At 71.1% G+C, this 47534-nt stretch carries 41 protein-coding genes and 1 pseudogene; 14 read left to right on the forward strand and 28 right to left on the reverse strand.

Features of this window, described 5'->3' with window-relative positions; all coding sequences use genetic code 11:
• Positions 1-1034, reverse strand: a 1034-nt coding sequence (locus I0C86_RS29620) for a serine hydrolase domain-containing protein (protein ID WP_230395004.1), incomplete at its 3' end; no start/stop codon positions are given.
• Positions 1035-1130: 96 nt separating this feature from the next.
• Complete coding sequence (locus I0C86_RS29625; protein WP_196204610.1) at positions 1131-1481, reverse strand: histidine triad nucleotide-binding protein; 351 nt, start codon at positions 1479-1481, stop codon at positions 1131-1133.
• Between the two features lie 211 nt (positions 1482-1692).
• On the opposite strand from I0C86_RS29625, the gene I0C86_RS29630 reads away from it, so the two are divergent.
• The 3 genes from I0C86_RS29630 (at position 1693) to I0C86_RS29640 (ending at position 5757) form a co-directional block, all read left to right on the forward strand.
• A complete protein-coding gene (locus I0C86_RS29630) occupies positions 1693-2454 on the forward strand; it encodes an SDR family NAD(P)-dependent oxidoreductase (protein ID WP_196204611.1) in 762 nt (253 codons plus the stop codon).
• Between the two features lie 91 nt (positions 2455-2545).
• Positions 2546-5131, forward strand: a complete 2586-nt coding sequence (locus tag I0C86_RS29635; RefSeq protein ID WP_196204612.1) for a beta-glucosidase family protein — start codon at positions 2546-2548, stop codon at positions 5129-5131.
• A gap of 119 nt (positions 5132-5250) precedes the next feature.
• Complete coding sequence (locus I0C86_RS29640; RefSeq protein ID WP_196204613.1) at positions 5251-5757, forward strand: GNAT family N-acetyltransferase; 507 nt, start codon at positions 5251-5253, stop codon at positions 5755-5757.
• A 9-nt stretch (positions 5758-5766) separates the two neighbouring features.
• On the opposite strand, the gene I0C86_RS29645 is transcribed toward I0C86_RS29640, so the two are convergent.
• The 3 genes from I0C86_RS29645 to hrcA all read right to left on the reverse strand — a co-directional run bounded on the left by I0C86_RS29645 (position 5767) and on the right by hrcA (position 8857).
• The gene (locus tag I0C86_RS29645; RefSeq protein ID WP_196204614.1) at positions 5767-6510 is read right to left on the reverse strand and encodes a 16S rRNA (uracil(1498)-N(3))-methyltransferase; all 744 of its coding nucleotides are present in this window, start codon (positions 6508-6510) and stop codon (positions 5767-5769) included.
• A 120-nt stretch (positions 6511-6630) separates the two neighbouring features.
• Positions 6631-7767: a molecular chaperone DnaJ gene (gene dnaJ / locus I0C86_RS29650; protein ID WP_196204641.1), complete on the reverse strand. Its 1137-nt coding sequence runs from the start codon at positions 7765-7767 to the stop codon at positions 6631-6633.
• A 67-nt stretch (positions 7768-7834) separates the two neighbouring features.
• Positions 7835-8857, reverse strand: coding sequence for a heat-inducible transcriptional repressor HrcA (gene hrcA, locus I0C86_RS29655; RefSeq protein WP_196204615.1), 1023 nt, complete (start codon positions 8855-8857; stop codon positions 7835-7837).
• A gap of 278 nt (positions 8858-9135) precedes the next feature.
• Here hrcA and I0C86_RS29660 point away from each other — a divergent pair, with 278 nt between their 5' ends.
• A complete protein-coding gene (locus I0C86_RS29660; RefSeq protein ID WP_196204616.1) occupies positions 9136-9789 on the forward strand; it encodes a DUF4870 domain-containing protein in 654 nt (217 codons plus the stop codon).
• A gap of 160 nt (positions 9790-9949) precedes the next feature.
• Here the strand turns inward: I0C86_RS29660 and hemW are convergent, their stop codons facing one another.
• Positions 9950-11173: a radical SAM family heme chaperone HemW gene (gene hemW / locus I0C86_RS29665; RefSeq protein ID WP_196204617.1), complete on the reverse strand. Its 1224-nt coding sequence runs from the start codon at positions 11171-11173 to the stop codon at positions 9950-9952.
• 17 nt (positions 11174-11190) lie between these two features.
• On the opposite strand from hemW, the gene I0C86_RS29670 reads away from it, so the two are divergent.
• The 3 genes from I0C86_RS29670 to I0C86_RS29680 all read left to right on the forward strand — a co-directional run bounded on the left by I0C86_RS29670 (position 11191) and on the right by I0C86_RS29680 (position 14091).
• The gene (locus tag I0C86_RS29670) at positions 11191-11976 is read left to right on the forward strand and encodes an enoyl-CoA hydratase-related protein (RefSeq protein WP_196204618.1); all 786 of its coding nucleotides are present in this window, start codon (positions 11191-11193) and stop codon (positions 11974-11976) included.
• Between the two features lie 109 nt (positions 11977-12085).
• Positions 12086-12946, forward strand: coding sequence for a hypothetical protein (locus I0C86_RS29675; RefSeq protein WP_196204619.1), 861 nt, complete (start codon positions 12086-12088; stop codon positions 12944-12946).
• A gap of 233 nt (positions 12947-13179) precedes the next feature.
• The gene (locus I0C86_RS29680) at positions 13180-14091 is read left to right on the forward strand and encodes a phytanoyl-CoA dioxygenase family protein (protein ID WP_196204620.1); all 912 of its coding nucleotides are present in this window, start codon (positions 13180-13182) and stop codon (positions 14089-14091) included.
• A gap of 316 nt (positions 14092-14407) precedes the next feature.
• Here the strand turns inward: I0C86_RS29680 and I0C86_RS29685 are convergent, their stop codons facing one another.
• From I0C86_RS29685 to lepA, 4 genes are all read right to left on the reverse strand, one after another.
• On the reverse strand, positions 14408-15244 hold the full coding sequence (locus tag I0C86_RS29685; RefSeq protein WP_196204621.1) for a hypothetical protein: 837 nt from the start codon (positions 15242-15244) through the stop codon (positions 14408-14410).
• Between the two features lie 264 nt (positions 15245-15508).
• Complete coding sequence (locus I0C86_RS29690; protein WP_130461060.1) at positions 15509-15796, reverse strand: GlsB/YeaQ/YmgE family stress response membrane protein; 288 nt, start codon at positions 15794-15796, stop codon at positions 15509-15511.
• A 75-nt stretch (positions 15797-15871) separates the two neighbouring features.
• Entirely contained in the window at positions 15872-16465 is a 594-nt protein-coding gene (locus tag I0C86_RS44610; RefSeq protein ID WP_323373915.1) for an NUDIX hydrolase, read from the reverse strand.
• Positions 16462-18342 carry a translation elongation factor 4 gene (gene lepA / locus I0C86_RS29700; protein ID WP_196204623.1) on the reverse strand — a complete coding sequence of 627 codons (1881 nt, stop codon included), beginning with the start codon at positions 18340-18342 and terminating at the stop codon, positions 16462-16464. Before lepA ends, I0C86_RS44610 begins: the two co-directional genes overlap by 4 nt.
• 303 nt (positions 18343-18645) lie before the next feature.
• Between lepA and I0C86_RS29705 the strand changes: the two genes are divergently transcribed.
• Both I0C86_RS29705 and rpsT read left to right on the forward strand, forming a co-directional pair.
• Positions 18646-19629, forward strand: coding sequence for a phosphotransferase family protein (locus tag I0C86_RS29705; protein WP_196204624.1), 984 nt, complete (start codon positions 18646-18648; stop codon positions 19627-19629).
• 152 nt (positions 19630-19781) lie between these two features.
• On the forward strand, positions 19782-20048 hold the full coding sequence (gene rpsT / locus I0C86_RS29710; RefSeq protein ID WP_192771709.1) for a 30S ribosomal protein S20: 267 nt from the start codon (positions 19782-19784) through the stop codon (positions 20046-20048).
• Positions 20049-20925: 877 nt separating this feature from the next.
• On the opposite strand, the pseudogene I0C86_RS29715 reads toward rpsT, so the two are convergent.
• The 10 genes and pseudogenes from I0C86_RS29715 to pepN form a co-directional block, all read right to left on the reverse strand.
• Positions 20926-21375: pseudogene (locus I0C86_RS29715) on the reverse strand (hypothetical protein); the annotation flags it as partial.
• Positions 21372-22346 carry a DNA polymerase III subunit delta gene (gene holA / locus I0C86_RS29720; protein WP_196204625.1) on the reverse strand — a complete coding sequence of 325 codons (975 nt, stop codon included), beginning with the start codon at positions 22344-22346 and terminating at the stop codon, positions 21372-21374. The gene holA and the pseudogene I0C86_RS29715, both read right to left, overlap by 4 nt.
• Before the next feature lie 116 nt (positions 22347-22462).
• Positions 22463-24937: a ComEC/Rec2 family competence protein gene (locus I0C86_RS29725; RefSeq protein ID WP_323373916.1), complete on the reverse strand. Its 2475-nt coding sequence runs from the start codon at positions 24935-24937 to the stop codon at positions 22463-22465.
• Positions 24934-25701 (reverse strand): helix-hairpin-helix domain-containing protein, encoded by a 768-nt coding sequence (locus tag I0C86_RS29730; RefSeq protein WP_407676366.1) that lies wholly within the window; start codon positions 25699-25701, stop codon positions 24934-24936. The genes I0C86_RS29725 and I0C86_RS29730 overlap by 4 nt, the downstream gene beginning before the upstream one ends.
• A 301-nt stretch (positions 25702-26002) precedes the next feature.
• Positions 26003-27253 (reverse strand): alginate lyase family protein, encoded by a 1251-nt coding sequence (locus I0C86_RS29735; protein WP_323373920.1) that lies wholly within the window; start codon positions 27251-27253, stop codon positions 26003-26005.
• 153 nt (positions 27254-27406) lie between these two features.
• Positions 27407-28252 (reverse strand): DegV family protein, encoded by an 846-nt coding sequence (locus I0C86_RS29740; protein WP_196204626.1) that lies wholly within the window; start codon positions 28250-28252, stop codon positions 27407-27409.
• A 41-nt stretch (positions 28253-28293) separates the two neighbouring features.
• The gene (locus I0C86_RS29745) at positions 28294-28947 is read right to left on the reverse strand and encodes a histidine phosphatase family protein (RefSeq protein WP_196204627.1); all 654 of its coding nucleotides are present in this window, start codon (positions 28945-28947) and stop codon (positions 28294-28296) included.
• Positions 28944-29342, reverse strand: coding sequence for a ribosome silencing factor (gene rsfS, locus I0C86_RS29750; RefSeq protein WP_196204628.1), 399 nt, complete (start codon positions 29340-29342; stop codon positions 28944-28946). The genes I0C86_RS29745 and rsfS overlap by 4 nt, the downstream gene beginning before the upstream one ends.
• 99 nt (positions 29343-29441) lie before the next feature.
• Positions 29442-30038: a nicotinate-nucleotide adenylyltransferase gene (gene nadD / locus I0C86_RS29755; protein WP_196204629.1), complete on the reverse strand. Its 597-nt coding sequence runs from the start codon at positions 30036-30038 to the stop codon at positions 29442-29444.
• A 97-nt stretch (positions 30039-30135) separates the two neighbouring features.
• Positions 30136-32748: an aminopeptidase N gene (pepN, locus tag I0C86_RS29760; protein ID WP_196204630.1), complete on the reverse strand. Its 2613-nt coding sequence runs from the start codon at positions 32746-32748 to the stop codon at positions 30136-30138.
• Positions 32749-32819: 71 nt separating this feature from the next.
• Between pepN and I0C86_RS29765 the strand changes: the two genes are divergently transcribed.
• Positions 32820-33038 (forward strand): DUF397 domain-containing protein, encoded by a 219-nt coding sequence (locus I0C86_RS29765; protein WP_101371446.1) that lies wholly within the window; start codon positions 32820-32822, stop codon positions 33036-33038.
• 48 nt (positions 33039-33086) lie between these two features.
• Here the strand turns inward: I0C86_RS29765 and I0C86_RS29770 are convergent, their stop codons facing one another.
• A complete protein-coding gene (locus I0C86_RS29770; RefSeq protein WP_323373922.1) occupies positions 33087-34010 on the reverse strand; it encodes a polysaccharide deacetylase family protein in 924 nt (307 codons plus the stop codon).
• Positions 34011-34340: 330 nt separating this feature from the next.
• Here I0C86_RS29770 and I0C86_RS29775 point away from each other — a divergent pair, with 330 nt between their 5' ends.
• Both I0C86_RS29775 and I0C86_RS29780 read left to right on the forward strand, forming a co-directional pair.
• On the forward strand, positions 34341-35909 hold the full coding sequence (locus I0C86_RS29775; RefSeq protein ID WP_196204631.1) for an RtcB family protein: 1569 nt from the start codon (positions 34341-34343) through the stop codon (positions 35907-35909).
• A gap of 241 nt (positions 35910-36150) precedes the next feature.
• On the forward strand, positions 36151-38874 hold the full coding sequence (locus I0C86_RS29780; protein WP_196204632.1) for a PQQ-dependent sugar dehydrogenase: 2724 nt from the start codon (positions 36151-36153) through the stop codon (positions 38872-38874).
• A 61-nt stretch (positions 38875-38935) separates the two neighbouring features.
• Here the strand turns inward: I0C86_RS29780 and I0C86_RS29785 are convergent, their stop codons facing one another.
• The gene (locus tag I0C86_RS29785; protein ID WP_196204633.1) at positions 38936-39904 is read right to left on the reverse strand and encodes an NAD(P)H-binding protein; all 969 of its coding nucleotides are present in this window, start codon (positions 39902-39904) and stop codon (positions 38936-38938) included.
• 81 nt (positions 39905-39985) lie between these two features.
• Between I0C86_RS29785 and I0C86_RS29790 the strand changes: the two genes are divergently transcribed.
• Both I0C86_RS29790 and trpS read left to right on the forward strand, forming a co-directional pair.
• Positions 39986-40408: a winged helix-turn-helix transcriptional regulator gene (locus I0C86_RS29790; protein ID WP_196204634.1), complete on the forward strand. Its 423-nt coding sequence runs from the start codon at positions 39986-39988 to the stop codon at positions 40406-40408.
• A gap of 203 nt (positions 40409-40611) precedes the next feature.
• Positions 40612-41685 carry a tryptophan--tRNA ligase gene (gene trpS / locus I0C86_RS29795; RefSeq protein WP_196204635.1) on the forward strand — a complete coding sequence of 358 codons (1074 nt, stop codon included), beginning with the start codon at positions 40612-40614 and terminating at the stop codon, positions 41683-41685.
• 32 nt (positions 41686-41717) lie between these two features.
• Here the strand turns inward: trpS and I0C86_RS29800 are convergent, their stop codons facing one another.
• The 6 genes from I0C86_RS29800 to I0C86_RS29825 all read right to left on the reverse strand — a co-directional run.
• Positions 41718-42167, reverse strand: coding sequence for a GNAT family N-acetyltransferase (locus I0C86_RS29800; protein WP_196204636.1), 450 nt, complete (start codon positions 42165-42167; stop codon positions 41718-41720).
• Between the two features lie 71 nt (positions 42168-42238).
• Positions 42239-43816, reverse strand: a complete 1578-nt coding sequence (gene obgE, locus I0C86_RS29805; protein WP_196204637.1) for a GTPase ObgE — start codon at positions 43814-43816, stop codon at positions 42239-42241.
• 176 nt (positions 43817-43992) lie between these two features.
• A complete protein-coding gene (gene rpmA, locus I0C86_RS29810) occupies positions 43993-44250 on the reverse strand; it encodes a 50S ribosomal protein L27 (protein WP_192771722.1) in 258 nt (85 codons plus the stop codon).
• Between the two features lie 30 nt (positions 44251-44280).
• Complete coding sequence (gene rplU, locus I0C86_RS29815) at positions 44281-44595, reverse strand: 50S ribosomal protein L21 (RefSeq protein WP_196204638.1); 315 nt, start codon at positions 44593-44595, stop codon at positions 44281-44283.
• Positions 44596-44794: 199 nt separating this feature from the next.
• Entirely contained in the window at positions 44795-45328 is a 534-nt protein-coding gene (locus I0C86_RS29820) for a hypothetical protein (protein WP_196204639.1), read from the reverse strand.
• A gap of 196 nt (positions 45329-45524) precedes the next feature.
• A partial coding sequence (locus tag I0C86_RS29825) for an Rne/Rng family ribonuclease (protein ID WP_196204640.1) occupies positions 45525-47534 on the reverse strand: 2010 nt, incomplete at its 5' end.

The following is a 47534-nucleotide window of genomic DNA, read 5'->3' on the forward strand; positions in this document are numbered from 1 at the left end:
GGGTCGTCCCGGGCCGAGGCGGCGAGGATCTGGTGCGACAGTTCGTTCACCGCGACCCCGGTTCCGGAGGAGCCGAGCACGGCACATCCCATCGCGCCCGGCGTACCGGTGCCGCCGCGCCGGCCGTAGACGCTGGCCAGGAAGCCGGGCATGGCGCCGTCGTGGCCGACGTGCAGCACCCGCCCACCGCCGGCCGACCGTCCCCCGCCGGACCGCTCGCCCTGCGGGACCAGGATCAGGCCGAGCCCGAAGCCGGCGGTCCAGAGCGCCTCGTCGGTCGTCGTCACCGGCCAGCGCATCTCGTCGAGGGTGGTCGGCCGGAGCACCGCACCGGCCGGGTCCAGCGCCGCCGGGTCGGCCAGGAACGCCGCCCAGCGCGCCATGTCGGAGGCGGTGCTCCAGAGTTGTGCCGCCGGCCCGAGCGCACCGAGGTCGGTGTTCGGCTCCGGCCGGGCGTGGTCGGAATACGCGTCCACCAGGAACCCGGTCGCCGACTCCGGCCCGGGGGCGAGGCTGGTGTCGGAAAGCCCGAGAGGTCCGAGGACCCGGTCGGCGAGCACCTCCGCCCAGGTGCCGCCACGAATCCGCGCGACGGCCTGGCCGAGCAGCGCCGCACCCAGGTTGGAGTAGTGGAACCGCCGGGCCGGTGGCAGTACCCGCTCGGCTCGGGCCAGGTCGGCGAGGAACTCGTCGAGGCGCGGGGTGTGCAGGGTGTCCCACACGTCGCCGTACGGCTCGCGCTGCACTCCGGAGGTGTGCGACAGCAGCCGGCGTACGCTCAGCCCGCCGTGCTCGGGCACGTCGAGGTGGGCGCCGATCGGGTCGTCCAGGTCGAGCAGGCCCTCGTCGCGGCACTGGAGCACGAGTACGGCGGTGAAGGTCTTGGTGACCGAACCGATCCGGAACGTCGTCCGCCCGTTCAGCGGCGCGCCGCCGGTGGACCCGACCTCGCAGGTCCACGGCGTGCGGTCGGCCCGGTGCAACGCGACGGAGAGCGCGGGTATCCGCGACTCCGCCTGCGCCTGTCGGACCATCCGCTCGAGCTGTCGGCCCACCTCGGTCACATCTGCCCCCTCACCAAGATCACCGATGATATCGCCTGGTCGGAGAGCTGGTGGTGGGCGGTGGGCTCAGCGGGAACGCATCGGGCCCAACGGCTCGCCGCCGAGCACGTGCGCATGCGCGTGGAAGACCTCCTGGCCGCCGAACTGGCCGGTGTTGAAGATCAACCGGAAGCCGTCGGCGAGCAGCCCCTCGGTCTCGGCGACCACGGCGGCGGTGCCGAGGACGTCGCCGGCCAGTGCGGGGTCGGCCTGGGTCAGGGTCGCCACGTCCGCGTAGTGCTCCTTCGGGATCACCAGCACGTGCACCGCCGCCTGCGGGCTGATGTCGCGGAAGGCGAGCGTGGTGTCGGTTTCCCGGACGACGGTGGCGGGAATCTGGCCCGCCACGATCCGGCAGAAGAGGCAGTTGATTTCCATCCCCGGAATCGTAGGGTGCGCCGGGCCGGACCGTTGGCCGGCGCGGCCGGTTCGCGATCTTCAGCCGGCGGGGCCGGTTCGCGATCTTCAGCCGGCGGGCCGGTTCGCGATCTTCAGCCGGCGGGCCGGTTCGCGATCTTCAGCCGCTTCGGCGGCCTCGGCCGGCCGGGTCGGGTGCCGGATCGGTGGCCAGCCCCGGCATCATGATCGGATGACTGGACGAGCGGTGCTGGTGACGGGGGCGTCCCGAGGGATCGGGCGTGCGGTGGCAATGGCGTTCGCCGAGGGAGGCGACCGGGTCGCGGTGCACCACCGCGACTCCGCACCACTGGCCGAGCAGCTCGTCTCGGCACTGCCCGGCGACGGGCACATCGTGGTCCGGGCCGACCTGGCCGACCCGGCCGCCGTGCAGGCCATGGTCGACGACGCCGTCGCCGGGCTCGGCGGGCTCGACGTGCTGGTGAACAACGCCGGGGTGTTCGGTGCGGCGGACGACGTACACCCGATCTTCGACGCGTCCTACGAGCAGTGGCAGCAGCAGTGGCGTCGGACGATCGACGTCAACCTGATCGGCGCGGCCAACACGATCTGGTGCGCCGCACGCCACCTGCGGGACAGGGGCGGACGGATCGTGAACGTCTCGTCCCGGGGCGCCTTCCGGGGCGAGCCGACCCAGCCGGCCTACGGCGCCAGCAAGGCCGGGCTGAACGCCCTCGGCCAGTCGCTCGCGGTCGCCCTCGCCCCGTACGGCATCGCGGTGGCCACTGTCGCACCCGGCTTCGTGGAGACCGACATGACCAACGAACACCTCAAGGCGGTACGTGGCGACGCGATCCGGGCGCAGAGCCCGTTCAACCGGGTCGCCCGGCCCGAGGAGATCGCCGCCGCCGTGCACTGGTTGGCCTCGCCCGAGGCGGAGTGGGCCTCGGGCACCATCGTCGACCTGAACGGCGCGTCCTACCTGCGTACCTGAGCCCACGCGGGGCCTGGTCCGGATCCGACGGCGCACGCCGGCCGAGCACGGCTGGCAGGATGATCGATATCTGGGCCAGCGGAGGTGCGGAATGGCGGTCGGTCGGCGGAACGAGACGGCGCGCGACGGGGACGGAACGGCCGTCGGCCGGGACGAGGCGGTACGCGAACGGGCACTGGCCGCGCTGGACCTGGAGGCCAAGGTACGACTGCTGTCCGGCCAGGACTTCTGGACCCTGCCCGCCATCGCGGAGATCGGCCTCGACTCGCTGGTGATGTCGGACGGACCGATCGGGATACGCGGGGTGCGGTGGACCCCGGACGACCCGTCGATCGCGCTGCCCAGCCCCACCGCGCTCGCCGCCACCTGGGATCCCGGGCTGGCCCGCCGCGCCGGTCGGCTGCTCGGTGCGCAGTGCCGGCGCAAGGGCATCCACCTGCTCCTCGCCCCCACCGTCAACCTGCACCGCAGCCCGCTGGGCGGGCGCCACTTCGAGTGCTACTCCGAGGACCCGCTGCTCACCGCCGAGATCGGCGTCGGCTACCTGACCGGCGTCCAGGACCTGGGCGTGGGGGCGACCGTCAAGCACTTCGTCGCCAACGACTCGGAGACCGAACGGTTCACTGCCGACGTACGGGTTTCCGAGCGGGCACTCCGGGAGATCTACCTCGTTCCGTTCGAGCGGATCGTCGCCGCCGGAGTCTGGGCGGTGATGGCGGCGTACAACGGGGTCAACGGCGGCACGATGACCGAGCACGGCGGCCTGCTCCGGGACCTGCTCAAGGACGAGTGGGGCTTCGACGGGGTCGTGGTCTCCGACTGGACGGCCGCCCGGAGCACCGCGGCGTCGGCCAACGGCGGACTCGACGTGGTGATGCCGGCCGCCGGTGATCCGTGGGGTGCGGCACTGGTCGCCGCCGTACGCGACGGCACCGTTGCCGAGGCGGTCGTCGACGACAAGGTGCGGCGGGTACTGCGGCTCGCGGGCCGGCTGGGGCTGCTCGACGGCGTACCCCCGGCGGTGGATCCGGCCGACCGGCCCACCGCCGGGAACGGCGCCACCGTGGCCCACGAGGTGGCGACCCGGTCGTTCGTGCTGGCCCGCAACGGCGGCGACCTGCTGCCGCTGGACGCCGGCCGGCTCAGCCGGGTCGCGGTGTTCGGCGCGCTCGCCGACGATGCCCGGATCCAGGGCGGCGGCAGCGCGCTCGTCGCGCCGCCGCACGCGATCTCGCCGCTCGCCGGCCTGACCGCCGCGCTCCCCGACGTCGAAATCGGGTACGCGGTCGGCGCCGATCCCCGGCACCGGCTGCCGGCCGCCGGCGGTGTGCAGTGGACTCCGATCACCGCGACCCTGCGGGCCGCCGACGGCCGGGTGCTCTACCGGACGGAACTGGACCGGGCGACGGTGCGCTGGATGGGTGACCTGCCGGACGGGATCCGGCCGGCCGAGTTGGCGAGCATCGAACTCTCCGCCCGGTACACCCCGATGACCAGCGGCACGCACCGACTCGCGATCGACGGCTTCGGGCTGTTCACCCTCGCCCTGGACGACGCCGAACTCTTCGACGGCCCGCTGTTCGACGAGGCGGAGGAGCCCGACGCGGTCTTCCGCGCCCCGGTCGAGCGTCGCTTCGACGTGCCGGTACGCGCCGGCGAGCCGGTCGACGTGCGGCTCACCCGGCGGGTGGTCGACGGTCACGCCGGATACGTCCTGTTCACCCTCGGTCATCGTGGCCCGGTTCCGGGACGAGGCGACGCGGCCGATGCGGTGATCGACGCGGCGGTGCTCGCCCAGACGGCGCTCGACGCGGCGGCGCTCGACGAGATGCTGCTCGACGAAACGGCGCTCGACGAAACGGCGCTCGACGAGATGCTGCTCGACGAGGCGGCCCGGGTGGCGGCCGACGCCGATGTGGCGGTGGTCGTGGTCGGCACCACCGAGGAGGTGGAGTCGGAGGGGTTCGACCGGACCTCACTGACCCTGCCCGGCCGGCAGGACGATCTGGTGTTCCGGGTCGCGGCGGCCAATCCCCGGACGGTCGTGGTGGTGAACGCCGGCTCCCCGGTCCTGATGCCCTGGGCCGGCGAGGTGTCGGCGATCCTGCTCACCTGGTTCCCCGGTCAGGAGGCCGGCAGGGCGCTCGCCGACGTACTGCTGGGTCGGGCCGAGCCCGGCGGCCGGCTGCCGACCACCTGGCCACTCCGCCCGGAGGACTGCCCGGCGCTGGACACCACTCCGACGGACGGGGTACTCGACTACTCCGAGGGGATTTTCGTCGGCTACCGGGGCTGGCGGGCCGAACCGCTGTTCCCGTTCGGACACGGACTGGGCTACACCGACTGGGGCTACCGGTCGCTGACCGTCGAGACCGGACCGGACGGGCCGGTCGCGGTGGCCACGGTGCAGAACACCGGCCGGCGGGTCGGCCGCGAGGTGGTGCAGGTGTACGTCGGTCCGGATGCCGCCGAGCCCGACCGGCCGGTCCGCTGGCTCGCCGGCTTCGCCGGGGTCGAGGCGGCTCCCGGCGAGTCGGTGACCGTCCGGGTGCCCCTGCCGACGCGCACGTTCCAGGTCTGGGGGCCGGACGGCTGGGCCACCCGGTTCGGCAGCTATCGGATCGAGGCCGCGCGCAGTGTCGCGGACGTACGCCTGGCCGTCGGCGTCGACATCTGATCGCCCAGGCCAGCCGGTCCGGCATGGCTCCGGAGGCCGCTCGACGCGTTCGGGACGTACCCCCCGGACGCACGGATAGTCGGTGGCCGGATCGGGGCCCCGCCGGTACGGTCCGCAGTGTGATCAGGGTACGACGTGCGGTCGTCGACGATGCCCGGGAACTGGTGAGGCTGCGTGGCGTGATGCTGGCGGCCATGCACGGGCGGCAGCCGGCGCCCGGCCCGTGGCAGGAGACCGCGGTGGAGACGTTGCGACGGCGGTTGGCGGACGCCGACGGCTCGTTGGCGGCCTTTGTCGTCGACAAGCCGGACGGGCCCGGCGAGCTGGCGGCGTGCGTGATCGGCGTCATCGAGTGCCGGCTGGGCGGTCCGGACAATCCCAGCGGTGACATCGGATATGTCTTCAACGTGGCCACCGACCCCGGCTACCGCAGGCGCGGATACTCCCGGGCCGGAATGAAGGCGTTGCTGGGCTGGTACCGGCAGCGCGGAGTCACCAGGGTCGACCTGGGGGCCAGCAAGGACGGGGAGCCGCTCTACCGGGCCCTGGGCTTCGTGCCCAGGTCCTCCCCCACGATGCGGCTGACCCTTTCCTCGGCAGTCGCCGGTTCCAGCGGTCCCCGCTGACCCACGTACTCACCAGCGGCCGAGCCGGGCCGAGAGTACGGACAGCGCGGCGACCCCGGCGGTCGAGGTCCGCAACACCTCGGTGCCGAGCCGTACCGGGACCGCCCCGACCGAGGTCAGCGTGTCGAGTTCGGTCGGCGAGACGCCGCCCTCGGGGCCGACCACCAGGACGATCCCGCCGGTCGTCGGCAGGTCCACTGTGGCGAGCCGGAGTTCCGCCTCCTCGTGCAGGACGAAACCGGCCGCCGCCTCGCTGATCCGCCGGGCGATCAGCCGGGTCGACTCGTCCGGCGCCGCCGGAGTTCCGGACACGACCGGCAACCAGGGCCGACGAGCCTGCTTGGCCGCCTCCCGGGCGGTCGCCACCCAGCGCTCACGGGCCCGGACACCCCGCTCCCCCCGCCACTGCGCGACCGAGCGCTCCGCCGCCCAGGGCACGATCTCGTCCGCGCCGACCTCGGTCATCGCCTGCACGGCCAACTCGGCCCGATCGCCCTTGGCGATGCCCTGCACGACGACGAGCCTCGGGTCGGGCGGCTCGACGTACCGCCGAGCGGTGACGGTGGCCGTCAGGGTGCCCCGGCCGACGGCCGTGACGACGGCGCTGGCCGTGCCGCCCTGCCCGTCGGCGAGCAGCAGCTCCTCGCCGGCACGCAGTCGTTGTACGGTCGCGGCGTGGTGCCCTTCCGGTCCGTCGAGGGTGACGACGTCATCGGACGGTAGCGACTCGACCAGGAACAACGGCGCACTCACGGCGAGCAGGTTAGCTCACCGGACGTTTCCGTACCCGGAAAGCCGCTCCGACACCGGAACGGCCCGCTGGCCGCACCGGTTGTCCGGTGACGGTCAGCGGGCCGGTCCGCCGGTCGCGCCTCAGGCGTGGCCGTTGAAGGCGTCGCGCATCCGGGAGAAGAAGCCGCCCTGCTTGCTCAGCTCGGCGACCTCCTCGCCGCGGGTCTTCGCGAACTCCCGCAGCATCCGCTCCTGGTCGGGGTCGAGCTTCGTGGGCGTCCGGACGTCGAGGTGGACGTAGAGGTCACCCCGGCCGGTACCGCGCAGGTGCGGAACGCCCCGGGCCCGCAGCCGCAGCGTCGAGCCCGGTTGCGTTCCCGGCTTGACGTCGACCGGCTCCTCGCTGTCCAGGGTCTTGATGGTCAGCCGGGTGCCCAACGCCGCCGCGGTCATCGGAACGGTCACCCGGCAGTGCAGGTCGTCGCCCTTGCGGGAGTAGACGTCGTGCGGTCGCTCGTGGATCTCCACGTACAGGTCTCCGGCCGTACCGCCACCGGGGCCGACCTCGCCCTGCTGGGCCAGCCGGATCCGCATGCCGTCCTCGACCCCGGCCGGGATCTTGACGGTGAGCGAGCGCCGGGTACGCACCCGGCCGTCGCCGGCACAGGTCGGGCAGGGGTGCGGAATGACCGTGCCGTAGCCCTGGCAGACGGTGCACGGCCGGGACGAGACGACCTGGCCGAGGAAGGTGCGCTGCACCGACTGCACCTCGCCCCGCCCGCCGCACGCCTCACAGGTGGCGAGGTGGGTGCCCGACGCCGTACCGGCTCCGGAGCAGGTGGTGCAGAGCACGGCGGTGTCCACCGCGATCGGCGCCTCGACCCCGAACGCCGTCTCCTGCAGGTCAAGTTCGAGCCGCAGGATGGCGTCGGCACCGGGCCGGGTACGTGGCCGTGGTCCCCGGGAGCCACCCGCGGCGCCGAAGAACGCGTCCATGATGTCCTGGAAGCCGACGAACGGCCCACCGGCCCCACCCGGTCCCGCGCCGGGGCCGCCGCCCGGAGCGAGCGGGTCCCCGCCAAGATCGACGATCTGCCGCTTCTGGTCGTCGGAGAGGACCTCGTACGCGGCGTTGATGTCCTTGAACTTCTCGTGTGCCTCCGGATCCGGATTCACGTCCGGGTGGTACTGCCGCGCCAACTTCCGGTAGGCACGCTTGATCTCGTCGTCGGAGGCTTCCCGGCTGACGCCGAGAATCCCGTAGTAGTCCTTGGCCACTGCGTTCCGTGTCCTCATGTCTGTCTCGCGTTACCGTCCGCCGGTCGTCTCAGGGTGAGCTTGGTGGTCAGTTCTGCGCCAGCACGTCGCCGACGTAGCGTGCCACGGCCCGCACCGTGGCGATGGTGCCTGGATAGTCCATCCGGGTCGGGCCCAACACGCCGAGACCGCCGACGATGGTGGCCCCCGGACCGTATCCGGTGCTGACCACCGAGGTGGCCCGGAGATTGTCTATCTCGTTCTCGTCGCCGATCCGGACCTGGAGTGTGTTCGGTTCGACCTCGCCGATCAGCTTGAGCAGGATGACCTCCTCCTCCAGCGCTTCGAGGATCGGTCGCAGCGACCCTTGGAAGTCGAGCAGCCCGCCGCGGGCCAGGTTCGCGGTGCCGGCCAGGGCGATCCGCTCCTCGTGGCGTTCGACCAACGTCTCCATCAGCACGGTGGCGAGGGTGGTCATCGCCGGGGACAGGCCCGGGGCCACCTCGTCGATCAGCGCCTGGACCAGCGGCGGGGTCTCGGCCAGTTTCTGGCCGCCGAGCCGCTCGTTCACCAGCCGGCGCAGGTCCGTCACGTCGTCGGCACTGACCGGTCCGGGAAGTTCGACCAGGCGCTGCTCCACCCGACCGGTGTCGGCGATCATGACGAGCATCAGCCGGGTCGTGGAGATCGGCACGAGTTCGAGGTGCCGCACCGAGGACCGGGCCAGGCTCGGGTACTGCACGACGGCCACCTGCCGGGTCAGCTGGGCGAGCAACCGGACCGTACGGTGCACCACGTCGTCGAGGTCGACCGCGCCGACCAGGAAGCGCTCGATCGCGCGGCGCTCGGCCGGGGTGAGCGGCTTGACCCGGGAGAGCCGGTCCACGAAGAGCCGGTAACCACGGTCGGTGGGCACCCGGCCCGCGCTGGTGTGCGGCTGCCGGATGTAGCCCTCCTCCTCCAGCACCGCCATGTCGTTCCGGACGGTGGCCGGGGACACCCCGAGCTGGTGGCGCTCGACCAGCGCCTTGCTGCCGACCGGCTCCTGGGTGGCGACGTAGTCCTCCACGATCGCGCGCAGCACGTCGAGCTTGCGGTCGTCGAGACCCATCCTCACCTCCCTGCGACGTCCCGACCCCGGCACCGGTACGGCCGGGGCGGCCACGACGGTCGGGCCATGGTTTCCCTGGCACTCGACTCTAGCGAGTGCCAGTCTACGACCAAGGCGTACCGGACGCGATGATCGTTTGGAAGGGCTGCCTGAGCCCGGACAACAGGCTTGCCCGGACACCCTACCCCGGCTGACCTAACAGGTACGGTCGGCTATTGTCCAGATCCGATCGGGAGCGTGGCTGGCGTCACTTGATCCGGGCACCTACCGTGACCCCCATGACTGAACCACCTCGCCCTCCCGGAGACTACGGCCCGGGTGGTCCGCCACACGATCCGTACTCGCCGGGCGCACCCCCGCCGACCTCCGGCGGCGGCGCATATCCCCCGCCGACCTCCGGCGGTGGCGCATATCCCCCGCCGACCTCCGGCGGAGGCGCGTACCCCCCGCAGGGCGGCTACCCCCCGCAGGGTGGTTATCCCCCGCAGGGCGGTTATCCCCCGCAGGGCGGTTATCCCCCGCAGGGCGGTTACCCCCCGCAGGGTGGTTATCCGCAGGGCGGTTACCCGCCACCGGGCGGCCAGTACGGCGCCCCGGCCGGCTACGCCACCAACGACGAGAAGACCTGGGCCCTGATCGCCCACTTCGGCGGGATCATCGCGGGTTTCATCGCCCCGTTGGTCGCGATGCTGGCGAAGGGGAACGAGTCGCCGACCGTCCGGGCGCACGCCGTCGAGGCGCTCAACTTCCAGATCACCTGGGGCATCGCCTCGATCGTCGCGGTCATCATCGCGATGTGCTCGCTCGGGATCCTGTTCTTCCTGCCGCTGGTCACCTGGCTCGTGGTGCTCATCTTCTCGATCATGGCCGGCATGAAGGCCAACGAGGGCGTGCTGTACCACTATCCGATGACGATCCGCATGGTCAAGTAACCCTCGTACCCGTTCGAACCTCGAAGTGGCCCGTGCCGGCTCCGGCACGGGCCACCGCCGACTCCACCCGACGAAGCGGAACGGAGCGGAGGACGGCGGACGCAACGGGAGCGGGGCCGAAGTGGAGCCGGCCAGAGCAGGGCGGAGCGGGGCGAAGTGGTCAGGGCAGCAGGTCGCGGACGACGGCGTCGGCGAGCAGCCGCCCGCGCAGGGTGAGGACGGCGCGTCCCGCGTCGTACTCCGACCGGTCCAGCAGACCGGCGTCGTAGGCCCGGTGAGCACCCGCCCGACCCGCGTCGTCCAGGGTCGCCAGCGGCAGGCCGGAGGCCAACCGCAGCCGCAGCATCACGTCCTCGACCTGCTGGTCCGCGGCCGACAGCAGCTCCCTGGCCTGGCCGGGGGAGGTTCCCGCCGCGAGCCGGGCCGCGTACGTCGCCGGATGCTTCACGTTCCACCAGCGGACCCCGCCGACGTGGCTGTGCGCGCCCGGCCCGAGACCCCACCAGTCCCCGCCGGCCCAGTAGAGCAGGTTGTGCCGGCACCGCGCGGCCGGCGTCCGAGCCCAGTTGGACACCTCGTACCAGGAGAAACCCGCACCGGACAGCGCCTCCTCCGCGGCCAGGTAGCGGTCTGCCGCGATGTCGTCGTCCGGGTACGGCAGCTCGCCCCGCCGCATCCGGGCCGCCAACCGGGTGCCGTCCTCCACGATCAGGGCGTACGCGCTGACGTGGTCGACCCCGGCGTCGATCACCGTCGCCAGCGACGTCGCGAAGTCGTCCGCGCTCTCCCCCGGCGTTCCGTAGATCAGGTCCAGGTTGACGTGGTCGAACCCGACCTCCCGAGCTTCCCCGACGGCCTGGATCGCGCGGCCGGCGGTGTGCCGCCGGTCGAGGATCGCGAGCACTCCGGGCGACGCCGACTGCATGCCGAGGGATATCCGGTTGTAGCCGGCGGCCCGCAGCTCCTTCAGCGACTCCCGGGTCACCGACTCCGGGTTCGCCTCCGTGGTGACCTCGACGTCGCCGGCCAGGCCCCACAGCCGGTCGATGCCGTCCAGGATCCGGGCGAGATCGTCGGCTGGGAGCAGGGTGGGCGTGCCGCCGCCGACGAAGACCGTGTCGACCCGGGCCGGCGGCCGGTCCCCCAGTACCCGACCGGCCATCGCCAGCTCGGCGAGGACCTGGTCGACGTAGCCGTCCCGGTCCGCGTTCCCGCCGAGTTCAGCCGGGGTGTACGTGTTGAAGTCGCAGTAGCCGCAGCGGCTCGCGCAGAACGGCACGTGGACGTAGACGCCGAACCCCCGGGCTCCCACGGTCGCGCGCGCGGCGTCGGGCAGCGAGCCGTCGACGGGTACGGGTTCACCCTCTGGGAGCACTCCTGGCATACGACTAGTGTGCCGGCATGACCTCAGTCCCCGACGCGCTCGTCCGGGTGTCGACCTCGCACGGAGTGACGACTCTCACCCTGGACAGCCCGCACAACCGGAACGCGCTCTCCACTCCGCTGATGACCCAGTTGCTCGCCGAGCTGGCCACCGCGGTGGCGGACGACACCGTCCGGGTGGTGGTGCTCTCGCACGCCGGGCCGGTCTTCAGCTCGGGCGCGGATCTGAAGGAGACGGCGGCGGCGTACCGGGACGGCACCGTGCCGGTGGCGATGCTGGGTGACGTGCTGGCGGCGATCTGGGAGTGTCCGAAGCCGGTGGTGGCCCGGATCGGCGGCCCGGCCCGGGCCGGTGGGGTGGGTCTGGTCGCGGCGGCCGACATCGCGATCTGTGCCCAGGAGGCGACGTTCGCCTTCACCGAGGTACGGCTCGGGGTCGTTCCGGCGGTCATCTCGTCGACCGTGCTGCCCCGGCTGCAACCCCGGGCCGCGGCGGAGCTCTACCTGACCGGGGACGTCTTCGATGGGCGCCGGGCGGCCGAAATCGGACTGGTCACCACGGTCACGACGGCAGAGGCCCTCGACGAGACGGTGGCCTCGTACTGCCTCGCACTGGTCCGGGGCGCACCGGGCGCCCTGGCCGGCGCCAAGGAGTTGCTGCGGCGTCCGCCGGCACAGGGCTTCCGGACCGGGCTGGCCGAGCTGACCGAGCTGTCGACCCGGTACTTCCACTCGGCGGAGGGTCGGGAGGGCGTTGCCGCGTTCGGCGAGAAACGGCCTCCCCGATGGGTACCCAGCAGCTGAGTTCCCGGGCGGTCGGAAGACACATACCGGGCCGGATACGGCGTTCCGCACCTGGTGTGCCGAAGATTACGACTGGGCGAAGTAGGCTGTGTCGCACTATCGAAAAGGGGTGGCGGTGCGGACTCGGGCGATGGTGGCGGCGGGAGTCGCGCTGGCAGCGGTCGCCGGTTTCGGCGTCTATCTGAGCGCCCGCGAGTTCGGGCACAAGCTGCCCCTGCCGACGGTCGCCCGCGGCTGCGTGGTCGAGGCGGACGGTCGGGTCGCCCTCAACGCCGAACAGATGGCAAACGCGGCGACGATCGCCGCCGTCGGCATCCGGCGCAAGATGCCCGAGCGGGCCGTGGTGGTGGCGCTCGCGACCGCCTTCCAGGAATCCCGGTTACGCAACCTGAGCGGTGGCGACCGGGACTCGCTCGGGCTATTCCAGCAACGGCCGAGCCAGGGCTGGGGGACGCCGGAGCAGATCCAGGACCCCCGCTACGCCGCCACCAAGTTCTACAACGCGCTCCGCAAGGTCCGTGGCTGGGAGCGGATGGAGATCACCGACGCGGCGCAGAAGGTGCAGCGCTCGGCCTTTCCCCGGGCGTACCAGCAGTGGGCGGACGAGTCGACCGTGCTGACCCGGGCGCTGCTCGGCAACGCCACCGGCGCGGTGGCCTGCACCGTGGGCCGGGAGCCCGCGATGCGCGGTGACGCGGCGGCCGCCGCCCTCACCGCCGGTCTGAAGCTCGACTGGGGGCGCCTGGAGACGTCGGTCCCGGCGGAGTTGACCGGTCTGGCCGTACCGATCGCGGACGCACGGGTGGGCTGGCGCTACGCGCACTGGCTCGTGTCGCACGCCGACGACCACGGGGTGAAGACGGTCCGGTTCGCCAACCTGGAATGGACCGCGGACGGCGGCACATGGGCGAAGGTGCGGGATGACTCGGCCACCCCGGATCGAGTGATCGCCGAGGTCTTCGCCGACTGAGTCGGAACTGGCGACTTTCGCTAACCCGCAGTGATTGCACAAACGTGCATATCGGTATCACCACCCCGATTCTCCTAAGATTTCGTTGCTTAGAGTCAAGCTCTCGCTGCCCTCCGTACCACCGGTTGACCCTCGCTGATCCGCCGGCACAGCGCCGGGCTCGGGCTCTTGCCGAGAGGGTTAGGATCGGCAGCCTGTGTGCTCAGAAAGAGTTTCACCCTTATGGGGAGGGGATGGACACGGTGTTCGATTACGGCGGCCGGACCGGATACGAGCCGATCAGTGACACGGATCGCAAGGAGTTCCACGAGCAGGGTTTCATGTTGCTCCGCAACGTCCTGACCGAGGATCACCGCGCGGCCCTGGAGGAGGCGGTCGACCGGGTCTACGCCGAGGAGAAGGCCGCCGGCAACACCACCAAGGACGGCACCCTGCACCTGCTGGGCTTCCTGGAGCGGGACGAGCTCTTCGGCGAACTGCTCACCCACCCGATCGCCTTTCCCTACATGTGGGGCCTGGCGGGGTGGAACATCTACACCCACCACAACCACCTGGACGTGACGCCTCCGGCGCTGGAGCCGGAGAAGCCGTACTGGGGCTGGCACCAGGACGGCTACCGGCAGAACTCGGATCCCGAGACGATGGACCCGAACCTGCCCCGGCCGATGTTCTCGCTCAAGATCGCCTACGTGCTCTCCGACCTGTCGGAGAAGGGCCGGGGTGCGACCAAGGTGATCCCGGGCAGCCACCTGTGGAACTCGCTGCCGCGCCCGGCCGACCTGTCGGTGCAGAACCCCGATCCCGAGGGCACCGTCGAGATCACCGCCAACCCCGGCGACGCGTTCATCTTCGACCGGCGCCAGTGGCACTCGCGGTCCACGAACCTGTCCAGCATCACCCGCAAGATGCTCTTCGTCGGCTACACCTACCGGTGGATCCGCCCGCTGGACGAGCTGCACCCGGACAAGGACGGCCAGTGGTACGCCAACCGCACGCCCGTCCAGCGCCAGCTGCTGGGTGAGGGCACGCACACGGCCAACTACTGGGGCATCAACTGGAACGGCTACGTGGACGACGAGATCCCGCTGCGCAAGGAACTCAAGGAGCGGGGCCTGCTCGACCGCAGCATCCCCTGGCTGCGCTGAGCCGCGGAAGCGGCTCCCGGGACCACTGAACCGGCCCGGCGTACCGGCCCTGTCCCACGTCATTGGACAGGGCCGGTACGTACGCCGGGCGAAACCTATAACCCTCGGTAATTATCGCCGCATCGCCGCTAATTCCGGAGGAACCCCGGCGACGATACCGATCGGGACATTCTTTGGTGATCGGATCTGTCGTCCCGTGAGCTGCGACGACAGATCCGGCGGGTCGGCTCCCAGCGGGCCACGCCAACCGTGAACGTGATTGGAAGCCAATCTGGTTCACGTTCCCGGCGGGTGCCAGGCGCCGGCGTCCAACTGACTAGGTCAACCGCCCGGACAGCCGGTAGATATCCACGAGAAGATCCCACAACTCGTCGTTCAAGCGCTGGCCATTTTCGTTCGTCAACTGGTGCGCCGGGCACTTCATCGTCGGAGTCGACGGCACGAGCCGGCTGGGCGGAACACTGGCGAACCGAATCTTCCGCTGATCCTCCGGGCCGACGATCCGGAACTTGTCGGGCGCGATCCGGAAGGCGCCTCCGGCGATGTCCGCAACGGTGAACCGCGGATGTTGGATCTCCCTCGGATCCCCCGTGAGATGTCGCATCCGGACCATCTCCTGCTCGTCGTGCAGGACGGACAGGCTCGCCAGCAGGGGCGTACTGGCCCGGAGGGTCGTCTCCAGCGCCTGGCCGGACAGACCCACGGCGTCCCGCCCGTACGCCAGTGCCGACTCCAGACAGATCAACGCCTCCAGCATGGCCAGGCTGATGTTGCGCTTGAACTTGTGCCGCAGTGACGCCGCCAGTTCCGCAGCGCCGGCGCCGGTCGACGGCACCATCTGATCTTCCCAGACGACCGCATCCCGATGTTCGGCCACGACCGCCATCGAATGATCCAGAACTGCGCCCGGCCGGTCGAAGAGACCGTCGACCAGATCGCGGAATAGCAGGTCGAGCCTTTGCAGGTTATCGACAAGATCGCGATCCGGGGCGGCGCCTCGCAATTCCGTCAGCGCGGTGGAAGCGCGCAGTGCCTCAAACCACGCTTCCACCAGCGGCGTGTACACCTCGAGGTACAGCGCCGCCTTGGGGTGCCGATAGGAAAGCTGCTGATGTGACAACGTAGTGCTTCCCGGGAAAGATTCCGTGGACACTTACGGAGCGTAACATCTAAGATCATTTGGTGCAAATGTGAAAATCATAATCACCACTCTAGGTGACACCGACCACCTGATCGGCCGATCATCCGATCGTATGACCGTGGTGAATTTAGCGGCTCGGCGCAACGTACGCCAGACCCGAAACCGGACACGTACCGTGCCGAAGCATCGTCGAAGCCGGACGCGGAAGGTCCGGACAAGCACGGGGGCGCCGGACCGAGTCGGCCGGCGCCCCCCGATGCTGGGAGAGTGGAGTGCTCAGTAGCGACTCACTCGCCGACGGCGACCGACCCCGGCAACCAGAGCCACCGCCACGGCAGCCAGGACAACCTGGATCAGCAACTCCGTCCAGTCAATGCCGGGAGTCGCGGTCGCGATGCCGGCGGCGCGGGCGATGACCGTACCGAGCAGTGCGGCACCGACGCCGATGAGCATGGTCAACCAGATCGGCATGTCCTGGCGGCCCGGTACGACGAGACGACCGAGTGCGCCAATGACGAGGCCGACGATGAGCGCGGTGATGATACCCCAGACGGTGAGTTCCACGGCCGTCCTCCTTCAGATCAGTCACGTTGTCGTGGTGACAGTTAGATTCCCGAAGGGGGAAAAGCTCAAACCGACCTAGTGACCCAGACGACGCGCCGCATCCCGGATCGCCGCATCCATCGTGGCGAAGGCCAGAGGGGGTGGATCCGCCAGAGAGAACCAGGTCAGCTCGGTGGACTCGGCCGGGTCGAGCACGATCTCCCGGGCTTCCAGGGTGGCCAGAAAAAAGTTGTCGAGGACCGGCAGAAACTCGTCCTGGAACTCGTAGCTTCCGACGTACATGCCGATGAAGTCACCGAGGGTGATCTCCACGCCCAGTTCCTCGCGAGCCTCCCGTACGGCGGCCTCGGCCGGGTGCTCCCAGCCGTCACAGAATCCCCCCGGCATCTCCCACCGGCCGATCATGGGCTCCGCCGCCCGCCGGACCGCCAGAAAACGTGGCCCGGCCGGGGCGGGCGCCGGGGCCGGGTCGGGCGCCTGGGCCGGCTCGGAGGGCTGGGCCGGCGGGGCGGCCGGGTCCCGGTCGAGCACGATCAGCCCCACCGTGGGGCGGGCGTTGACGAAAAGCTGGTACCCGCAACCGGTGCAGGTCGTCGGGGCGGGTGCGGACAACGGCGTCGCGCACCGGGGGCAGAAGGAGGCGCTGGGGCCGTACCCCCGAGGGGTCACTTCTTGCCGCCCGCCTTGCCGTCGCCGGAGTCACCGGTGGAGAGCGCCGCGATGAAGGCCTCCTGGGGAACCTCGACCCGGCCCACCATCTTCATCCGCTTCTTCCCCTCCTTCTGCTTCTCCAGCAGCTTCCGCTTCCGGCTGATGTCACCGCCGTAGCACTTGGCCAGCACGTCCTTGCGAATCGCCCGGATGGTCTCCCGGGCGATCACCCGGTTGCCGATCGCCGCCTGGATCGGCACCTCGAACTGCTGTCGGGGAATCAGCTTCTGCAGTTTCGCCGCGATCGAGACGCCGTAGTTGTACGCCTTGTCCTTGTGCACGATGGCGCTGAACGCGTCGACCGGTTCGCTGTTGAGCAGGATGTCGACCTTCACCAGGTCGGACTGCTGCTCCCCGGAGGGCTCGTAGTCCAGCGAGGCATAGCCCTTGGTACGACTCTTGAGCTGGTCGAAGAAGTCGAAAATGATCTCGCCGAGCGGCAGGGTGTAGCGAAGCTCGACCCGGTCCGCGGAGAGGTAGTCCATCCCCTGGAGCGAACCGCGCCGCCCCTGGCACAGCTCCATCACCGCGCCGACGTAGTCGTTCGGGGTCAGTACGGTGGCCCGGACCACCGGCTCGTAGACCTCGGCCACCTTGCCGGTCGGGTACTCGCTCGGGTTGGTGACCGTCACCTCGGTGCCGTCCTCCAGGGCCACCCGATAGACCACGTTCGGCGCGGTCGAGATCAGGTCGAGGCCGAACTCGCGTTCCAGCCGCTCACCGATGATCTCCAGGTGCAGCAGGCCGAGGAAGCCGCAGCGGAAGCCGAAGCCGAGCGCCGCCGACGTCTCGGGCTCGTAGTTGAGCGCCGCGTCGTTGAGCTTCAGCTTGTCGAGCGCGTCCCGCAGGGCCGGGTAGTCGGAGCCGTCGATCGGGTACAGGCCCGAGTAGACCATCGGCTTCGGGTCCTTGTACCCACCGAGGGCCTCGCTCGCCGGCCGGTTGTTGATGGTGACCGTGTCACCGACCCGCGACTGCCGGACGTCCTTGACCCCGGTGATCAGGTAGCCCACCTCGCCGACGCCGAGCGCCCTGGCCTTCTCCATCTCCGGAGAGACCACGCCGAGTTCCAGCAGCTCGTGCACCGTACCGAGGGACATCATCTTGATCTTGTCGCGAGCCTCGATCCGGCCGTCGATCACCCGGACGTAGGTCACCACGCCACGGTAGACGTCGTATACCGAGTCGAAGATCATGGCGCGGGCCGGCGCATCCGCGTCGCCCACCGGCGGCTTGAACTGCCGGACGATCTCGTCGAGCAGATACTCGACGCCCTCACCCGTCTTGCCGGAGACCCGGATGCAGTCGCCCGGGTCACCTCCGATCAGGTGCGCCAACTCCTCGGCGTACTTGTCCGGCTGCGCGGCCGGCAGATCGATCTTGTTGAGCACCGGGATGATGTGGAGGTCGTTCTCCATCGCCAGGTAGAGGTTGGCCAGGGTCTGGGCCTCGATCCCCTGCGCGGCGTCGACCAGCAGGATGGCGCCCTCGCAGGCGGCCAGCGACCGGGACACCTCGTAGGTGAAGTCCACGTGCCCCGGGGTGTCGATCATGTTGAGCACGGCCTGCTCGCCCTGCCGGTCACCCTCGCGGATGGTCCACGGCATGCGGACCGCCTGGCTCTTGATCGTGATGCCGCGTTCCCGCTCGATGTCCATCCGGTCGAGATACTGGGCGCGCATCTGCCGTGGGTCGACCACGCCGGTGAGCTGCAACATCCGGTCGGCCAGCGTCGACTTGCCGTGGTCGATGTGGGCGATGATGCAGAAGTTCCGGATGCGGCCGGGGTCGGTGGCACCAGGAAGGTTCGCGCCGGGGTCGGGCGTCGGTGGCACGGCGGTCCGTTCTGCTTGGCTGACGACGATGGGCCTTCTATGTTCCCATGCCGCCCGGCGGCGCCCGGCCGTGGCCGGCGGATCACCACCGCGAGTTCGGTCACGGCCCGGCACCGAACCGGTCACCACCCGACTCGGCACCCGGCTCCCAACCGGCCGGCACCGTGCTCAGCGAGCACGGGGGCGCCCCCGCCCACGTGTCGCGCCAGCCGCCGAGCCCGCGGCGGCTGACGGAGGATGAAGCGGTCATCTCGGCGAGCCGTTGTCCGGGTACGCCATCCGGGCCAGGGCAGACTTGTCGACATGGCCGCCATCTCGGTACCGCCCCGACCGTACGACGCGACCGCCGTACGGCCCGGCTGGGCCGACCTCCCGACCGAACTGCGGACCGCGATCGCCGCCCGGCTGGGCGACAGGGTCAACTGGGCGAGCACCGCCGGTGGCGGCTTCACGCGCGGGTTTGCGGCAGTACTACAGACCGTGGCCGGGGATCGGGTCTTCGTCAAGGCAGCGTCGCTGATCGACCAGCGACACCTGAGCGACTGGTACGCACGGGAAGCCGCGATTACCGCCGTACTTCCGGCCGAGCTCGCGGTCGCCCGGCCGCGCTGGACGCTCACCGCTGCCGGTTACTTCGTGATCTGTCTGGACGCCATCGACGGGCGGATGCCCGGCCTCCCCTGGGTGCCGGCGGAACTGGACGCGACCCTGGCGGCGTACGCGACCGTCGCCGACGCGTTGCGGAAACCCCCACCCGGCCTGGTCGGGCTCGGTGCGCCCCGGCTCGACGAACTGGTCCGCGCCGATCTCGCCTGGTGGGGCGAGCTGGTCGCCGGCCGCGAGACACTGCCGAACCTGCCCGACGTCGCCCGGCACCGGTTACCCGAACTGGCCGCTCTGGAGGCCCGGTTGCCCGGGTACACCCGGAGCACGTCCATGATCCACGGCGATCTCCGGGTCGACAACGTCCTGCTCAGCGCCTCCGGTGCCGCCTGGTTCTGCGACTGGACGTGGCTCTGCTTCGGGCCCGCCTGGTTCGACCTGGCCGGTCTCCTGGTCACCGCGTACGCCAGCGGGCTCGACGCCGACGAGCTGTTCGGAAGCCATCCGGCGGCGTACGACGCACCGCCCGACGGCCTGGACGCCGCGCTCGCCGCGCTCTCCGGATACTGGCTGGTACGCGCCGCCGCCGGGCCGAGCACCGGCTCACCACACATCCGGGCGCATCAGCGGTGGAGTGCAGAGATGTCGCTCGGTTGGCTGGCCGGGCGGCAGGGATGGAGATGAGCCGTTTTGGCCTCGAAGCCGGCCACCTGGTAACGTGGCTCTTCGCGCGTGCCGACACGGCTGCGTTGTGACGTGCATAGTCGCGCCGCGCATCAAAGCAAACGGAAACCCTAGCTACCAGGCTGAGCTAGCTACCAGGACGAGGCTGTCGCGTGGCGAACATCAAGTCCCAGATCAAGCGCAACCGGCAGAACGAAAAGCGCCGGTTGCGCAACAAGTCGGTCAAGTCGTCGCTGAAGACCGCCATCCGCAAGTTCAACGAGGCCAGCGAGAGCGGAGACGCCACCAAGGCGACCGAGCTCATGCGGGACGCCTCGCGCAAGCTCGACAAGGCGGTCAGCAAGGGCGTGATCCACCAGAACCAGGCGGCGAACCGCAAGTCTGCGATCGCCAAGCGGCTGCAGTCGCTTTCCGCCTGACACAGCACCAGATACCTGACGCGTGGCCCCCGAGCCGGCTGGCTCGGGGGCCATCCGTTGTTGCTCGGGCGAGGTCGTACCGTTGCTCGCTCCGGCGTAACCGCAGCGCCGCAGGTCACTCGTAGCGGCGCTTGGCGGACTGGCGTCCGCGCTGCCGGACAGCGTCGGTCGGATCCAGCCGAACCAGCCATCGCCGTACCGGTCGCTGGTCCAGTCGCTCGCTCAGCCCTCGGTTCAGCGGCCTGCCGCTGCCGGCCCCGGGTAGGGAATCAATCTGCTGCTGGCCCTGTGGGTGCTGGCCCTGCCCCGCTGCTGCCTGCGCCCGGCCGGCATCGTTCTTTCGACCGGCCGTTCCGTCGCCGGTGTTCGGCCGGTCTCCCGCACCGGCAGTGGCAGTGGCGCACTCGTCGGCAGTGGACCGCTCGGCCACGCCGGCGGTGGCGCACTCGGCGCCGCCCGGCCGCTCGGCGCCACCTGGCCGCTCCACGCCGCCTGACCGCTCGGCGCCACCTGGCCGCTCCACGCCACCCGACCGCACCGCACCACCCGACCGCTCCACGCCACCCGACCGCTCCACGCCACCCGGCCGCTCGGCGGCAGTGGAGCGTTCGGCGGCAGTGGAGTTCGACCGCTCGGCCGCTCGCCCCGGGACCGGCGTCGGGCTGGGCCGGGACGGCACGGCGGGTGATGCGAAGTTACCACCGGCCGGCCTGGACGCGTCCGAGGTCCGGGTTCGAGCCGCGGCCTGGCTGCGGGAGCGGTTGAGGATGTCGACGGTCGGCCGGGGCAGCAGATCCTGATTCGACCGGTACCCCCGCTGGCCGCCGCGTTCCAGCCGAGCCCAGACCGCCGCGCTCATGCCCGCCGGGCGAGCCGCCGGATCGTGCCGGTTCCTAGGGTCCGGGTCGGGTGTACCGGATACCGGGCCTGCGACATCGCCCCCGTCGGGGGCGACAGCGGTCAGCGGAACGGCCCGATCCGGCTCGGTCATCATCTGCCCCGGTACGCGGGCCCGTCCGACCGCCGGCTGGATCTCCCGGCGAAAGCGCTCGCGTTCCTGGGCCGGCACCCGAGCCGCCGACCGGACCACCGCAGCGGCGACCACGTCGTTGACCTTGACCATGACAGCGACGGTTGCCGGCAGGACGAGTACCCCCCACCAGCTCACCAGCTCGGCCAGGGCGAGCAGCAGACCGAGCGCCACCGTGCCCTCGAAGTAGACGAAGCACAGCGTTCCGCCCGGATCGACGTGTCGGAGCCGGAGCACCCTGGCGTACAACGGGCGTAACCGTTCCTCCTCGACCGACATGGCCGCTGCCGACGTCATCGCGCAACGCTCGCCCTGCGGGCGGCCACGACCGCGACGACGGCACGTTCCAGCGCGTATCCCCGGTCATCGGCGCCGCCCTTGACGGCGGCGTTGCACTCGGCGGCGGCGTACATCGCGTCGGCCAGCCCTTCGGGGGACCAGCCCCGGCCGACCCGCTGCGCCTTTTCGATCTTCCATGGGGGCATGCCGAGGCTGCTCGCCAACTGGTACGCGCTGCCCCGGCCCGCCGAGCTGACCCGGGCCACCGTCCGTACCCCGTCCGCGATCGCGTCGGCGACCGGGACCGGATCCACGCCCACGTGCAGCGCCCAGCGCAGCGCCTCCAGGGCTCCGGGCAGATCACCGGCCATCGCCGCGTCGGCGACCGTGAACCCGCTGACCTCCGCACGTCCCCGGTAGTAGCGGGCAACCGTGTCGGCGCCAATCCGTCCGTCGGTGTCGGCGAGGAGCTGCGAGCAGGCGGAGGCAAGCTCGCGCAGATCGTTCCCGACCGCCGCGAGCAACGCTTCGGCCGCGTCCTCGGTGCACCGTCCACCGCCACGCCGCACCTCGTCCCGGACGAACGAGACCCGGTCGCGGTGTCCCTTCAGCTTCGTCGCCGGTACGACCTCCGCGCCCGCCGCCCGCAGTCCGTCGGCGAACGCCTTGCCCTTCGCCCCGCCGGCATGCGCCACCACCAGGTGCACCTCCGGGTCGGGATTCTTCGCGTACGACAGCAGGGCGGCGACCAGGTCCTTGCGGGCGTCCTGTCCAGCCCGGACGATCAGCACCCGCCGACCGCCGAACAGGGACGGGCCGAGCAGTTCGGCGATCTCCCCCGGATTCAACGCCGCCGCTTCGTGATCGTGTACATCGACACCCGGATCGACGGCCCTGGCCGCATCGACCGCCCCGGCGATCGCCCGGGTGGCAAGCAGTTCCTCGTCGCCGAGGACGAGCAGGACGGAAGCGAGGCTGACGGGGGTCACTAGGTCATCGTCGCATGCGGCGAGTGTCCATCGGGCCTGGTCACCCCGCTCGCTGCGGCTGACCCTGCACTTAGCGCAAATCTAGACATTTATCTTAACTCTGACATTCTTCGTCATCATCTCGACGGGTCGCCCGGGTCCAACCCTCGGACCGCAACCCCGAGCCGGCCACCGTCGAATCTGACCACCGCCACATCCCCGTCGGTATCGGTCCGCAACACCCGGACACCGGACCGGGCCAGCCGGGCGAGCACCGCGGGGTTGGGATGCCCGTAGCCGTTGTCGACCCCCACCGGTACCAGCGCCACCGCCGGCCGCACCGCGTCGAGAAACGCCGGCTCCTGGTAGGCGGATCCGTGGTGGGCGAGTTTCATCACCTCGGCCCGGAACGCGGTGGCGGGGAATCGGTCCAGCAACGCCTGCTGCTCCTCGGTCTCCGCGTCACCGGTCAGCAGAATGCTCGTGCCGCGCACCTCGGCACGCAGTACCACGGAATTGTTGTTCGGGTCCGATCGCGTGCCCCGCAGCGGATACGGCGGGCCGAGCAGGGTCAGCACCACCGGCCCGGCCGCGTACGTCCAACCCGTGCCGATCGCGCGGACCGGAACAGCCTTCGCCGCGCCCGCGTCGTGGACGGCGGCTCTGCCCTCGCCCGGCTCCAGCCAGTCCGGGGTGGCCACGAGGTCCACCCGCCGTCCCCGGAACACGCCGGCCAGCCCACCCACGTGATCGGCGTGGAAGTGACTGAGCACCAACAACGACACGACCCGCACGTCGAGCCGGCGCAGGCATCGGTCGACGGCGACCGGATCAGGACCGGCGTCCACCACCACCGCCTGCCCGGCCCCGATCGGCAGCACCAGGCTGTCGCCCTGACCCACCGCACAGGCCACGATCACCCAGCCCGTCGGCGGCCAGCCGGTCGCGACGAGCCGCACCGGCAGCGCACCGACGACCACCGCGACCGTGACCACCGCGACCAGCCGGCGGACGAGCGGCCGGCGGGCGGCCACCAGGAGTGCGACCGTCAGCAGTCCGAGCAGCAGGCCACCGGCCACCCCGTCCAGCCAGGGCAGCGTGCCGGCCGGCAACCGCGCACCATGCCGGGCCACCAGGACCAGCCACCATGCCGGCCACCCGCCGAGCCAGGCGACGGCCTCGGCGCCCGCCGCCCAGAACGGGGACAGCACTGCCGCGGTCACCCCGAGCACCGTCGCCGGAGCGACCGCCGGAACGGCGAGCAGGTTCGCCGGTACGGCCACCAGGCTGATCGTCCCGGACAGGCCCGCCACCACAGGTGAGCAGGCGAGCTGCGCCGCCGCGGGGATGGCCAGCGCCTCGGCCGCCCCCGCCGGCACGCCCCGGCGGCGCAGGGCGTCCCGCCAACGTGGCGCGAGCAGCAGAAGCCCACCGGTGGCCAGTACGGACAGCGCGAACCCGGCATCGCCGGCCAGCTCCGGGTCGACGACGACCAGCACCGTCACCGCGCCAGCCAGGGCCGGCAACGCGGCCCGGGGTCGTCCGGCGGCCAACGCCGCCAGACCGATCGCGCCCATCGTCGCGGCCCGGACCACGCTCGGCGAAGGGCGGACCAGTATCACGAATCCGACCAGGGCAATCCCACACAGGCCGGCGGAGAGCCACGGTCCGGCCCGGGCCCAACGAGCCAGCAACAACACCAAGCCGACGACTATCGCCACATTCGATCCGGACACCGCGGTGAGGTGGGTCATTCCGGTGGTCCGGAAGTCGTCCTCGACGGCCGGCTCCAGTCGGCTCGTGTCTCCGACCACCAGGCCCGGCAGCAGCCCGCCCGGTTCGCGCGGCAACGGCGCGCAGGCGCGCTGCAACCCGGTCCGCAACGAGCCGGCGGTCCGCTGTGCCCAGGACGGTTCGCCACGTAACAGCGGCGGGGTACCGACCGTCAGCACGGCGGCGGTGAGGTCTCCCCCACGCGAGGCGGCGAGCCTGCCGGTGGCCGTCAGCCGCTGGCCCGGCAACACCCGCCGCCAGCCGGCATCGCTGGCCAGCACGAGAATCCGTACCGGTGCCCTGATCCGACCCTGTTCGGGTCCCTGGAGCCAGTCGAGCCGGGTCGAGAGCAGATACATCGCCGGACGGCCGGCGGCTCCGGCGACTGGTCGCGGATCATCCCGTACCACCAGTGCAGCAGTGACCCGGGCTCGGGCGTCGGCCAGTCGACCGATCGGGGTGGCGTCCCGTACGCCGAGCCGGGTGGCCGTGACCACGCTGCCGCAGAGCACCCCGAGCAGCACCGAGACGACCACCCACCCGTACCGCTCCGGCCCGTACCGCTCCAGACTCTCCCGCTCCGGCCCGTACCGCTCCAGACTCTCCCGCTCCGGCCCGTACCGCTCCAGACTCTCCCGCTCCAGCCTGTACGACTTCGGAGCCTGCCGCTTCCTCCCGGGCGGAGGACGACGGATCAGCCGGTACGAGAGGGCGAGCAGCGCCATCGTGGCCACAGCAGCGATCAGCAACGCCGCCGTGGCGTCCAGGAGGAGCGCGGCCAGTGCGGACAGCCAGGTTCCGATGGCGAGTCCGGCCAGCCGCAGATCGGGAGAAGTCACACCGTCACCAGATCCTTCAGGTCCTCGTACCGGGCGTCACCGATGCCGTTGACCTGTCGCAGGTCGCCTACCGAACGGAAGCCGCCATGCTGCTCCCGGTGCGTCACGATGCGCTGGGCGAGTACCGGGCCCACCCCGGGCAGGGCATCGAGTTGCGCCACGGTGGCGGTGTTGAGGTTGACCTTTCCGCCGACCGCTCCGGCGGGAGCCTCGGCCGACCCGGCGCCGGCCGGTGCCGCTCCCGGCGGTGGCGTCACCCCCACCAGGAGAAGTTCGCCGTCCGTCACGCGGCGGGCGAGGTTGAGCAGGGAGACGTCGACCCCCGGCAGTGGACCACCGGCGGACTCGAGCGCGTCGGCCACCCGCGCGCCGGCAGGCAGTCGTACCAGACCCGGCCGGCGCACCTTGCCAGCCACCGCGACCACCACCTCGGCGCCGGCCGCGACGGGCCCGGCACCACCCGCGTCCGGCCCGGCACCACCCGCGACGGGCCCCGAGCCCGACGGCGTCGAGAGTGCGGAGGACCCCGGGGACGGCCCGACGGACGACGAGACCGGTTCCGTGCGCGGGCGGGACGTCCACGCCCAGCCTGCCGCACCGAGCACGACCACGAGGGCCACCACCGCGATCGCCCTGACTCCGCGCCGCCCAGGATCGAAGGCGCCTGGCCCCGTCAGCCGGGCCGGCGCGGCCACGTCGGCCGCCGGATCCTCGTTCTCGGGCCGGCCGGGACGACGAGGGGACCGTTCCGACGTCGACGACACGTCGTCGTCGGGTAGCCGAACACCCCCTCCGGGGGACCGGACATCGTCACCAGACGGCCAGCCGTCGCCTTCGGTTGCCCAGCTGTCACCTCCGGACGCGCCGGCGGCCGGAGTTACGGCCTGCGAGGCGCGCCCGCCGAGCAGCCGGAAGAGCCGCTGCCGCACCACTGCTTCCTCGTCGGACACGCGGCGAAGCTAGCCAACGGCGTACGGGACAGGAGGGCCGGACGTCCACGGCTGTGGACAACCAGCCCTCCTGTGGAAAATGCCCTGATCATGTCTGTCTATGCTATGGCTGGCCTCAGTTCGGGTTGCTGCCGTGGGTCAGGGTCTCCCAGGCCACGAAGAGGTGGTTCGTGCCCGCCGGTCGCTGCCGTTCGGTGAGTTGCCCAGTCCTGGTCATCGCGATGCCCCGTCGGTTGTTCAGCGCGTTGAAGGCGACCTCTGTGACCGGGCCGAGCCCCAGGGTCAGGCTGCCTCCGCAGAGCGAGGGCGGCACGGCGTCACCCAGTTCGTACTTCGCGTGGAAGCCCAACGCGTGACGCAGCCGGTCCTGGATCTCCGGATAGATGTCCTGGCCCTGGTGCCGGAGCGTCTCCGCGACGTGGGAGATCGCCGATATGCCGTACCCGGTGTGGGTGAAGTCGCGGCAGGTCTCCTGGGAGAGTCCGTCGGAGAACTGCTGCTGCCCGTGCCAGTACGACACCACCTCCGTCCGGGTGTCGATGCTGCTGCCGACCGGGCCGCGCGGGTAGGCGCCGTCGGTGGTCAGGTAGAGGAAGGCCGGCAGCCGGTCGCGGAACTTGGCCACCGCCCGGTCGTAACTGGCCCGGTCCTCGAGGAACACCGAGATCCCGAGCGCGGCCTCCATCATGCTCAGTTCCCAGTTGCCGTTACTGGTCGCGTTGCCGTTGATGATCTCGGGCAGGTAGACGTCGCGCAGCATGGTGCCGAACCGGTTCACGCCGGTCGAGGACCAACCGCCGTACGTGTAGCGGATGATCTCCGCCGCCCGGGGCCAGCTCGACGCCGCCCAGGCGGTCTGCAACGGTGCGTTGCTGTTGGTGTGGTCCCGGATCGTCGCCGACCAGGCGTCCATGATCTGGATCGCCTTCTCCGCGTACCGGCTGTCTCCGCCCACGTACCAGGCCAGCGCGAGGGTGTACGCGGCCAGCGCGTCCTGCCGTTCGTCCGTACATCCGTTGTTGGGGTTGGAGTACGAGCCGCACTCCACAATGGCGCGTGGTTTCGGCGTACGGGACAGCGAGGCGAAGGCGCTCGCCATCATCTGGTCGTAGGCGCCCTTCCAGGGTTGCGCTCCGGCGCTCACCCGGGACCGGACGAAGTCGAGCTGTGGACGGCTGACCAGTACGCCAGGGTGGGTGAACGCGGCGGGTGCGGCGATCCGCCGCTCCGCCACCTGCGACACGGGTGCGGCGGCGGCCGCCGAAGCCGGGCCGGCACCGGAGTGCGGGACGACCACGGTGGTCAGCAACAGCACGCCGACGGCGACCGCCCGGGGCATCGGGACATGGAGACGTGACCTGGACACGGCGCTCCTCCTGCTAGGACACACGAGGCTTCGGAAAGAACCCTTAGGAAGCTTTCCTAACCAATAGGACCATCCAGATCGACTCCAGTCAACGCCTTGAGGTGTTAAGAAGGGGCCCTTCCTATACAAAAAGCGATAAGAGGGGGCCCTTCCTTACACCCGGTGCACGACGACGCAGGCCAGGCCGGGGCCGGCGTGTGCGGCGATCACCGCACCGGCCTCGGTGACGTACGTGGCTCGCAGCCGGGCGCCGAGCCGCGAGCGCAGCGCCTCGGCGAGACCGGCCGCCCGCTGGGGTACGGCGAGATGGTGCAGGGCGATGTCGACCTCGTCCTGCCCGGCCGCCTCCACGGCGAGGTCGACCAGCCGGGCGAGCCCCCGGCCGGAGGTACGGACCCGGTCCCGCAGGACGATGGCGCCGTCCACGACGTGCAGGATCGGCTTCACCGACAGGGCCGTGCCGAGCAGCGCCTCAGCGGCGTTGACCCGGCCGCCCCGACGCAGGAACTCCAGGGTGTCGACGTAGAAGAAGGTGCTGGTCCGCTCGATGGCGTCGATCGCCGCTCGGCGTACCTCGGGCAGCCCGGCTCCCAGCGCGGCGGACGCGGTGGCGGCCAGCGCCGGAAAGCCGAGTCCCATTCCGGTCGACCGGGCGTCGACGACGCTGACCCGTTCGCCCAGTTCGGCCGCTGCGAGCCGGGCCGCTTCGACGGTGCCGGACAGTTCCGCCGACAGGTGTACCGAGAGCACTCCGGTCGCACCGCCCGCCAGCAACTGCCGGTACGTGCGGGCGAACTGTTCCGGTGCCGGCCGCGAGGTGCTCACCGACACCCGCCGACCACCCAGCGCCCGGGCGGCGTCCTCGGGGAAGACGTCGACGCCCTCCTGGCCCTCTACTCCGTCGAGGACGACGGCGAGCGGTACCACGGTGAGCCGGTTCCGCTCGACCAGGTCGGCCGGCAGGTAGGCGGTGGAGTCGGTGACGACCGCGACGGGCATGCCGGCACGGTAGCCGATCGCGCGGGCGGAGGGAGAGCGCGTCAGATGGCGGCGGGTGGCGGGTGGTCGAGACCGGCACCCGGGCCGCCGTGGGCGATCAGCCCGACGTTGTGTCCACGCAACTGCCAACCACGTACGTCGTCGTGCCGCAGTTCGGTCCAGTGGCAGTTGTTGAGGGACCCGACGGAGCGCAGCACGGTCGAGTCCCAGCCGAGCAGATAGCCGCAGCCCTGCCGCGCACCGCCGCCGTGGGTCGCCACCACGATCGTGCCGCCCGGTACGGCGTCGGCGGCGTCCTGGAGTGCCGTGCCGACCCGCTTGCCGAGTTCGTCGAGGCTCTCCACCTCGCAGCCGGGATCCTGCTCACCGGCCCGCCAGCGGGCGTGCTCGGCGGGGAACCGCTGCGCCACCTCGGTCATGGTGAGTCCCTGCCACTGCCCGTAGTAGCGCTCCCGCAGCCGGGGGTCCGTCCGGACCGGCAGCCCGGTCAGCGCGACCAGGGCCGCGGCGGTGTCGGCGGCCCGGCGCAGGTCACTGGCGACGATCACCGTGGGTCGCAGCGCGGCGAGCAACGGCGCGGCGCTCGCGGCCTGTTCCCGGCCGAGGTCGTTCAGCGATATGTCGAGCTGTCCCTGCACCCGGTTGGCGGCGTTCCAGTCGGTGTTGCCGTGCCGCCAGACGATCAGCCGGGTCATTCGGCGATGCCCGCCTCGGCTTCCACCAGGTCCCGGTCCACGAACGGGATCGTCGGGCAGTCCTTCCACAACCGGTCGAGCGAGTAGAACTCGCGCTCCTCGGTGTGTTGGACGTGGACCACCACGTCGACGTAGTCGAGCAGCACCCAACGGCCCGCCCGTTCGCCCTCGCGGCGGACCGGCTTCGCCTTCTCCGGCAGGCCGAGCAGGGCTTCCTCGATCGCGTCCACGATCGCGGTCACCTGGCGCTCGTTCGGCGCGGAGGCGAGCAGGAACACGTCGGTGATCGCGAGCTGCTCCCCCACGTCGATGATGACGATGTCCTGCGCCTTCTTGTCGGCGGCGGCCTGCGCGGCGACCGTTGCCAGCTCGCGGGCGCGTTCGGAAACTGTCACCATTCTCCTTCGATCAACCGTCAGACTCTCCTAGCCTCTCACACGGCGGCACGGTACGGCCCGGCGGTTAACGAACAGCGAGCATCAAACCGGGCGAAATCACCCCTGGTACAGCCGACGTTTGGCGATGTACTGCACCACACCGTCCGGCACCAGGTACCAGACCGGCTCCCCGGCGGCCACCCGGTTGCGGCAGTTGGTCGACGAGATGGCCATCGCCGGCACCTCCACCAGGCTCACCGTGTCGGCCGGCAGGTGCGCGGCGGAGAGTTCGAAACCGGGCCGGGTCACCCCGATGAAGTGGGCCAATTCGAACATCTGGTCGAGATCCTTCCAAGAGAGGATCTTCTCCAGTGCGTCGGCGCCGGTGATGAAGAACAGTTGGACCTTCGGGCCGTACTCGGCGTGCAGGTCCCGGAGGGTGTCGACGGTGTAGGTCGGGCCACCCCGGTCGATGTCGGCCCGACTGACCTGGAACCGTGGGTTCGAGGCGGTGGCGATGACGGTCATCAGGTAGCGGTCCTCGGCCGAGCTGACCGGTTCGTCCGCCTTCTGCCACGGCTGTCCGGTGGGCACGAAGACCACCTCGTCCAGCGCGAACCGGTCGGCCACCTCGCTCGCGGCGACAAGGTGCCCGTGGTGGATCGGATCGAAGGTTCCCCCCATGATCCCGATCCGCCGGATGTCGTCCTCCACGCCTTGATCGTAGGCTGGTCACGCCCCTCGATCTCCCGGACATGAGCCAGATCGCATTTCCCGGCGGGCGGAGGCACCCCGGGCCGAACCGGCCGGATTACCGGGCGACGGCCCGGGAGAGGGTCCGGGAGAGCAGGGCCCGGCGTAGATCGTCGTCCGCGTCGGTGACCACCCGGCGCAGACCGGCCGGCAGGTCGTCCCGGGCCAGCAACGCGGCGGCCAGTTCCCGGGTCCGCCCGGCCACGGCGTACCGGGGATAGGCCAGCCCGGCCACCTGGTCGGCCACCCAGGGGGTACGTCGACGCGCCGCCTCCGGCATCTCGGCGAAGTAGCGCTCCACATAGGAGGCGGTCAGCTCGGTCTGCTCTGGTTGCCAGAACCCGGTCGCATTGGCCTCCAGCAGTCGATTGGACAGCGTCGTGTCGCCCGTGACGACCTGCCAGACCCGGCCCTTGGCGTCCGGGTCGGGCAGCGCGGCCCGGCAGGTCGCCGCCCGCTCCGCCCCGGTGGCGCTCGGGTCGGCGGCCTGCTCGGCGGCGATCTCGGGTTCGCCGACGGCACCGAGTACGGCCAGCCGGCGCAGCACCGCCCAGCGCAGCTCGGCGTCGACCACGAGCCCGTCCGGAACGTGTTCGCCGGCCAGCCATCCCGCCAGCAGGGCGGTGTCGACCGTGGCCCCGATCAGGCCCCGCACGGCGGCGAGCTGGCGCGAACTGCCGGGCGGCGCCGCCGCCAGCAACCGGTCACAGGCGCCCGCCAACTGCTCCTGCGCGGCCGCCCGGACGTCCGGATCGAGGTACCGGTCGAGCAGCGGACGGGTCCGGTTCAACACGTCCCGCACGACGATCAGTTCCGGCTCGGCCGGCAGGGCCGCCACGATCAGCGCCACCAGGTCCGAGACCGGGCGCTCTCCGTCGGTCACCGCGTCCAGCGTCTCGCTCCAGAGCAGCGCCCGGGCCAGCGGATCGGACAGGCCGGGCAGGGCCAGCGGTACGGCCGCGGCCGATCCGTCGTCCAGCCGTACCTTGGCGAAGGTCAGGTCCCCGTCGTTCGGCAGCAGCAGTCGGGCCGCCGGCTGGCCGGTCAACTGGTCGAGCACGGTCCGCCCGCCGTCGACGAGCGGGTCGAGGTCCACCTCTATCCGACGCCGCAACCGGATCCCCGACCCGGTACCGGCAGAACCGTCGCCGTTGCCGGCACCGTTGCCGGCACCGGCGGTGTCACCAGTGCCGGCGGTGTCGGCGAGGTCGGCGAGGTCGTAGAGGCCGACGGCGATCCGGTGCGGGCGCAGCAGCGGATATCCCGACGGCGCGGTCTGCACGACGGCGACCTCGGCGTAGTGCCCGTCGTCGCGCAGCCGTACCTCGGCACGCAGGGTGTTCAGCTGTGGCTGCCGCAGCCAGACCTCGGCCCAGCCGGTCAGGTCCCGGCCGCTGCTCGCCGAGAGCGCCGCCAGCAGGTCGGCCAGGGTGGCGTTGCCGAACCGGTGGGTGGCGAAGAAGCCACGCAACCCGGCCAGGAACGCCTCGTCGCCGAGCCACGCCACGAGCTGGCGGAGCACCGAGGCACCCTTGGCGTACGAGATCCCGTCGAGGTTGGGCAACGCCTCGGCGACGTCGGAGACCTCGGACGGCGCCACCGGATGGGTCGACGGACGCTGGTCGGCGGCGTACCCCCAGGCCTTGCGGCGGAGCGCGAACGTCGTCCACGCCGAGCCGAACCTGGTCGCCTCGGCCGTCACCCGGGTCCCGAAGTACTCGGCGAACGACTCGTTCAGCCACAGGTCGTCCCACCAGCGCAGGGTGACCAGGTCGCCGAACCACATGTGCGCCATCTCGTGCGCGATGGTGTTCGCCCGCTGTTCCCGTTCGGCGTCGGTGACCACGGACCGGTGCAGGTAGTCGTCCCGGAACGTGACCAGACCGGGGTTCTCCATCGCGCCCATGTTGAACTCCGGCACGAACGCCTGGTCGTACTTGCCGAACGGGTAGCGCACCTCGAACAGCTCGTGCAGCCGGTCGAGGCACTGCCGGGTGACCGTGAAGATCTCGTCCGCGTCCCGGTCCAGGTACCCGGCGAGGGAGCGGCGGCAGTAGACAGCGAGCGGAATGCCGTCGTGCTCGCCGCGCAGCACGTGGTACGGCCCGGCGATCAGCGACACGACGTAGGTGGCCAGCGGCGGGGTCGCGGCGAACTCCCACCTCCCCGGCGCCGGGGAGGCGGCGAGTTCGCCGTTGCCGGCCACCGTCCAGTCCGTCGGCGCGACGACCGAGAGGGTCACCGGCGCCTTCAGGTCGGGCTGGTCGAAGCAGGCGAAGATCCGCTGGGCGTTGTCGATGGCCGACATCGCGTACAGGTAGGTGCTTCCGTCGGCCGGGTCGACGAACCGGTGCAGCCCCTCCCCGGCGTTCGAGTACGCCATCTCCGCCTCGACGACCAGCGTGTTGTCGGCGAGCAGCCCGGTCAGGGCGAACTGGTTGTCGTCCAGCGCGGCCGGATCCAGTTCGGTGCCGTTGAGCCGTACGCCGAGGAGTCTGGCCGGTCTGACCTCGACGAACGTGGCGGCGTCCGGGGTGGCGGACCGGAACCGGATGCTGGTGACGGACCGGAACCCGGCCTCACCGCCGGTCAGATCCAACTCGATGTCGTACGACTCGACGGTGAGCAGTGCGGCGCGTTCCGTCGCAGCTACCCGGCTCAGGCTCGGCATCCGCATATCCTGCACGATGGGTCCGCGGACGGCTGGAGTCCGGGCCGAACCTGTGTATGGAGGAACCGAAGATGGCGCAGCACCCCAAGGGCGATTTCGACCTTTCGCGCGCCGTGTGGCAACGCGCCGAGGGCGACGATTCGGAGGGCGCGGTGGAGATCGCGTTCGTCGACGACCTGATCGGCATGCGCAACTCCGCCGAGCCGGACGGGCCGGTGCTGGTCTTCACCCAGGCCGAGTGGGACGCGTTCGTGGCCGGTGCCCAGGACGGCGAGTTCGACCTCGACTGAACGACCCGCCCCGGGCCACCGGCGGCGGGTGGGCGGTTGACCGGTCGCTCAGCGGACGTAGTCCCCGAGCAGGGCCGGCGTCAGCCCTGCGGCGTGGATGGCGGTCAACGCGGCGATGAAGTCGTCGACGAACCGCTCCCGGAAGTGCATCAGGATGATGTCCCCGGCGCGCACTCGACGGCCCTCCTGGTAGCGGACCTTCCCCTTGTCCACGGTCTCCTTCCAGAAGAACGCCGCCTTCATGCCGCAGTCCCGGGTCGCCCGCAGCGTGGTGGCGTCCTTGTTGCCACCCGGCGGCCGGAACAGCACGGGGCGGCGGCCGTACCACTGCGCGAGCTGGTCGGCCGACCCGCAGATCTCTCGTCGCTGCGTCGCGTACGACTTGCCCCGCAACCCCTGGTGGGTGATGGTGTGCGCCTCGATGACGACGTTGGCCGGAAACCGCCGGAAGTAGTCGGGGTCGTCCTTGATGGCGTTGACGGTGAGGAAGAGCGTCACCGGCACGTGCGCGTCGAGGAGCAGTTGCCGGAACTCGGGGTTCTTGATCCAGCCGTCGTCGATGGTCAGGAACGCCACCGGCTGGGTGGTGGGGATGCGGCTGTACCAGCCCGCCTCCGCTCCGGCCGGCACGGTCACCGGCTTCGGGATCGGAGCGTCCGCGAAGCGCGGCACTCTGGCCGCGTACGGGCCGGTCGGGCCGGTCGGGGTGGGCGCGCCCGGGGTGGTCACGTCCGGGATGGGCATATCCGGGTTGCGCACGCCCGGGGTGGCGGCCGCGACGCCACCGGACGGGTGGGCCGGTTCGCCGCCCCGGCAGCCGCTCAGGCCGGCGAGGAGCGCCACCAGTACGGTGCCGACGATCAGCGGCACGCCCGCACGTAGCCGCCGGTCAGCGTGCCGGTCCGGGCCACCGTTTCCGCTGCTCGGATGCCCCGCCACCATCCCGAGGAAGCGAATTTCGTTCACACTCACCCGCCGACCCTAGGCCGGTGGATCGCCCGCACCAAGCGAGGGCCGTCATCACGAGGTAGACGAAACCCCTGGTAGACCGGGGGGTCACCCGGTGTAGCGCCGACCTGGCGACGAGCGCTGCCGAACGCGCCGGGCAGCCGCCGGTCCCGGCGGGCTTATCCGATTGCCGCCCGTGCGGCCGGACATCTACCCTGATCTTGACCTCGCGGCTGCTGAACCGTCGAGCACCACAACCGGATATCGCGGGACCCGTCCCGCCACCGCCCGCACGCGCCGACGCGCGTGTCGATGACGCGTCTCCCCTCGCAGCAGCTCCGAAAGGCCCCAGCCATGCCCGCACAAGCGGCCAAAAGGCCCGATCCACGCCTGGTCAGAGTCGACGACTCCTGGCTCACCCTGCCCAACCCGTCCGGAATACCCGTCGACATCTGCGCCGGGCCGGACGTACCGATCGAGTCCGTGGCGATCGACGAACTTCTCACCGTGCTGGAAACCGCCGACACGCTGCGGAGCCTCGCGCACGCCACCCCGGGACTCGACGCCGAACCCCGGATCGACCGGGTCGTCTGCACCCCGGACTTCCACAAGGGCGCCGGCATCCCGATCGGCACCGTACTGCGGACGACCGGCGCCCTGATCCCGCAGGCGGTCGGGAACGACATCAACTGCGGGATGCGGGTGGAGGCCACCTCGGTCACCGTCGACCAGATCCGTCCCCACCTCGACCGACTGGAGCGGCGGCTGCGGCACCTCTTCTTCGAGGGTGGCCGGCGGATCGGCCTCACCGCCCGGCAGCGCGAAGGGCTGCTCCGCGAAGGACTCCCCGGCCTGCTCGCCGACGACGTACCGGCCGGGTCCGGTGCCGGGAGCGCGGACCGTGCCGGGGCCGCCGGTGGCGCGTGGCTCCAGGTCGGTCCCGACGACCTGACCGACCTGGACGGCCGGCTGCACTCCAGCGGTTATCCGGTCTCCTCCGCCGACGGGTTCCGCGACTGGATCACCAGCGGTGGTGGCACCAGCTACGACAGCATCATCGGCAGCGTCGGCGGCGGCAACCACTTCGCCGAGCTGCAGTACGTCTCGGCGGTGCACGACGGCGCGGCGGCGTACGCCTGGGGCCTGGCTCCCGGCCAGGTGGTGCTGATGGTGCACAGCGGTTCGCTCTCGCTCGGCCACCAGGCCAACGCCACCGGCCGGGACCAGGCGAGGGCGGCCTGGCCACGCGCGGTGCCGACGCCCCGGAACCGGATCCTGCCGATGCTGCTCGACGAGGCGTCCGCCCCCGGACGGCAGCGGTACCTGACCGCGTTCGCCAACGCCGCGAACTTCGCCCTCGGCAACCGGTTCTTCCTGGCGCTGATGCTGCGGGCCGGTCTGGCCAGCATCGTCGGCGAACTCCGGTCCCGGCAGGTGTACGACGCACCGCACAACCTGATGTGGCCGGAGCCGGACGGCAGCGTGCTGCACCGCAAGGGCGCCACCCCGGCGGCCGGAGCCGGCGGCGCCGGTCAACGCCCGATCGACCTGTACGGGGAGCCGGTCATCGTGCCCGGCTCGATGGGCGCGCCCAGTCACCTGCTCCGGGGGCTCGGTAACACCCGCGCACTGACCAGCGCCTGCCACGGCGCCGGACGCAGCATCCCCCGGGGTGCGGCGGCCCGGGGCGGCGACGCCGAACTGGACGCGTTCCTGCGGGAGTTCCGGGTGGTGACCCCGCTGGACCACCGCGATCCGGCGGTGGCCGCCCGGCGGGACATCGTCGACGCGTGGCGGCGCGACCTGAAGCAGGAGGCGCCGTGGGCGTACAAGGAGGTCGGCGCCGTCGTCGACAGCCTGCGCCGGGCCGACGTCGCCGAACCGGTGGTCGAACTCCGGCCGATCCTGACCGTCAAGGGCTGACCGGAGATCCGACCGGTCGGGCAGGGCCGTTTCGCCCGACCGGTCGGCCACTCTCCGATGATCCGGCTAGGCGGTGCGTCAGGTCCGGGGGACATCATCCACATTGATGTGCGACGCGCCGTTAGCCCGTAGTCACGAGATGCTAACTCCGGGCGTGACGGGAGTGCTCTCCGTCGCCGGTCCCCCTAGCGTGACAGATCCTTTGTGCACTTGGAGCTGCGCCAAGTTGGGGGAAAGCGGCATGCCATCACCCGCACAACCGTCATCGATCACATCCGTACTCCGTACCGGTCTCGTGGTCGGCCTGCTGGCGGCGCTGACCGCGCCGATCTCCGGTGCGGCGCCCGCCGCCGCGGTGGTGCTACCCACCGGATTCCAGGAACAGGTCGTGTTCACCGGCCTCAACCAGCCGACCAACATCGAGTTCTCCCCGGACGGCCGCGTCTTCGTCGCCGAGAAGGGCGGCCGGATCAAGGTGTACGACGACCTCGCCGACACCACCGCGACCGTCTTCGCCGACCTGTCGACGAACGTGCACAACCAGCACGACCGAGGGCTGCTCGGCCTGGCCCTGCATCCGAACTTTCCCACCCAGCCGTACGTCTACGTGCTCTACGCGTACGACGCGCCGCCCGGCCAGACCGCCCCGTACTGGAACGACAACTGCGCCTCCGTCGGCGGCACCAACGGCGGCCGGTGCATCGTCACCGGTCGGCTCTCCCGGCTGACCGCCTCCGGCGACACGATGACCGGAACGGAACAGGTGCTCGTCTCCGACTGGTGCCAGCAGTGGGCCAGCCACGCCACCGGCGACCTGCAGTTCGGCGCCGACGGCATGCTCTACGCGACCGCCGGGGACGGGGCCAGTTACGACCTGGTCGACTACGGCCAACTGGGCACCCCGGCGAATCCCTGTGCCGATCCGCCGGGCGGGACGATGACGCCGCCGACCGCCGAGGGCGGAGCGCTGCGTTCACAGGACCTGCGGACCACCGCCGACCCGACCAGCCTGGACGGTACGGTGCTGCGGCTGGACCCGGCGACCGGCGCCGCCGCCCCGGGCAACCCGGGCGCGGCCAGCGCCGACCTCAACACCCGGCGGATCGTCGCGCAGGGGCTGCGCAATCCGTACCGGTTCACCATCCGACCCGGCACCAACGAGGTGTGGCTCGGTGACGTGGGCTGGACCCGCTGGGAGGAGGTCAACCGGCTGGTCGAGCCGACTGCGGGTGTCGCCAACTTCGGCTGGCCCTGCTACGAGGGAACGGCCCGGCAGAGCGGGTACGACAGCGCCAACCTCGACCTCTGCGAGACCCTCTACACCGGCGCCGGGCAGACCGCACCGTTCTACACCTACGACCACGCCGCCCGGGTCGTCGACGGGGAAGCCTGCCCGACCGGAAGTTCCTCCGTCTCCGGGGCCGCGTTCTACCCCGCCTCCGGCGGCAGTTATCCGGCCGAGTACTCCGGCGCGCTGTTCTTCTCCGACTACAGCCGGGACTGCATCTGGGCGATGATGCCCAGCGCACCGGGTGGGCTGCCGGTGGCGACCAGCCGGCGTACCTTCGGCAGCGCCGCCGCGAACCCGGTCGACCTGGCGATGGGTCCGGGCGGAGACCTCTACTACGTCGACCACGCCGGATCGGTACGCCGGATCCGGTACTTCCCGGGCAACCAGCCACCGGTCGCGTCGATCGCCGCCTCGCCCACCTCCGGTACGGCGCCGCTGACCGTGAACTTCGACGGCACCGGCTCCTCCGACGCGGACCCGGCCGACGCGGGTCGACTCCGCTACGAGTGGGACTTCACCAACGACGGCACCGTCGACGCCACCACCGCCACGGCCTCGTACACCTATCCGGCCGGCGGCCCCTACACCGCCCGGCTGACCGTCTACGACACCCTGAACGCCTCGGCCACCAAGACGGTGCCGATCCAGACCGGCAACAGCATGCCGACCGCGGTGATCGACACCCCGGCGGAGGGCTTCACCTGGGCGGTCAACGATCCGATCAGCTTCACCGGGCACGCGACCGACCCCGACCAGGGCACCCTGCCGGGCAGCGCGCTGCACTGGCGGATGCTGCTGCACCACTGCTACACCCTCGACAACTGCCACACCCACAGCCTGCAGGACTTCACCGGGACCAGCGGCAGCATGCTCGGCCCCGACCACGAGTATCCGTCCTATCTGGAGCTGGTGCTGACCGCCACCGACAGTGGCGGCCTGGCACACAGCACCAGCATCCGACTCGACCCGAAGACCGTGAACCTGACCTTCAACTCCAGCCCGTCCGGCCTGCAACTGGCGTTCGGCTCGGGCGCCCAGGCCACGCCGTTCACCCGTACCGTCATCCAGGGGTCGAGCAACACGGTCAGTGCGGTCACCCCGCAGAGCCTCGGCGGCGTCCCGTACGTCTACGGCTCCTGGTCCGACGGCGGGGCCCAGACCCATGTGATCACCGCCCCGGCCACCTCCACCAGCTACACCGCCAACTACAACCCGCAGTCGGGCAGCACCCGGCTGGCGCAGTCCCAGTGGTCCGTGGCCGGGGCGGACAGCCAGGAGACGCTCCTGGTCAACGGCCGGGCCAACAACGTCCGGGACGGCAGCTCGTCGTCGATCTGGCACACCCAGCGGTTGCTGTCCAACCCAGCCCACCCGCACTGGATCGACATCGACCTGACCACCACCCGGACCGTCAACCGGCTGTACTACCTGCCCCGGCAGGGCTCCAACACCGCCGGTCGGATCACCGGATACGAGGTGTACGTCTCCGCCAACCGCACCAGCTGGGGCAGTCCGGTGGCGACCGGCACCTTCCCGAACAGCGCCGCCGAGCAGACGGTGACGATTCCGCCGACGAGTGGCCGGTACATCCGGCTCCGCGCCCTCGGCGAGGTCAGCGGTAACCGCTGGACCTCGGTCGCCGAACTCAACGTCGGGGTGGTGCCCACCGGCTGACCTCGACCGGCATCCCGGTGACCAGGCAGTACGCGGTTCGTGGCCGAACCTCGCGGTCTGGTCACCGGGATCCGGCCGTCCCGCCCCGGTGCGAACGGCCGGATCGAAGCACGTCGGCGACCAGGTCCGGGGCGGATCGGGGCGCGGCGCCGAGCAGAGCAGGCAGATCGGTCTCCGGTTGCTCCAGCAGTTGCGCGTGAAGGTTCGAGAAGATCGAGAGCGTGTGTGTGACCTGGTACGCCGGCAGTCCGGCGCCGGCCAGGGCGGTGCGGGCGGCAGCCAGCGACGTGCTCTCGTACCGGATCCCGCCGCCCGCTCGGTGATCACCGAGTGCACCGGTGCGGAGCACATCCGTGAGCGTTGCCGCGATCTCGTTCCCACCGAGGGCGGTGACCCCGGCGAGTTCGTACGTACGCCCCGCATGCCGGGCCGGCGCGACGCCGTCACCGGACGACGCCGCCAGGTCGGCGTGGGCCTCGACGGCGACCCGGGCCGCGACATCGGCGAGATCCTCGCGGGCGACGACCGACATCCGACCCTGCCCCCATGGTGCCGCGAAGACACCGCCGGCGACGGCGTGGTCGACGGCCGGCAGCGCCAGCCCCGCCAGCAGCTCCGCGTACAACCCGTTGCGCAGGACGGTGACCTCGAACGGCGCCTCGGCGAGGCGGGCCTCGGTCCAGCGGTGCGGCAGCGCGATGGTGAGGCGATCACCCGAGCCGACCAGGCTGGTGTAGATCACGTGACGGACACCGGTCTCGGTCGCGGCCCGGACCACCGCGCCGTGCCGGGCGAGCACCTCGTCGTCCTCGCCGTAGCCGGCCGAGACGAAGACCAGGACGTCGACACCGGTGAAGGCGTCGACCAGGGTGGCCGGCTCGTCGAAGTCGACCCGCCGCACAGGTACGGTGCCGGGGCGGGCGGTGGCCGCCACGCGGGTACCGCCCACCACCGGCAGGCCGGGGACCGTGGCGAGTCGGTCGAGGATCAGGCCGCCGAGCGCGCCCGAGACACCGGTGACGAGAATCATGGAGGTACCCCCTGCTGTGGTGCGGTGTGCTGACCCCGCCAGCGTCGCTACCGTTGACCACGGCCGTAAGGAGGCACTTCCATGTCCGTCGGGCACACCGGCATAACCTCCCAGGTCAGTCCGCCCGCGCCGGTCGGGCCCTGTGGCGAGGGTGACTGTGGCATCCGGGACGTCCTGGACCGGATCGGCGACCGGTGGACCGTGCTGGTCCTCGTCGAGCTGTCCAAGGGAGTACGGCGGTTCCGCGAGTTGCAGCGGGCGATCCCCGGCATCTCGCAGCGAATGCTGACCCTGACGACCCGCCGGCTCTGCCGTGACGGCCTCGTCGAGCGGACCGCCTACCCGACCATCCCACCGCAGGTCGACTACCGGTTGACCGCCGTGGGGCGGAGCCTGGCGGACACCGTGTTCGGCCTCGCCGACTGGTCCGCCGCGCACAAGGACACGATCGCCGCGGCCCGGCAGCGCTGGGACGCCGAGCATCCGAGCGGGCAGCCGGACTAGCCTCAACGCCGTTCAAGCGCCCGTACGGCCCGGTGTCCCTGCTACCGTGGAGGCATGCGGATCACCCTGAACGGTTGGTGGGCCCCCTGACGGGCGGCCATCGCATCCGCGTACCCGAATTCAGCAACGGCCGCCCTCCGGGGCGGCCGTTTCGCATGCGCTCACCCGGAGGCGGTCGCCGTACCCGGTAAGGAGCACATCCCATGACCCCGCACACCCCGGTCGGCACGACCACCCCGGTGGGCACGACCAGCCCGGCCGGCACGACCACCCCGACCCGTACGACCGTCCCGAGCGGCGGGGTACGCCGGATCACCGGGCTCAAGCCGACCGGACACCTGCACCTGGGCAACCTGCTCGGCGCCATCCGGCCGATCGTCGCCACCCAGTACCGGGCCGAGACGATCGTCTTCCTCGCCGACCTGCACGCGCTCACCGTGTCCCACCAGCCGGCCCAGGTCCGCGCGTTCACCCTGGAACAGGCCACCGTGCTGCTCGCCGCCGGGCTGGACCCGGACCGGGCGCTCCTCTACGTGCAGTCCCACGTGCCCCAGCACACCGAGCTGCACTACCTGCTCGAATCGAGCACCAGTTACGGGGAGGCGCGGCGGATGATCCAGTTCCGGGAGAAATCCGCGAACCAGCAACAGGTCCGGCTGAGCCTGCTCAGCTATCCGGTGCTGATGGCCGCCGACATCCTGCTGCACGACGCCCAGGAGGTGCCGGTCGGTGACGACCAGAGCCAACACCTCGAACTCACCCGGGCCGTCGCCACCCGGTTCAACGCCCGCTACGGCGACACCTTCACCATCCCCCGGGCGGTACGTCCGACGGTGTCGGCCCGGGTGATGGACCTGGTCGATCCGACCACCAAGATGGGCAAGACCAACCACAGCGACGCCGGCACGATCTTCCTGCTCGACCCGCCCGACGCGATCCGCCGCAAGGTGCAGCGGGCGGTGACGGACCCCGGCCGGACCGTCGAGTACGACCCCGAGCGGCGCCCCGGGTTGGCGAACCTGCTGGACGTCCTGGCGGCCTGCCTGGGCGCCTCCCCCGCCGCGCTGGCCGCCGACTACCGGTCGTACGCCCAGCTCAAGGCGGCGGTGATCGAGGCCGTCGAGGCGATGCTGCGGCCGATCCGGCTCCGCCACGACGAACTCGCCCGGGATCCCGGCTACGTCCGGCGGGTGCTCGCCGACGGCGCCGACCGGGCCCGGGAGAGCACCGCCGACACGGTGCACCGGGCGAGGCGGGCCATCGGACTGCTGCTCTGAACGCAGGTCCGGTGCTCCGAACGCAGGTCCGGTCAGGCCAGGACCGGCAGCCGCTTCTCGAAGCAGACGCTGTACGGGTTGTCGACGTATTCGCCGTAGACCGCGATCTCGGCGTAGCCCGACGAGATGTACAGCTGGATCGCTCCGGGGAGGTAGCTGCCGGTCTCCAGCCGGAGCACGCTGTGCCCGGCCCGGAGGGCCAGTTCCTCCAGGGCGCCGAGCAGTTGCCGGGCGAGGCCGTGGCCGCGGTGGGCCGGACGGACGTACATCCGTTTGATCTCCGCCGTGTCCCGGTCCAGCGCCTGGATGGCTCCACAGGCGACCGCCCGGCCGGCGAGCACGCCCACCAGATAGCGGGCGTTGTCGTGCGGTACGAAGACCTGCCCGTCGAGACCGCCGTCGGCCTCCCGGAGCTCGCGTTGCTGGGCCACCAGCAGGGCGGCCAGCTCGGGGTCCGACGACGTACGTGACTCAATCAGCACCCTACGGACGTTAACCAGGATGCGTTTCAACAAGGTTTCGCGCGGGTGGACCCGATACGGAGCGTAAGGGACTATTCCGCGCGCCGGGCCTCGTCGCCGGCCCCTCGGTCCGCTGCCCCGTCCAAAGCGGGGTCGATCGGGTCGGACTCCCACCGGGTCGGATCCGCCGGATCCGACCCGTCCGCGTCCAGTTGCACCAGGCCCGGATTCCCCAGGGTCGGTGCCCCGGGGGCCGTCTCCTCCGGTGAACGCTGCCGACGGGCCTTCCGGGCCGCCAGCCGCTCCGACGCCGACGCCCGGGTCAACTTCTCCTCCAGCCGGCTGTCGGTGCCCCGTGCGCTCGGCACGTACTCGGCTCCGGCGTACAGCGTCGGGCGCCAGTCGAACTCGCGCTCGCCGATCCGGACCAGGCTGCCCGGCTCGGCGCCCGCCTTGGCGAGTTTCTCCTCCACGCCCAGCCGCGCCAACCGGTCGGCGAGGAAGCCGACCGCTTCGTCGTTGTCGAAGTTGGTCTGCAGCACCCAGCGCTCCGGCCGCTGCCCGCGCACCACGAACGCACCGTCCGGGGCCCGCTCGATGACGAAGCCGGCGTCGTCGACCGCGGTCGGGCGGATCACGATCCGGGTCGGCTCCAGGATCGGGGCCGCCGCCCGGGACGCTTCGACCATCTCGGCCAGCGCGTAGGTCAGCTCGCGCAGCCCTTCGCGGGTCACCGCCGACACCTCGTAGACCCGCAGTCCCCGGGCCTCGATGTCGGGCCGGACGATGTCGGCGAGGTCACGCCCGTCCGGTACGTCGATCTTGTTGAGTACGACCAGTCGGGGACGATCGGCCAGACCGCCGTATTCGGCCAGCTCGGCCTCGATGGCGTCGATGTCGGCGAGTGGATCCCGGCCCGGATCCATGGTCGCCGCGTCCACCACGTGGACCAGCACCTCGCACCGCTCGATGTGGCGCAGGAACTCCAGGCCGAGCCCCTTGCCGGTGGCCGCTCCGGGGATCAGGCCGGGCACGTCGGCGACGGTGAAGGTGTGCTCGTCGATCCGAACCACGCCCAGGTTCGGCACCAGCGTGGTGAACGGGTAGTCCGCGATCTTCGGCTTGGCGGCGGACAGTACCGAGATCAGCGAGGACTTGCCGGCGGACGGGAACCCCACCAGGCCGACGTCGGCCACGCTCTTGAGTTCGAGTACGACGTCGAGCCGGTCTCCGGGCTCGCCCAGTTCGGCGAAACCGGGCGCCCGTCGTTTGGCGTTGGCCAGCGAGGCGTTGCCCCGGCCGCCGCGACCGCCCCGGGCCACCTCGAAGGTGGTGCCGGCGCCGATCATGTCGGCCAGCACCGTTCCGTCGACGCCGTGCACGACCGTACCGTTCGGGACCTTGATCACCAGGTTGGCACCGTTGGCGCCGTCCCGGTTCGAGCCGGCTCCGCCACGACCGTTCTCGGCCTTGATGTGCGGCCGGAAGTGGAAGTCGAGCAGGGTGTGCACCTGCGGGTCGACGACCAGGGACACGCTTCCGCCGTGTCCGCCGTCGCCTCCGTCGGGTCCGCCGAAGGGCTTGAACTTCTCCCGGTGGATCGAGGCGCAACCGTGCCCGCCGTCACCGGCCTGCAGGTGCAGTACGACCCGGTCAACGAACGTGGTCACGCTGCCAATCCTTTCATCGGCACCGGAGACCGGTGCCAGAAACCGAGCCGGGAACGGCGGACGCCGACCGGCCGGGGCCGGAGGGCGACGATTCCCGCACCCGCACATGAAACGGCGGAGCGGGCCCGGACACCTGGTCCGCGGCCCGCTCCGCCGGAAAGCTGACGTTGCTGACGTTACCGCTCGGACGGAACGATGCTGACGACCTTGCGGCCGCGCTTGTTGCCGAACAGGACCGCACCGGCGGCCAGCGCGAACAGCGTGTCGTCTTTGCCCCGGCCGACCAGGTCACCGGGGTGGAACTTCGTACCCCGTTGCCGGATCAGGATCTCACCGGCGTTGACCACCTGCCCACCGAACCGCTTGACGCCGAGCCGCTGCGCCGCGGAGTCGCGACCGTTGCGCGAGCTGGACGCACCCTTTTTGTGAGCCATCTGAGGACGACCTTACTTTCCGCTGGACGCTTACTTACCGTTGGTGATACCGGTCACCTTGATCTGGGTCAGCGGCTGGCGGTGACCCTGGCGCTTGTGGTAGCCGGTCTTGTTCTTGAACTTGTGGATCCGAATCTTCGGACCCTTCGTGTGGGCGGCGATCTCGCCGGCCACCGCGACGTTGGCCAACTTCGCCGCGTCGGTCACCAGGTCGTCACCATCGACGAGAAGTACGGCGGTGAGCTTGACCGCGTCGCCGGGCTGACCGACCAGCTTCTCGACCTCGATCACGTCGCCCTCGGCAACCTTGTACTGCTTGCCGCCGGTCTTGACGATCGCGTACATCGGACGCGGACTCCCTGTCGTTGAGGCTGATGGTGTTCGCGAGGCCCGCTCGACCGCACGAGGTGCGGGGGCGGGCACGGGAGAACCTGGCACGTATTCGCGCCGCAGGTTAGCGTACGCCATGTCGGGGCCGGCACCCAAACCGGGCCCCGTTCCCGGATCGGCGGACGGCCTTCCGTCGGCACCGCGGCGACGGCGGTCAGGTCCCGCAGAGCTGGTCGAGCCGCTGCTGCAACTGGTCGAGCTTGTTCTCGTCGACGGAGTCGACGCTGGCCTTCATGGTGCCCACCTCGGTCGCGATCTCGGCCAGTACGCCCTTGAGCCGCGCGTCGGTGGCCTTGGCGGACTGCTCCCGCATCGCCGTACCCCAGGTCCGCAACGCCGCCTCCGCCTTGCGCTGGGCGGCCTGGGCGCCTGCGGTGTCGTTGGCGCCGGCAGCCTGCAACGACTTGCCCAGCTCGGCGACGAAGGTCTGCACGGAGGTCGTACTGGCCTTGGTGGCGGTCTCGCAGACCTCCTTGGCGTTGCCCTCGGCCGGGCGGGTGTCCGTGCCGGGCGACCCGGTCGGGCCCGGTGCGGTGGCACCGGGCGACGCGGCGCCCGAGGACGGCGCACCGCCCGACGGTCCGGTGCCCGACGAACTGGGACCGGCGGCGCCGTCCCGCTCCCCCGAGCAGCCGGCGGCCATGGACAGCACGGTGATGGCGGCAGCGGTCACCAGCAGGCGTCGCATGTTCTTCTCCTCCGGAGGTACGGCTGGCCCTGCGCGCGATCGGCCGGCACGGGTGCCGGCCGATCGATGATCGCGAAGGAGTGACCAGCCTAGCCACATCCCCCGCCATCATCGCAGCCCGTGCCGCAGACCGCTCGGCACGCGTTCGCCAGCCGTACGTGCGCAATGGCTCCACCCCGAGGGCGGCTCCGCCGCCTCAGGGGCGGGTACGCCGTCGCGTTCCGCCACGCCGGGCCCGGCGCCGACCGCCGCCGGTCTCCGTCGGGTCGGTCTCCGCGTCCGGTTCGCCGGTGTCCTCGATGCCATCGGGATCGCCCGCGCCGGCCAACCGCATCGGCTCGGTCGGTTCCGTGTCGATGGCGTCGTCGTTCCCCGGGATCTCCGTCTCGTACCGGGACAGGTCGTACCCCATGGTGTCGTCGAGGTCGGTGGCCTCGACGACGACCCGCTCCGGTGCGGCGGCCTTCCGGCCACGGCGTCGCGTACCGGCGGCCGGCGCCTCCGACGCCGGGGCCGGGGCCCCGGCAGAGGTGGCCGTGGAGGTGGAGGCGGAGGTGACCGAGGAGGTGGCCGAGGCGACGGCCTTGACCTTGTCCGCGGCGGCCGGCCGGGACTTCTCCGACACCGGCTCGGTGTGGATGATCACGCCACGGCCCTTGCAGCAGTCGCAGGTCTCGCTGAACGCCTCCAGGAGCCCGGCGCCGATCCGCTTCCGCGTCATCTGGACCAGGCCGAGCGAGGTGATCTCGGTCACCTGGTGCTTGGTCCGGTCCCGGCCCAGGCATTCGGTGAGCCGGCGCAGCACCAGGTCACGGTTCGACTCCAGCACCATGTCGATGAAGTCGATCACGACGATCCCGCCCAGGTCGCGCAACCGGAGCTGGCGGACGATCTCCTCGGCCGCCTCCAGGTTGTTCCGGGTGACCGTCTCCTCCAGGTTGCCTCCGGCGCCGGTGTACTTGCCGGTGTTGACGTCGACGACCGTCATCGCCTCGGTACGGTCGATCACCAGGTGACCGCCGGAGGGCAGGAAGACCTTCCGGTCCAGGCCCTTGAGGATCTGCTCGTCGATCCGCCGCTCGGCGAAGACGTCCGCGCTGCCCGTGTGCCGGCGCAGCCGGGGCACCAGGTCCGGCGAGACGTGCGAGAGGTACGACTCGACCATGTCGTACGACTCCTCGCCCTGCACCACCAGCTCGCGGAAGTCCTCGTTGAACAGGTCCCGGACGACCCGGATGACCAGGTCGGGCTCCTCGTAGAGGAGGACCGGCGCACCGCCCTCGGCGGACTTGGCCTGGATGTCCTCCCACTGGGCCTGCAACCGCTTGACGTCGCGGGCCAGCTCGTCCTCGCTCGCGCCCTCGGCGGCGGTCCGGACGATCACGCCGGCACCGTCCGGCACCAGCTTCTTGAGGATGTCCCGCAGCCGCTTGCGCTCGGTGTCGGGCAGCTTCCGGCTGATGCCGGAGGCGTTGCCGTGCGGCACGTAGACCAGATGCCGGCCGGAGAGGGCGATGTGGCTGGTCAGCCGGGCGCCCTTGTGCCCGATCGGATCCTTGGTGACCTGCACCAGGACCGAGTCGCCGGAGCGCAGCGCGTGCTCGATCGACCGGGCCCGTCCCTCCAGCCCGGTGGTGTCCCAGTTGACCTCACCGGCGTAGAGCACCGCGTTGCGACCACGCCCGACGTCGACGAAGGCCGCCTCCATGCTGGGCAGCACGTTCTGCACCTTGCCCAGGTAGACGTTGCCGGCCATGGTGCCGGCCGACGCGCGGGTGACGTAGTGCTCGACGAGCACCCCGTCCTCCAGGACGGCGATCTGGGTCCGGTCACCGCGCTGGCGTACCGCCATCACCCGGTCGACGGCCTCGCGGCGGGCCAGGAACTCGGACTCGCTCAGGATCGGCGGCCGGGTACGCCGCTGTTCACGGCCGTCCCGGCGGCGCTGGCGCTTGGCCTCCAGCCGGGTCGAGCCGGAGACGCCCTGCACCTCGTCGACGGTCTTGCGCGGCTCGCGGATCTTGATCACGGTGTGTACGCCGTCGTCGGCGGCACCGTCGGCGTCCCCGGCGCCCTTGCGGCGGCGCCGGCGGCGGCGCCGGGTCACCCCGTCGCCGGCCTCCTCGTCCTCGTCCTCGTCGGCCTCGGCTTCGGCCTCGGTTTCGGCCGCCGGTTCCTCGTCATCGGCGTCCTCGATGTCGTCCGC

Origin of the sequence: Plantactinospora alkalitolerans (genome assembly GCF_015690345.1) — a bacterium.
GTDB classification, from domain to species: domain Bacteria; phylum Actinomycetota; class Actinomycetes; order Mycobacteriales; family Micromonosporaceae; genus Plantactinospora; species Plantactinospora alkalitolerans.

What these genes read in the sequence shown, in the direction of transcription:
- I0C86_RS29625 (WP_196204610.1), bottom strand. Translation starts at nt 1,481, where the DNA reads ATGGAAATCAACTGCCTCTTCTGCCGGATCGTGGCGGGCCAGATTCCC.
- I0C86_RS29630 (WP_196204611.1), top strand. Translation starts at nt 1,693, where the DNA reads ATGACTGGACGAGCGGTGCTGGTGACGGGGGCGTCCCGAGGGATCGGG.
- I0C86_RS29635 (WP_196204612.1), top strand. Translation starts at nt 2,546, where the DNA reads ATGGCGGTCGGTCGGCGGAACGAGACGGCGCGCGACGGGGACGGAACG.
- hrcA (WP_196204615.1), bottom strand. Translation starts at nt 8,857, where the DNA reads ATGGGTCTCGACGACCGCAAGCTCGACGTGCTGCGCGCGATCGTGGAG.
- I0C86_RS29660 (WP_196204616.1), top strand. Translation starts at nt 9,136, where the DNA reads ATGACTGAACCACCTCGCCCTCCCGGAGACTACGGCCCGGGTGGTCCG.
- hemW (WP_196204617.1), bottom strand. Translation starts at nt 11,173, where the DNA reads ATGCCAGGAGTGCTCCCAGAGGGTGAACCCGTACCCGTCGACGGCTCG.
- I0C86_RS29670 (WP_196204618.1), top strand. Translation starts at nt 11,191, where the DNA reads ATGACCTCAGTCCCCGACGCGCTCGTCCGGGTGTCGACCTCGCACGGA.
- I0C86_RS29680 (WP_196204620.1), top strand. Translation starts at nt 13,180, where the DNA reads ATGGACACGGTGTTCGATTACGGCGGCCGGACCGGATACGAGCCGATC.
- I0C86_RS29705 (WP_196204624.1), top strand. Translation starts at nt 18,646, where the DNA reads ATGGCCGCCATCTCGGTACCGCCCCGACCGTACGACGCGACCGCCGTA.
- I0C86_RS29740 (WP_196204626.1), bottom strand. Translation starts at nt 28,252, where the DNA reads ATGCCCGTCGCGGTCGTCACCGACTCCACCGCCTACCTGCCGGCCGAC.
- I0C86_RS29745 (WP_196204627.1), bottom strand. Translation starts at nt 28,947, where the DNA reads ATGACCCGGCTGATCGTCTGGCGGCACGGCAACACCGACTGGAACGCC.
- pepN (WP_196204630.1), bottom strand. Translation starts at nt 32,748, where the DNA reads ATGCCGAGCCTGAGCCGGGTAGCTGCGACGGAACGCGCCGCACTGCTC.
- I0C86_RS29765 (WP_101371446.1), top strand. Translation starts at nt 32,820, where the DNA reads ATGGCGCAGCACCCCAAGGGCGATTTCGACCTTTCGCGCGCCGTGTGG.
- I0C86_RS29775 (WP_196204631.1), top strand. Translation starts at nt 34,341, where the DNA reads ATGCCCGCACAAGCGGCCAAAAGGCCCGATCCACGCCTGGTCAGAGTC.
- I0C86_RS29780 (WP_196204632.1), top strand. Translation starts at nt 36,151, where the DNA reads ATGCCATCACCCGCACAACCGTCATCGATCACATCCGTACTCCGTACC.
- I0C86_RS29785 (WP_196204633.1), bottom strand. Translation starts at nt 39,904, where the DNA reads ATGATTCTCGTCACCGGTGTCTCGGGCGCGCTCGGCGGCCTGATCCTC.
- I0C86_RS29790 (WP_196204634.1), top strand. Translation starts at nt 39,986, where the DNA reads ATGTCCGTCGGGCACACCGGCATAACCTCCCAGGTCAGTCCGCCCGCG.
- trpS (WP_196204635.1), top strand. Translation starts at nt 40,612, where the DNA reads ATGACCCCGCACACCCCGGTCGGCACGACCACCCCGGTGGGCACGACC.
- rpmA (WP_192771722.1), bottom strand. Translation starts at nt 44,250, where the DNA reads ATGGCTCACAAAAAGGGTGCGTCCAGCTCGCGCAACGGTCGCGACTCC.
- rplU (WP_196204638.1), bottom strand. Translation starts at nt 44,595, where the DNA reads ATGTACGCGATCGTCAAGACCGGCGGCAAGCAGTACAAGGTTGCCGAG.
- I0C86_RS29820 (WP_196204639.1), bottom strand. Translation starts at nt 45,328, where the DNA reads ATGCGACGCCTGCTGGTGACCGCTGCCGCCATCACCGTGCTGTCCATG.